Genomic DNA, 56,150 nt, shown 5'->3' with positions numbered 1-56,150 from the left:
CCAGCCCGAGAGAGATGACGAAGACGGCGGCCAGGAGCTCGGCCAGGGTAAAGCCCGCCTGGCTTCTGGAGATCCTGATGCCTCGTATCAGTCTGTTCATGGGTATCTATATGTCTCCTACTGGAGACATAGCAAGGCCGATGCCACGCGGGACCACCCCAGCCGACACTGGAATCGAGCTGTAAGTGGCCGTTCTAGAAGGCCCCCTAAAACTGGAGCGCGGCCTGGGGCTCGCCATCCCTGTGGGGGTGGACCGCCCGCGACACCCCGGCGACGGAGTGTGTCACCCGACTGGGCTTAGCGGCTGCCCCGAAGCCGAGGGTCGAGCAGATCCCTGAGAGCGTCTCCCAGCATGTTGGCGCCGAAGACGGCGAGCGAGAGCGCGACGCCGGGCCAGAGGGCAAGCCAGGGAGCGCGGAGCATGTGGACCAAGCCCGCCCCGGAGAGCATGCCGCCCCAGGACGGGCGCGGGGGCGGCACGCCGAAACCCAGGAAGGACAGCGCCGCTTCGGTGAGGATGATGGCGCCCAGATTCACCGTGCCCAGGATGATGATCGGCGCAAGGATGTTGGGCAGGACGTGGCGGCCGATCATGGCCGCGTGCGCCGCGCCGAGCGCGCGCGCCGCTTCCAGGTAGAGGTGCGCCTTGACCGAGAGCACGGCGCTCCGGATGACGCGCGAGTCGCGGACGCCCAGGACCAGGCCGAGCGTCAGGATCACGTTGCCGAGCCCGGGGCCCAGGAGCGCCATGATGGTGAGCGCCACCAGGAGCAGCGGAAAGCACATGAAGGCGTCCACGACACGCTGGAGGACGAGATCGAGTCGGCCTCCGAAGTAGCCCGACACGAGCCCGACGGCCGTGCCGAGCAGGAGACCCACCACCACGCCGCCGAAGCCCACCGCCATAGAGACCCGGGCGCCGTAGATCACGCGCGAGAGGAGGTCGCGGCCGAGATTGTCCGTGCCCAGCCAGTGCGCTTGGCTCGGCGCCTTGAGCCGGGAGAAGATGTCGGCTTCGTCGTAGCCGTACGGGGTGACGCGCTCGGCCAGGAGAGCCAGCGCGAGCATGCCGGCGAGCACGAGCCCGCCCGCGGCTCCCAGCGGCTTCCGCCTGACGAAGGTCCACACGGCGCGCTAGTCCTGCCTGACGCGCGGGTCCAGCGCGCCATACGAGAGATCCACGAGAAGGTTCGAGAGGACCACGAGGGCGGCGACGAAGAGGTTGACGGCCTGGATGACGGGGTAGTCGCGGCGGCTGATGGCCTCGAGCACGAAGCTGCCCATGCCCGGCAGGCCGAAGATGTGCTCCATGATGATGGAGCCGCCGAAGTAGAACGGCATCTGGCCGCCGATGACGGTGACGATGGGGATCGCCGCGTTGCGGAGCGCGTGTCCCAGCACCACCGCGGCCCCGCCCAGGCCCTTGGCGAGCGCCGTGCGGACGTAGTCCTGCCGCAGCACCTCGAGCATCATCCCCCGCGTCATGCGCATGATGATCCCCGCCTGCGCCACGCCGAGACAGAGGGCCGGCAGGAGGAACTGGCCGAGGTAGGCGTACCAGCCCTCCGCGAAGGACGTGAAGCTGCCGATGGACGGCGCCCAGTGGAAGTAGTAGGACGGCAGCACGACGATGAGCGTCCCAAGCCAGAAGTTGGGCACCGACAGGGCGCCCACGGCGAAGGAGCGGGCGGCGTAGTCGGCGCGGGAGTCCTGGCGCACGGCGGCGAGGATGCCGACGGGCAGCGCGATCGCCAGCGAGATGGCGATGGACAGGAGCGACAGCGTCATCGTCACGGGGAAGCGCGCGGCGATGTCCAGGGCGGCAGGGCGGTTGGTCCAGAGGCTCGTGCCGAGATCGCCGCGGAGGACCTGCCAGGCCCAGGTGACGTACTGCGCCGCCAGCGGCCGGTCGAGGCCCAGGCGCGCCCGCAGCTCGTCGGCGCTCTTGCCGTACTGGAACTGCTCCAGCATCATGTCCACGACGTCGCCGGGAATGGCCCGGACGATGGCGAAGACGAAGAGCGAAACCAGGAACAGCGTCGGCAGGACGAGCAGCAGGCGCTGGAGCGAGTAGCGAAACACCGGCTACTTATCGAGCCACACGACCTCGAGTTGCGCGCCCCGGTCGAAGGAGTTCTTGCATCCGTAGTTCTTCACCCACGGCGTCCACGACGACACGTTCTTCGGGTACGGCGTGTAGAGGTAGTAGGCGCGCTCGGCCGCGTAGCGCTGGATGTCGTCGATGACCTTCTTGCGCGACGACCGCGAGGTGTAGCGGCGCTGGGCGTCCAGCATCACGTCGAGCTGGGTGTCGGCGACGTGGCTGCGGTTGTTCGGCTGCCCGGAGCGGAAGAAGTTGTAGAGGTAGGCGTCCACCTCCGTGAAGAGCGACGACGGCCCCCAGCTCGCCTCGTCGAACTTGCCGAGGAAGGAGCCGCGGATGTAGTTGCCGTACTCCTCGTTGACGATCTGGAGCTCCACGCCGACCTGCTTGAGGCTGAAGGCCAGGAGCTCGAGCTCCTCGACGTACTCCGGGCCGTAGCCCGGCCAGTTCGTGCACTTGACCTTCATGCCGTTGGGGAAGCCCGCCTCGGCCAGCATCTTCCTCGCCAGCGCGGGGTTGTGCTGGAGCCACTTCGCCCCCTCGCCCAGCTCGCTCGTCGGGAGCTTCCACTCGCGCATGGGCGCCGGCACCGGGCCGGGGTCTTCCCACCCCTGCCCTTCGAGGTACTGGGCGAGCCACTTCTTCCGGTCCACGGCCAGCGAGAAGGCCTGCCGCACGCGCGGGTCGTTGAAGGGCGCCTTGTCGGTTCGGAAGGCGAGTGTGCGGACGGCAAGCCAGTCCCAGAACTGCACCGGGTAGGTCGGGTTGGACTTCTTGAACGAGGCGACGTCCGTCCGCGGGATGCGCCCATCGTAGAAGGAGATGTCCACCTGCCCGGCGCGGAAGAGCGAGAGCTGGGTCGAGCGGTCCTTGACGAACAGCCACTCGACCTTGTCGAGATACGGTAGTCCCTTGGCGTGGTACGTGGGATTGCGCGCGAAGACGGCCTTGACGCCGGGCTCGTAGCGCTCAAGGACGAACGGTCCGCAGCCGATCAGTGACTCAGCCGCCTTGAAGTCGCCCATCTTGTCCTCGACCTCGGGCGGCAGGATGCAGTTCCAGGGCTCGGCCAGGTTGTGCAGGAAGGGCGCGTAGGCGTCGGCCAGGGTAACGCGGACCGTGTGCTTGTCCGGGGTCTCGATGCCCTCGATCCGCCCCAGCAGGCTGGCCGCGGGCGACTTCTTGAGCGCCCGCTCGAAGGAGTACTTAACGTCGGCGGCCACCAGCTCGCGGCCGTTGACCGGCGCCCGGGACTCCCAGCGCACGCCGGGGCGAAGCGCGATGGTGTAGACACGCCCGTCCTTGGAGACGTCGGCCTTGAGGGCAAGATCGGGCACCGGCGTGAAGTCCGACGGGCCGTACTTGGCGCCGTTGACGAACTTGAACAGCGTCCGCCTGACGAAGGACGAGATGAGCTGGGTCTGGTAGGAGATCGTCGCGTGCGTGTCGAAGGTCGGCGGCTCGAGGCCGATATGCTTGAGCACGCCGCCGCGCTTGGGCTGGGCCTGCGCGAAGACCTCTCCCGGCGCCGCGGCGATCGCGGCGACGCTTCCCGCGAGCTTGAGGAAATCGCGTCGTCCAACGGAGCCGATGGAGAGAGCGTCCATGATGTCCTCCGGGTGCGTGCGGGGGAAGCTACGGGCCGGCGCCATTATAGCAGAGGCTCGCGGTGGTTCAGCAGGCGGAGGGCCCAGCCCGACGGGCCCCGCTCGAGCACGGACAGCGCCGCGTAGTCCTGGCCCAGCGCCAGGATGCGCTCGGGACGAATGCCGAGCGCCCGGCACATGACGATGCGGTTCGGACCGCCGTGTGCGACCACGAGGACGCGAGAGCCCGGGTGGCGGGCGGCGATGCCCTCGAACGCGGGCCAAGCCCTTGCCGAGACGTCCGGCAGGCTCTCTCCCCCGGGAAACTGGAATCGGCCGACGTCGGCCATCCACGCCTCGAAGGCCGCGGGGTCGAGCGCCCGGATCTCATCCGCCGTCAGGCCCTCCCAGCGCCCCATGGAGAACTCCCGGAGCTCCGGCAGCGGGACGGCCTCCAGCCCGTGGGGCGCCGCCAGGATCTCGGCGGTCCGTCGCGTGCGCGCGAGGTCGCTGGAATACGCCGCGGCGAGCTTGGCGCCCGCGAGCCGCCGCCCCAGCGCCGCCGCCTCGGCTTCGCCCACCGGCGAAAGTGGCACGTCGAGATGGCCGATGAACCGCCGAGTCTCGGCGCCCACCACGCTGCCGTGCCGGACGAGGTAGATGGTCGTCCGCACTTAGAGGACGCGCAGGTGAATCAGGGCCGCAGCGGCCACCAGCGTCGCGAGCTCGCCGATCTCGACTGACGAGCCGAGCGCATCCCCCGTGAGGCCGCCGAGGCGGGAGGCCACAAACACCGCCCAGAGGAGCACGGTCGCAAGGGCGAGGCTCAAGAGGAGCCCGCCCCACGGCCCGAGCAGCGCGGCTGCCAGGATCCAGAAGCCGGCGACGGACACGGGCCCCGCCCACGGCGACAGACCTTCGAGGAAGGCCGCGCCGACCCCCTGACCAGGGCTCGCCGCCGGGAACAACGGGCCGATCAGAAGCGGCACGAGGCGGCCTGCCGCCGGCGCCAGGAACAGCATCGCCGGGTGGCGGCCCGCGGGCAGCGCGTCGAGCGCGCCTGCCGAGATCAGGAAGCAGAGGACGATGCCGCCGGCGCCGAAGACCCCGATACGGCTGTCCCGCATGATGGCGAGCCGCCGCTCGGCGTCGCGGCCCGCGAGGCCGTCGAGAACGTCGGCGAGGCCGTCGAGGTGAATGCCGCCGGTAAGAACCTTCCACAGCCCAATGACCAGGATGGCTCCCAGCAGCGGCGGAAACACGAACGCGAGGAGATGGTCGGCAGCGACGAGGCAGGCGCCGAGCGCCAGGCCCACGGCGGGAAACCACCACGCGGCCCGTCCGAGCGCCCCCGCGCCCGTCGCCTCGCGCCCCGGCACCGGCACGATAGTCAGAAACCGGACGGCAAGAATCAGGTAGCCCACCGCGTGCCGTAGGCGAAGGGACTCAGACGGGGAGAACGGGATTCCTGCGCGGGGGGAACTCGAGCTGCTTGCTCTGGGCGTACTCGAGCCGCTTGATGAGCTCGCCGCGCAGCTCCGAGCCCGCGATGATGCCATCCACCAGCATCTCCGAGGCGAGCTTGTAGATGTCCACGTCCTGGACGTACGCCTCGCGCTTCTCCCGGACGTAAGCCGCGCGCTCGCTTTCCGGCAGCTCCATGATCTTGTTGTAGTAGACGGCGTTGATCGCCGGCTCGGGCCCCATGATGGCCACCTGCCCCTGCGGCAGGGATAGCGCCGCGTCGGGCTCAAAGGCCGGGCCGCACATCGCGTAGAGCCCCGCGCCGTAGCACTTGCGCACGACCACGGAGATCTTCGGCACCGTCGCCTGCGAGGTGGCGAAGACCATCTTGGCGCCGTGGCGGATGATGCCCGCGCGCTCCACCTTGGCGCCGACCATGAAGCCCGGGACGTCGGCCAGGTAGACGAGCGGGATGTTGAACGCGTTGCAGAGCCAGATGAAGCGCGCGCCCTTGTCGGAGGAGTCCACCATCAGCACGCCGCCCTTGACCTTGGGCTGGTTGGCGACGATGCCGGCTGCGCGGCCGCCGATGCGGGCGAATCCGGTAATGATCTCCTGGGCAAAGAGCCGCTTGATCTCGAAGAAGGAGCCCGCGTCCACGACCCGGTCGATGACCTCGTACATGTCGAACCACTTGCGCTGGTCGTACGGGACGATCTCCTCGATCGGCCGGCCCGGCACGGCCTCGCGGGCTTCGGTGCCCGCCGGCCGCTCGCGGTAAGACTGGGGCATGAAGGCCAGGTACCGCTTGCAGAGCTCGATCGCGTCCTCGTCGGAGCCCGCCAGGATGTCGCCGCAGCCCGACACCGAGCAATGCATGCGCGCGCCGCCGAGGTCCTCGAGCGAAACCTTCTCGCCGATGGCCATCTCGACCATGCGGGGCGAGCCGACGTACAGGCTCGCCTTGCCGTCCACCATGATCACGCAGTCGGTCAGCGCGGGCAGGTAGGCCGACCCGGCCGGCGAGGGCCCGAAGAGGATGCACACTTGGGGGACGACACCGGAGAGCTGGACTTCATTGTAGAAGATGCGCCCGGCGTGGAAGCGGCCGGGGAAGATCTTGATCTGCTCCGAGATGCGCCCGCCCGCCGCGTCCACGAGGTAGAGCAGCGGCACCTGCAGCCGCTGGGCCCGCTCCTGGATGCGCACGATCTTCGCCACCGTCTTCTCACCCCAGGAGCCGGCCTTGACCGTGTAGTCGTTGGCCATGATGCAGACGGTGCGCCCGCCCACGGTGCCGACACCGGTGACCACGCCGTCGGCCGGCGTATCGGCCTCCTGGTTGCGCGCGAAGAGGAAGTCCTCCTGGAACGGAGAGCCCGGGTCGAGGAGGAGCTTCAGGCGGTCGCGGACGAAGAGCTTGCCCTCGTCCTTCAGCTTGTCGCGGTATTTGACGTGGCCCTGCTCGATGCGGGCGCGCTCCCGGAAGTAGCGCTCCTCACTCACGGCCGGCCCTCGCCTCGCTCACTTCGCCGGCGGCGCGGTGATCGGATCGACCCAAATGATGATGATGAGCACACCGGTGCCGTGGCGCGGGCCGCCGATGATGGCAGGCGCGCCCGGGGCGGCGACGATGTTCGAGGTCATGACGGATTTTTCGCTCTTGAGCAGCCGCACCTGCATGCGGACCGACTTGCCCTGGAGGTCCATCGGCGTGACTTCGAGCGAGCGGTCGCCCGGGCCGGGCAGGCGCTTGGAGGCGCCGAACTCGACGTCCACATTGTGATGTTCGAGCGGCGTGTAGTCGCTGTAGCGGAAGAGCTTGCTCAGCCGCGGCACGATCTGCTTGAGGCGCTCGTCCATTTGGCTGACGGCGGGGCCGGCGGGAGCCGGCGCCTGCTTGCCGGCCGGCGCGGGCTGAGGAGCGGGAGGGTTCGAGGCCTGCAGGACCCTGACCTCGAAGTGAACCATGCCCTTTGGAGGCGCCGCGACCGGGGCCGGCGGAGGCGTCTGACCCGAGGCCGGCGACCATGCGGCAACGCCCGCGAGCGCGGCCGCGAGACACACGAGCACGAGCAGCATGGGCCCGAGCACGCTCCGCAGCCGCTTGCGCGCGTTGTGAAGCCTCGACATCACCGTTCCGATTGGGCAGTTGAGCACGGATGCGATCTCGCGGTACGAGAGCCCCTCGACGTCACTGAGCATGATAATGGTTCGCGCGTTGGGCGGCAAGGTATCGAGCGCCTGGCGGATGCGCAGGCGCCGCTCGGCGCCCAGCGCGGCCTGGTCTGGCCGCTCCCCGTGATCCGGCGCGGTGCGCTCCCACTCCTCCGCCGGCACAAGCTGGCTGCCGAACGCGCGTGCCTGGGCGCTCCGGGCGCGCAGCCGGTCGGTCGCCACGTTCATGGCGATGCGAAAGAGCCAGGTGTAGAAAGCCGACTGGCCGCGGAACGACGCCAGCGACTGGAATGCCCGCACGAAGGCGTCCTGAGCGCAATCCCATGCCTCCTCGCGATCGCGCAGCACCTGGAAGGCCAGGCGCCACACGCGCTGCCGGTACTTCTCCACCAGGGGCTCGAACGCCGCGATGTCACCCGCGCGACACCGCTCGATGAGGAGACGCTCGTCCAGGTCCGCGGAACCCGGAGAGCCTGCGCCGTCGGGAAGCATCGGCGGATCCGCGGGCGGCGTCACAGGAGCCTGTGGCGGCCCCCGCGCCTCCCGCCACGACGCGGATTAGACGCCGGAAGGGGGACCGACATTCACCGCGGGCGCCGGCTCGGCCGGCCCGCCGTGGCCGACTGGAGCGCCGCGTCCACGCCCAGGAGGTAGCTGGCGGGGCCGAAGCCCGAGATCTGTCCCCGCGCCACGGCCGCGATCACCGAATGGCGACGGAAATCCTCCCGCCCGTGGATGTTCGAGAGGTGGACCTCGACGACGGGCACGGAAACGGCGGAGACCGCGTCGCGCAGCGCGAGGGAGTAGTGGGTCAGCGCGCCGGGGTTGATGACGATGGCCCTGAAGCCCTCGCCGGCGGCGCCCTGTATCCAGTCGATGAGCTGGCCCTCGTGGTTCGACTGGCGGCAGACCGCCTTGGCGCCTCGGCGCGCGGCGTGGCGCTGGATCTCGCCGTCAAGCTGTGCGAGGGTCGTGCGGCCGTAGACGGCAGGCTCCCGCGTACCCAAGAGATTGAGGTTTGGCCCGTGGAGTACGAGGACAAGGGCAGCCGACGAACGTGCCATGGCGGGGAGAGTATACACTGGCCCCTACGCATCGGCCTCGGGCTGGTGCGCGGCCGGCAGACGCGAGGCGATGGCGTCGCGCACTTGACGCCCGAGCACCCGGGCCGCCACGCGCGTGTCGGGCTCCTTGGGCGGTAAAATGACCGGGTGGTAGACGATGCTGAGCCTCCCGGGTCGGGGCAGGACGCGTCCTGGGGGCCACGAGTCGTGACCACCCCGGATGGTCACCGGCAGCACCGGCACCTGGAGCGACGAAGCGAGGCGAAAGGCGCCGGGGCGGAAGCGCTGGAGCCGGCCGTCGGGGCTGCGCGCGGCTTCGGGAAAGATCATCACGCTTTGCCCCGTCTGGAGCAGGCGGACGGCCTCCCGAGTCGAGCGGGGATCGGCCGATTCCAGCTGTACCGGGAAGGCGCGAAGCCGGCGGATCACCCAGGAGAGTCCCGGGACCTCGAACAGCGCATCCCACGCCATGAAGTGCACGCGGAGATGGATGGGCAGCCACACCAGGACGGGGTCGGCGTACGTGACGTGGTTCGGCGCGATAATGAGCGGCCCGTCCGTCGGGATGTGCTGGATGCCCTCGAGCTGGATCCGCCAGTAGATCCGGGCCCCGAACCGGACGAAGGGACGGAGGGTGTCCATGACGGGAGTGCGCACGGCCAGAGTGTGCCACGGAGATCGCGATGGAGACAATGGAGCGCTCAGCCGGAAAGCCGATCGTGATCGCGCGCGGCGGCGCGTCGGCCGAAGCGCCCGAGCACACCATCGCAGCCTTTGAGGCGGCGCTGGCCGAGGGTGCCGACGCGCTCGCGCTGCGGGTACGAGTGTCGAAGGACGGCCATCCCGTGGTCTTCGGCCACGCCACGCTCGAACGGACGACCGATGGCCGCGGCCCCGTGGCTGCGCTGACCGTCCGCGAGCTCAAGCGGCTCGACGCCGGCGGGTGGAAGGGGCCGCGCTTCGGCGGCCAGCGCATCCAGACGCTTCAGGAGGTGCTCGAGCGGTTTCGCGACCGCACGCGCTTCTGGATCGAGCTGCCCGACGGCGCCGCCGCCGGGAGCGGCATCGAGGAGCGCATCGTCTCGACGCTGGAGATCTACGAGGCCGTGGAGCGCTCGCTTGTGCAGTCGGCCGACAGGGAGGCCCTCGGCCGCGTGCGGGCGCTCAACCCCGCCGTCCCGCTCGGCGCGCTCTGGAGCGCGGGCCCGCTCGACGCGGCGCTGCCGGCACCGGGAACGGCTGATGCGCTATGCCCGTCGGTCGAGGTGCTCCGAGCGGCGGACGTTGAGACAATCCGGGCGGCGTGGCTCGGCTGCTATGTCTGGACAGTCAACGAGCCGGCCCTCGCGGACCGGCTCGTCGTCTGGTGCGTTGACGGTATCCTCACCGACCGGCCCGGGCTCGTGCGTGCTCGGGTCGACCGGCTGTAGTCGTCGCTTAGTCGTCCTCGGGCTCGTCCTCGTCAACGCCCGCGCCGACGAGCGCCCTGTGACGCGTCATTCGCTCGAGGCGGTCCTGGCAGCGCACGCAGGTCATCACCTCGGGCATGGCCTTGAGGCGGGCGGGCGCGATGGCCTCGTCGCACTCCTGGCAGACGCCGTACTCGCCGTCCCGCAACCGCTCGAGCGCCTCGGCCAGGCGGTTGGCGCGCTCCACGAGCAGGCTCCGCGTGGCGAAGCTCATTTCGCGATCCTCGTTGATCTGGATCACGTCGACCTCGTCGGCCAGCTGGCTCGTGTCGCCCAGCGCGTTCATGGTCTGCACGGACATCGCCGTCCCGCCCATGTGGCGGATGCGCTCGACCGTCCGGTTCAGTTCCGCTTCCAGCTTCTTCTTGACGTCTTCCATTTTGGTCTCCCCCTGGGCGGTTCGCCCTACGGCTGTCCCAGCCCGGCTACCCCGGCTGGTGCAAGCCTCGTGCCGCAGGCTTCGTGGAGAGAGACGCTCGAAAATCGGGAATATTCGGGTCCGAGACGGGCTTGATCCAGGCCAGTCGGGCAAAGTGCCCCTATTGGGTGGGAAAAAGGCTCACCGGGACCGCCAAATAGTGAAGCCGGACTCCCGAAAACTGTCAGGCTCCCACGAGAGGCCGGCGCAGGCTGTCGACTCTTAGGTGGCCAAGGGCAGCGTCATCCGGAAGCAGCTGCCTTGGGCGGGGGCGCTTCGAGCAGTCAGCGATCGCCCGTGGACGAGGACGATCTCCCCGCTGATCGGCAGGCCTAGATGTGAAATCTCACGAGATTGTCCCCGGTGATGAGACGCCCGACTTTGCCCATCGAGGAACCTCCTTCCGGGGTTCTACTCTTCCTCGCCGTACTGGTCTTTGAGCTTGGCCACCACGGCGGGATCGGCCAGCGTGGTCGTGTCGCCGAGCGCCTTGCCCTCGGCAATGTCACGCAGGAGCCGGCGCATGATCTTCCCGCTGCGGGTCTTCGGCAGATCGGAGGCGAAGATGAGGTCGTCGGGGCGCGCCAGCGCGCCGATCTTCTTGGTCACGTGCCCCTTGAGCTCCTCCATCAGCTCCTTCGTGCCCGTCGCGCCGTCCTTGATGGTGACGAAGGCGGCGATGGCCTGCCCCTTGATCTCGTGCGGGCGGCCGATGACGGCGGCCTCGGCCACCAGCGGGTGGTCCACCAGCGCCGACTCGACCTCCATGGTCGAGACGCGGTGGCCCGAGACGTTCATCACATCGTCCACGCGGCCGAGGAGCCAGAAGTAGCCGTCCTCGTCGACCTTGGCGCCATCACCCGTGAAATAGATGCCAGGGTAGCGGCTCCAGTACTGCGCTTGGTAGCGCTCCGGGTCGCGGTAGATGCCGCGGAGCATGCCGGGCCATGGCTTCTTGAGCACGAGGTAGCCGGCCTTGGCGGGTAGGCCCTTGTCGTCGACCACCTCGGCCACGATGCCGGGAAAGGGCCTGGTCGCCGAGCCCGGCTTGAGCGTGGTCAGGCCCGGCAGCGGAGTGATGAGGATCTGCCCGGTCTCCGTCTGCCACCAGGTGTCCACGACGGGGCAGCGGCCACCGCCGATCACCTTCCAGTACCAGACCCAGGCCTCGGGGTTGATGGGCTCACCGACCGAGCCGAGCAGCCGCAGGCTCGACAGGTCGCAGCGACCCGGATACTGGTCGCCCCAGCGCATGAAGGTACGGATGGCCGTCGGCGCCGTGTAGCAGATGGTGATGCCGTGCTTCTCGATGATGCGCCAGAAGCGGTCCTTGTCGGGCGTGTCCGGCGTCCCTTCGTACATGACCGTGGTCGTGCCGTTGGCGAGCGGGCCGTAGACGACGTAGGAGTGGCCCGTGACCCAGCCGATGTCGGCCGTACACCAGAAGACGTCGGTGTCGTGCAGGTCGAAGACCCACTTGGTCGTGGCGTAGACCCCGGTGAGATAGCCTCCGGTGGTGTGCTGGATGCCCTTGGGCTTGCCCGTCGAACCCGAGGTGTAGAGCAAGTAGAGCATGTCCTCGGCATCCATCTTCTCGGGCGCGCAGTAGGCGTCCGCCCCCTTGACGAAGTCCTCCCACCAGACGTCGCGGCCGGCCTGCATGTCGACCGGCTGGCCGGTGCGCTTGAGCACGACCACGGTCCCGACGTCGGGGCACTCCTTGAGTGCCTCGTCGACGTTCTTCTTGAGCGGCACGATGCCGCCGCGCCGCCAGCCGCCGTCCGCCGTGAGCAGCACCGTCGACTGGGCGTCGTGGATCCGCTCGCGGATCGCGTCCGGCGCGAAGCCCCCGAAGATGACGCTGTGAGGGGCACCGATCCGCGTGCAGGCCAGCATGGCGATCGCCGTCTCCGGGACCATGGGCATATAGATGGTGACGCGGTCGCCCCGCTTGACGCCGGCCCGCCTGAGCGCGCTGGCGAAGTGGTTGACCTCGCGGTAGAGATCCCAGTAGGTCAACGTCCGGGTGTCGCCCGGCTCGCCTTCCCAGATAAGGGCGGCCTTGGTGCGCCGGGCAGTGTTAATGTGGCGGTCGAGGCAGTTGTAGGAGACGTTGAGCTTGCCGCCGACGAACCACTTGGCGTAGGGCGCCTTCCACTCGAGCCCCTTCTTCCACGGCTTGAACCAGTCGAGTTCCCGGGCGAACCCTTCCCAGAACTTGACCGGGTTCTTCGCGGCCTGGGCGTAGATCGAGGCGCTCCTGGCGTTGGCCCGCTTGGCGAACTCCTTCGGTGGCGCGAACTTGCGCTTCTCTTTCAGGAGGACCTCGATGGGAGTGCCGCCGCCCGCTGCCTTGGTCGCCATGTTAGACGTGCCTCGCGTGATGGGTGGTGTCGATGATCGGCGCGGCATCGCGCCCGCTATCTTCTAAACCAAGTCCCCGCCGACTTCAAGTGGCGCGCGTCCCGCCGTCGCCGGGCTCCGCGGCTTGGCGACGGAATCCGTAGCGCCCCATCTTGTCGGAGAAGTTCTTCGGGTCCATGTCGGCCTACTTGGCCGCGGCCGGTTCGACGCTCCCTAATCAGGCCGGGGCAAGAAGCGCTTCATGAGGAGGGCCTGGAAGCCGTCCTCGAGCTCCGCGGCGACGGCCTGCGCGACTTCGTCGGGCGAGCCCTGCCGCTCGACCCAGTCGCCCTGGCCCCAGCCCTCGAGGTAGGCGTCGCCCTCCGTCGCGTTTTCCCGCATGGCGAGAGCGTCGATCAGGTCCTGAAACTTCTGCGAGAGCTGGTGACGAGCCGTCCGGTCGGTGTCGGCGGCTTCGACCAGCGACGGGATCTCCTTCCAGTGGACGATGCGGTAGCGGGCCATGTCCGTTGCGGCACATTCTATCGAAACGGCGCGCGATTGCTTGACAAAGGTGTACCCCACCCCTACGCTCTCAGCCGGAGGGCTAGCCATGATCGACGTCAAGACGGCGGACAAGGAGCTGCAGACCTATATCCGCCCGCAGACCTTCCCCGTGGCAATCCGGATGCTCAAGCCCGGCGAGCCCATCCCCGAGCGGGCGAAGCGCCCCGCACGCGACTTCAAGAAGCTCAGCATGGCCTGCCAGGTTATCGACATGTCGCGGCGCTACGGCTGGATGATCGCGCTCACCCGAGAGGACCACATCTGCTCGCTCGGCATCACCGCCATCGGCTTCGACAAGCCGCTGCCCATCTACAACGTCGGCACGCTCTGCGAGGGCATGTACACCGAGACCAAGGAGGCCGGTCAGCGCTCGGAGGCCGCCATCGACAAGTTCGCCCCGGGAGAGTACGAGACGCTGCTCGTCGCGCCGCTCGACCGCGCGACGTTCGAGCCGCATCTGGTGTGCGTCTACGCCAGCCCCGCGCAGGTGATGCGGCTGACCCAGGCGGCATTGTGGAAGCGCGGCGGGCGCCTGCACTCCTCGTTCGAGGGGCGCGCGGTGTGCGCCGACATCATCGTGACGACGATGCAGACGGGCGAGCCTCAGGTCATCCTGCCCTGCTCCGGCGACCGGATCTTCGGCCAGACCCAGGACCACGAGATGGCGTTCGCCATCCCGTGGGCGAAGATGGAGGAGATCGTCGAGGGCCTGCGCGGCACGCATAACGGCGGCATCCGCTACCCGATCACGCAGTTCATGGAGTACGAGGCCAAGCTGCCGCCGCGCTACATGGAGGTCAACCGGCTCTGGGACGCCGAGAAGGGCAAGGTGGCGCTGACCCCGCGCGACCGCGTCGTGGCCGCCTACAAGCGCTCCTTCGCCGACCGCGTGCCGGTCTACCCGATCGTCGCCTCGTTCGCCGGCACCCTCGACGGGCAGTCCATCGAGGAGTACTGCACGAACCCAACCAAGGCCATCACGGCCATGATGAACTACTTCGAGCGCTACCAGCCGGACGTGGTGCTGGCGTACAACGACCTCGCCAAGGAAGCCGAGGCCTTCGGCTGCAAGGTCAAGTACTCCGACTACGTCGTGCCGTCGATCGAAGGGCACGTGCTCGAGAACAAGGCCAACCTGGCGAAGCTGAAAATGCCGGACCCGTACGGCGCGGCGAGGCTGCCGGGCTTCCTCGAGCAGTGCGAGGCGCTCGTCAAGGCCGCGCCCCCCGCCGCCATGGGCGCCGTCGCGGTCGGCCCATGGACCATCGCCATGCTGCTGCGCAACCCGGAGATGATGCTGCTCGACACCTTCGAGGACCCGCAGTTCATCCACGACCTGATGCGCGTCACGACCGATTTCTGCAAGACCTGGGGCGACGCCATCGTCAAGACCAAGATCGGCCTCAGCTTCTCGGAGCCCACAGCGTCCATCAGCCTGGTGTCGCCCGACAACTATCGCGAGTTCATCGCCCCGTACCACAAGGATCTCGTGGACCACTTCAAGGCCAAGAAGGTCGGGCTCACGACGCACATCTGCGGCACGACCTACCCGATCTACGAAGACATCATCGGCTGCGGCTTCACGACGGTCTCGTTCGACCTCGACCAGCAGGGCGACCCGAAGCTGTACGTGGACCAGCTGCAGCGCTTCATGGAGGTCGCCAAGGGACGCGCCGTCGGCATCGGCAACGTGGACGCGACCAAGTTCGAGAAGACGACCAAGGCGGAGATGGAGGCGGACGTGCGCCGCTGCATCGACACGGCGGCGAAGCACTCGGGCTTCATCCTGTCGACCTCGTGCGAGATCCCACCGCGCTCGAACCCGGAGATCGTGAAGTGGTTCATGGACGCGGCGCACGACTACGGCCGCTACGAGCGGGTCCTGGGGTAGCAGGCCGCCGATAAGGGCCCAGCGGCGTCGTTGGCGCGGTCGCTCTCCGGGTAACGTACGTGGAGGTTCGAGCTGAGGGCGCAGCCCCGAGGCGAGGGCTGAGACAGACATACGCCTCGCTCGTCGCCTCCCTCGCCGCCTCGCATCTGGACCCTTCTCGCCGGCCTGCGCGCCCCAACCATGAGGGCACCGGGGGGTGCAGACACACGAAGGGCGCGGGGGCAACTGCCCTCGCGCCCTTGGCGCCTAAGCTCGAGATCCAGCTACCACTTGAAGGGCTTCTTGGAGGGCGGGACGCCGTACGCGCCCCGGTCGCCGCCCCCGAACCCGCCGCCGCGACCACCGCCGCCCGGGCGTCCACCCGGCCGGCCGCCGCCCCGCGGGCCGCCGCCGCCTGAGCCGGGCGCCTTCGGGGTCGAGAGATTGACGGTCAGCTTGCGGCCGTCGAGGTCCTTGCCGTTGAGCTCCGAGATGGCGCGCTGGGCCTCCTCAGCCGTTGTCATCTCGACGAAGCCGAAACCGCGCGACTGGCCGGAGAACTTGTCGGTGATCACCGCCGCGGATTCCACGGTGCCGCACTGGGCGAAGTACTCACGCAGCGTCTCGCTCGTCGTGGAATACGAGAGCCCCCCTACGTACAGTTTCGAAGCCATCTGGATCTCCTTCAGTCGCTCTTCCGCCTTGATGCACGCCCCAATACTCGGAAGAGCCAATATCGGAGGCGAGGGCGCCGGCCGCGGCGCTATATACCCAGTCTACACCATGCGGGGCCGCGCCGCCGCTACAGCCGACCGGTTACGGCGTCATCCAGGCCGCGAGGGCCGGATCACGGTACGTGTCGTCGACAGGCGCGTGCTTGATCGGCAGCTCCGGCTCCGCAGCTTCCGGAAGCGGGGACGCGATCTCCGCGTGGCGGATGGACTCCCCCGTCGCGACCAGGAGACCGAGCAGGCACAGGCTGAGCCCCAGCGCGATGGTCCAGGCGAGGAACTTCCTGCCGAAGGATTCCATCGCGTCTACCCGCACACGGCCTCGAGGGCGGCGGCCGCCGCCGCGGGGCGCGGCGCCACCACACGGGCGGGCCGCTCGGCCTTCGCGACGAGGTCGAGCACATCGAAGGGCTCGCGCACCGCGCGAAAGCCGTGGAGCTCGAAGCGGACCTGCTCGTCCATCCCCTGGCCGGCCTCGACCCGCACCACCACCGGCACGCCGGGAGCTACGGTATCGAAGAGCCGCGCGAGCCCGGCCCCCGGCAGATGCACCAGGGCGGAGGACAGGATGATTAGCGACACGGGAGTCTCGAGCAGGTGACGCACTCCCTCGCAGAAGGTATCGGCCATCCGGACCGCGATGCCTTGTTCGAAACATCGCATGCCGACCGACTCGGTCAGCGTCCGGTTCTCATCGATCATCAGCACACGTGTCATGGCATTCCTTTCCCGTTAAAGTTAAGAGCACTGGAATGACAGCAAAGGTGATGCCACATGGGGCGGAAGCGCACAAATGCGAGTGAGCGCGAGGCTTTAGCGTGAGCCGGGCCTCACGGACCTGCCGAGGAGCGTGACGGGATCGGGCGCGGTACCCGACAAGAATCGTCCCCTGCCCGAACGGCTTCAGCCCTGCGACTTCAGCTGATCCGGGGAGATCCCGTAGGTGAGGAGCTTGCGGTAGAGGGTCTTGGGATCGATGCCGAGGAGCGCCGCGGCCTTGGCGCGGTGCCCGCCGACCCGGCGGAGCGTGGCGATGATGTGCTGGCGTTCCATTTCCTCGAGGCTGCCGCCTTCCGCCGCACGATCCGTCGGACCGCCGCGGCCCGCCAAGAGCTCTGCGGGCAGGTCCTCAGGCTCGATCTCGTCGCCCTTCCCGAGAATGACGGCGCGCTGGATCGCGTGCTGGAGCTCGCGCACGTTGCCCGGCCAGCCGTACACCTCCATGCAGCGCAAGGCCGCCGGGGAGAGGCGCTTGCGTCCGTAGGCCGCGTTCTGCTCGAGAAAGTGCGCGGCCAGGAGACCCACGTCCTCGGGCCGCTCGCGCAGCGGTGGCAGGGTCAGGGCGATCGTGTTGATCCGGTAGTAGAGGTCCTGGCGGAACTCGTTGGCGCGGATCGCCTCCGCGAGATCGCGGTTGGTCGCGGCGACGAGCCGCATGTCCACGCTGCGCCGCCGCGTGCCGCCCACGCGAAAGAAGGCGTGCGACTCGAGGACCCGCAGGAGCTTGACCTGGCTGTCGGGTTCCATCTCGCCGATCTCGTCGAGAAAGAGCGTCCCGCCGTCCGCCAGCTCGATGAGCCCCGGCTTGAAGCTGACCGCGCCCGTGAACGCGCCCTTCTCGTGGCCGAACAGCTCGCTCTCCAGCACCTCGCGCGGCAGCGCGCCGCAATGGATCGGCACGAAAGCCTGCGTCGCCCGCGGCGACCGTTCGTGGATGGCGCGCGCGATCAGCTCCTTGCCCGTGCCGCTCTCGCCCAGGACCAGAACGGAAGAGTCCGTCGGCGCGACCCGGTCCACGAGGCGCAGCACCTCCTGCATGGTGGGGCTCGCCGTCACGATGCCGACCGACGTGGCGACACCCTCGGGGTCGAGCTGGGCCCGGAGCACGGTGTTCTGTCGGATGAGGCGGCCCTTCTCGGCCGCCTTGCGGATCAGGACGTCGAGCTCCTCGATCCGCGCAGGCTTGGTCAGGTAGTCGTAGGCGCCGAGCTTCATCGCCTCGACGGCGTTGGCGACGTCCTGGAAGCCCGTCATGACGATGACCTGCGGCGCCTCGGACATCTCTCCGAGCGCACGCAGCACCTCGATCCCCTCCATCCGCGGCATCCGCATGTCCAGCAGCAGCACGTCGGGCATGTCCTCCCGCAGCCGCTCGAGGGCCGCCCTGCCGTCGGGCACGCCCGCGGCCTCGTGTCCCTTGCGCTCGAGCTCGCGCACGATCAGGTCGCGCAAGTTCTTCTCGTCGTCGGCTACCAGCACGCGAATGGGCGCGCTCACGACGCAGCCCCTGCGCCGATCAACGGCAGAATCACGCGAAAGGTCGCGCCCTGGCCGACGCGAGACTCCGACTCGATGCGCCCGCCGTGGTCGGCGACGATGCCCTGGGCGATCGCGAGCCCGAGCCCGGTCCCCTGCCCGGGCGGCTTCGTGGTGAAGAAGGGGTCGAACACGCGCGGCAGCGCGTCGGCGGAAATGCCCGGTCCCTGGTCGGCGAACACGATCTCGACGTCACCCGTGCCGCGCCGGCGCGTCGTCACCGTCAGCACGCCGCGCCCCTCCATGGCCTCGAGGGCATTGCCGGCGAGCCCGAGGAAGACCTGACGGAGCTGCCCCTCGTTGACGACCACCGCCGGCAGCGCCGGGTCGAGCTCTCGCCTAACCTCCGCCCCGACAAAGCGCGACTGGTGGCCGAGGAGCTCGAGGACCTTGTCCACGAGGACGTTGAGGTCGACCGCCTCGCGCCTCCCGCCCGGCTCGCGCACGAACTGGAGCAGGCTGCCCGTGATCTCCTTGCAGCGGAAGGCCTCCTCCTCGATGAGCAAGAGATAGGACGGGAAGTCCTTGAAACCGTCCTGCTCGGCGAGCCGTGGATCCCGTGCGCGCTCTTTCAGGGCCTCGGCGCAGCCCGCGATGGTCGCCAGCGGGTTGTTGAGCTCGTGGGCCACGCCGGCCGCGAGCCGCCCGGCGGTCGTCAGGCGCTCGGTCAGCAACATCTGCTGCTCGAGGCGCTTCTGGAGCGTCAGGTCCTCGACGAGCACGATCAGGCGCCCGGCGCCTCCGGCCGCCGCGGGCAGCGGCGCCGCCGTCAGCCTGAGCGTCCGGGGCTGCGCCCCGCCCGGCACCTCGCCCTCGAGGTGCCTGACCTCCCGGGCCGCCAGGGCGGCGCGGAGAAAGTCGCCGACGGTCGAGGCCTGAGCAGCCGGCACGAGGTCCACAAACGAGGAGCCCACGCCCGAGGGACCGGCGAAGGCGGCAGCGCCCTCCGGGTTGGCGCGCACGATCCTGAGCTCCGCATCGAGCACGTAGAGGCCGAGCGGAAGCGTCTCCAGCACCACTTCGACGAAGCGCTTCTGCTCGTCCAGCTCCCGGGTGCGGTTCGCGACCATCTCCTCGAGCTGCTCGGAATACGTGCGGACCGAGCTGAAGAGCCGCGCATGCTCGAGCGCCATGGCCGCCTGGTCCGCGAAGGCGGCCACGAGCGACTCTTCCTCCGGCGTGAAATGGTGCACGTCGGTGCGGAGCACGGTCAGCGCGCCGATCGCCTCGTTGCCCACCACCAGCGGAGCGGCCAGCATGGAGCGGAGCGGGCTCGCCTCCACCAGCTGCGGGTAGCGGACGCGCGGATCGTGCTGCAGATCGGCGCTCTGCTGCGGCCGGCGCTCCTTCACGGCCATGCCCGTGATGCCCTCGCCCACTCGGAGCCGGATCCGGCCCACGGTCTCGGGGTCGAGATCGAGGCTCGCCGCCGATGCGAGCTCGCCCGTGGCCGGGTCGAGCGTGAAGAGGCCGCAGGACTGGACGCCGAGCACCTCGCGCGCCTGCTGAAGGATGAGGCGGATGGTCTCGCCGACGTCCAGGCTCTGGTTGACGGCGTGCCCCGCTTCGAGGAGCGCCTGGCGCTCACGGCCGCGGCGCTGGCTCTCCTCGAAGAGGCGCGCGTTCTGGATGGCGATGCCCGCCTGGTCCGCGAAGCCCTCCAGGAGCGCCTGGTGCCTCCGGCGGAAGAAGCCGATGCCCGTCGAAAAGGCCGAGATGACGCCGATCAGCTCGCCGCCCACCCGCATCGGCACGGAGAGCATCGAGCGGATGCCTTCCTTCTCGTCGACGTCGCGCTGCGCCGAGCGCGGGTCGGTGCGGACGTCGTCCACGCGCAGCGCCGCTCCCGACATCGCGGCGCGCCCGATGATCCCCTCGCCCAGAGGCATGGAGAGCCGGCTCCACTCGGGCGTCCTGAAGCCGTGGGCGGCCACGTGCACCACGGCGGTGCGCTCCGCATTGAGGAGGCCGATGCCGCAGCCGGTGCTGCCGATGAGGTCCGCCACGGAGCGGCTGACGGTCTCGAGGAGCGCGCTCAAGTCGAGCCGCGAGGTGATGAGCTGGCTGGTCCGGTTGAGCGCGGCCAGCGCCTCGGCGCGCTCCGCCGTCTCCGCGTGCAGACGCGCGTACTCGACAGCGGAGGCCAGCGGCCGCGCTACCTCGCCCAGCGCCTCGAGGTCGGCGTCCGTGAAGGCGCGGGCCGCGCGGTGGCCGACGTTGAGCGTGCCGATGACCACGCCCTGGGAGACGAGCGGCGCCAGCATGGCCGAGCGGAGCCCGCGACGCGACAACAGCTCACGGCTGGCCGGCGGCACGGCTGGATCGTCGAGGTCGTCCACGCGGCGCGGCGCCCGCTGCTCGAGGACCCACTGGGCGAGCGTGCCCTCGAGCGGAATCCGCTCTGCCCTGGTCTCCGGAACCCCGGCAAGCGGGGACACGGTCACCAGCTGAAACTCTCCGCGCTCGGTGTCGATCAATGTGACCGAGAGCAGGTCGAAGCGGACCAGCCGGCCGAGCGCCCGCGCCACGGCTTCGTAGATCTGCTCGAGCGCGTGCGCGCCGGTGGTCAGCTGGGCCACCTCGTTGATCACGGTCAGTCTGAGCGTGCGCCAGTGCAGCCGCCAGACCTGCTCGAGCGCTACTCCGAACTCGAGCGGAAAAGAGGGCGGCAGCAGGCCGCCGCGAAACCGGCGCCCCAGGAGGAGGAGCGTGCCCAGGGGACGCGCCGGCGGGCCGAGCGGCGCCCGCAGCAGGAGCGGCCGGCCCGGCCCCTTCCACCCCGGCGGCTGCTCGCGCAGCGTTTCGACACGCATCCTCCGCGGCGGCGTGACGTCCAGCTCGCCGAGCCACGCCGCCAGCGCCGAGCCCGGCCGCGCGCCGGCGACGAGGTCTATCGCGGGGCCCTGGCCCCCGGAGAAGGTCAGGCGGCCGGCGGAGGCGCCGGTGAGCCTGACGAGGCGCTTGATCCCGCGGGCGACGCCGATCTCCGGCGAGGAGGCGCGGCCGAGAGTGGCCAGGAGATCGGGGAAGAGACGGCCGATCTTCATCGCGGCCCGATCCTACCCCATCGCGGGCCGGAGCACGCGCCCGGGAAGATTCCCGGTATGCTCGCCGCCTCGCACGACGGCGCGGCCGTTGACGATCACGTGCTCGATGCCGGCGGCGTAACGGTGCGGGTCCTCATACGTCGCGAGATCGGCGACGCGCCCTGGCGAGAAGGCGACGACGTCGGCCTTGGCGCAGGGCCGGATGACGCCGCGATCCTTCAAGCCGAGCCGCGCCGCAGGCATCCCCGTCATCTTGTGGATGGCGGCGGGCAGGGTCAGCACGCCCTCGTCGCGGGCGTAGCGGCCGAGCACGCGCGGAAACGTCCCGTAGCTGCGCGGATGGGGCTTGCCCTCGGAGAGCGGCCCAGTCGCCGCCAGCGACGAGCCGTCGGAGCCGATCATCACGTGGGGGTGGACGAGTGCCTTCCGGAGGTCCGCCTCGTCGAGCTGGAAGAGGATGACGTAGCCCTTCCCCTTCTCGGCCTCGATGATGTCGAAGGCGCACTCGACCGGGTCCTTGCCCCAGCGCCTGCCGATCTCGTCGAGACGCAGCCCCTGGACCTCGGGCTTCGACGGCGCATACGCGATCATGATGTCGCCCCAGCCGACGCCGCGCGCCAGGACCGCGCCGTGCGCCATCTCGTCGCGGATCCGCGCGCGCGCCGCCGGGTCGCGGAGACGGCCCAGCATCGCCCCGATACCGCCCTCGAGCGCCGAGTCCGGCAGGAGAGTCCGGATCGTCGTGCTCGAGGCCGTGTACGGGTAGACATCGGCCATAACGTCGAGCCCTCTCGCGCGCGCGGCGTCGATCAGGGCGAGGGCGTCCTTCACCCTGCCCCAGTGGGGCCGGCCCGCCGTCTTGATGTGGCTCACCTGCACCGGCAAGCCGCCCTCTTCACCGACGCGGATGGCCTCGGCGACCGAGTCGAGGAGCGTCGCGCCTTCGCCGCGGATGTGGCTCGCGTAGAAGCCCCCGCGCGCGGCGCCGCGCGCGATCTCGACGATCTCCGGCGTCTCCGAATAGGAGCCAGGAGCGTAGATCAGTCCCGTGGACAGGCCGCAGGCGCCCTCGGCCATGGCCGACTCCATGAGGCTCCGCATCCGGGCGAGCTCCTTCGCCGAGGGCGCTCGCCGGGCGAAGCCCATGACCGCGAGCCTCAGCGTGCCGTGGCCGATGAGCTGCGCCACGTTGAGGGCAAGCCCGTCGTCCTCGTAGCGGCGGAGGTAGTCCTTGACCGAGCGCCAGGAGAAGTCCATGCCGGGCCCAACGTAGAGCGCGAAACCCTGCATGTCCTCCCTGAACTCGTCGGACACGGGCGCGGGCGAGAAGCCGCAGTTGCCGACGACCTCCGTCGTCACGCCCTGGCGGATCTTGGACTCGGCGCGGCGGTTGGCGAAGAGTCGCCAATCCGAGTGGGAGTGCATGTCGATGAAGCCCGGCGCGACTATCAGCTCCGCCGCGTCCACGGTCTCTCCCGCGGGCTCGCGCGAGAGATCGCCGACCGCCGTGATGCTGTCTCCCGTGACACCGACATCGGCCCGCACCGCGGGCGCGCCCGTGCCGTCCAGCACCTGCCCGCCCGAGATCTTGAGGTCAAGCACGCGGGATCTCTTTGAAGCCGATGACCCGCTCGCACCAGACCGCCGCGGCCAGCAGCCGCGCCTCGCACCACGGCGCCCCGCTCAGTTGGACCGCGAACGGCAGCCCGTCGGGTGCGAGCCCGGTGGGCAGCGAGATCGACGGCATGCCGGCGAAGCTCCACGGCGCGCAGTAGTACGGATCGCCCGTGGACTCGAGCCCCTTCGGCGCCGGGCCGGCCGCCGTCGGCGAGACGAGCGCGTCGTAGCGCGCCGCGACCGCGCCCATGTCTTTGCTGAACGCGCGCCGGTGGGCCTGGGCGGCGATGTAGTCCACGGCGGCGATGCCGTGACCGGCCTTGACGGCCTCGCCGATGTGCTTCGGGTACTCGGCCGAATGCCGCACGTAGAGGTCGCGGTGGAAGGCGGCCGCCTCGGCGCGCGAGACGGTGTCTCCCGCCGCATGAAGACCCTCGAACGAAGCCGCGAGTGGAGCCTCCTCGACCTGCGCGCCCGCCGCGCGGAGCGTCTCGAGAATCGCCTCGATCTGCGCCGCGTTGGCGGGCTCGGCGCGCCCGATCAGCGGCCGCAGCACCCCGATCCGCGGAGCCGCCGGCGCCGCCAGCGCGGCGAGGTAATCCTCCACGGGCATCGCCGCCGAGAAAGGGTCCGCGGGATCGTGACCGGCCATGACCGTGAGCGCCAGCGCCGCGTCCTCGACGGAGCGGCAGAGCACGCCCACGTGGTCCAGGCTCCACGCCAGCGGCGTCACGCCGACCGCGCTGATGCGCCCGTGAGTCGGCTTGAAGCCGACCGCGCCGCAGTAGGCGGCCGGGCGCAGCACCGAGCCGACGGTCTGCGTGCCGAGCGCCAGCGGCACCATGCGCGAGCCGACCGCCGCGCCCGAGCCGCTCGACGAGCCGCCCGGCGTATGGCCGGGATTCCACGGGTTGCATGTCGCTGTCGGGTCGCGGAGCGCGAACGGCGTCGTCGTGACCTTGCCCAGGATGACGGCTCCCGCGGCCCGCAACCGCGCGACGGACACCGCGTCCACGGTCGGACGGCGGTGCCCCCAGGCCCCCACCCCGGACGTGGTCACGAGCCCGGCGGCGTCGTAGATGTCCTTGAGCGCGACGGGCACGCCGTGGAGCGGTCCCATGAATCGTCCCTCGCGCGCCTCGATGTCCCGCTGGACGGCGACGCGGGAGGCAGCATCGCGGTCGAGGTACACCCAGGCCTTGAGGACGGGCTCGACCGCGTCAATTCGCTTAAGACAGGAGGCCAATAAGTTGGAGGGCGACAGCGCGCCAGCACGGATGCGGCGGGCGGCCTCGGCTGCGGTGACGTCGTGGAGATCGGCCATCGGAGTCCCCCGGGAAGACTACTGGAGCGCGTCGAGCACTTCCGCGACAACCTCGAAGCGGCCGAACGAGGGCATGAGATACACGCCGGCATAGTGGCCGCGGATCTGCCGGACCAGCGCCTGGGCCGTCTCGATCCCCGCGCGCAGGCCGCGGTCACCCGCGTCCTTCATGCGCGTGCGCACGGCGTCGGGGACGGTGATGCCGGGCACCTCGTTGTGGAGGAACTCGGCGTGGCGGGACGAGTGCAGCGGCAGCACGCCGACGACGACCGGGATGGGTGAGCGGGTGCGCGCGAAGAAGCGCTCCAGCACCTCGAGGTCGTAGACCGGCTGGGTCTGGCACCAGCGCGCGCCCGCCTCCGCCTTGGCGAGGAGGCGCTCCATCTCGCGCCCGGGATCGGCCGCCGCGGGGTCGAGCGCCGCGCCCACGCAGAAGGCCGTCGGCTCGCCGACGGAGTTGCCGGTGGCGTCGCGCCCTTCGTTCATACCCTTCAAAATGCGGATGAGCCCGATGGCGTCCACGTCGAACACGGCGGTGGCATCGACGTAGTCGCCCGTGCGGGGCGGGTCGCCCGTCATCGCCAGGATGTTGCGGACCTCCAGCGCGTGGGCGCCGAGCACGTCGGCCTGGATACCCATGAGGTTCCGGTCGCGGCAGGTGAAGTGCATGTTGATGTCGAGCCCCGTCGCCTCGCGGACCAGGATGGCCGTGGGCAGCACCGACATGCGCACCCGTCCGAGCGAGCCGTCGTTGATGTCCACGATCTCGACGCCCCGCTCCTTGAGGAGCTTGGCGCCCTGGACGAGCTTCTCGATGTTGTGGCCGCGCGGCGGATCCAGCTCGACGGTGACCAGGAACTCGCGCGCCGCGAGCTTGCGCTGGAGCAAGGTCGGCGCCGCGGTTGTCGGCAGTGTCGGCGCCGGGCTCGCCTCGACGCGCGCGCGCCGAGGCTCGGCCGCCTTCCCGGCGCCGGAGCGCGGCACGTGACGGTCCACTACCTCGCGCATGGCGCGGATGTGGTCGGCCGTGGTGCCGCAGCAGCCGCCGACGAGGCGGGCGCCCGCCCCGATCATCCGCGCCGCGTACTCGGCCATGTATGCCGGCGACGAGATGTAGATCAGACGATCGCCCACGCGGCTCGGCAGACCGGCGTTCGGCTGGATGATCACCGGCAGGCCGGCGGCCTCGGGCAGCATCTGCTCCAGGACGTCGTAGAGCGTGCTCGAGCCGACGGAGCAGTTGGCGCCGAGCCCCTGGATGGGCAGCGCGCGGAGCGTCCTCGCCACCTCGACCGGCGTGTGGCCGAGAAAGGTCACGTGGTCCTGGGTGAAGGCGACCGAGGCGATGACCGGCAGATCGGTGACGGCGCGGATCGCCTCCACGGCCAGCCGCAGCTCGACGAGATCCGAGAAGGTCTCGACGACAAAGGCGTCCACCCCGCCTTCGAGCAGCCCCTCGGCCTGCTCGAGGAATGCCGCGCGCGCCTCCTCTTGCGTGACCGACCCGAGCGGGGCCAGGTACTTGCCGAGCGGGCCCATCGAACCCAGCACGAAGACGTCTCGCCCCATGGTCTCGCGCACGTCGCGCGCCAACTTGGCGCCGCGGAGGTTGACCTCGCGCACCGCCGCCGACAGGCCGTGTACCCCGAGCTTGAAGCGGTTGGCGCCGAACGTGTTCGTCTCGATCCAGTCGGAGCCGGCCTGGATGTACTCGGCGTGGATGCCCTGGACGATCTTGGGCTCGTTGACGTTGAGCACGTCGAAGCACGCGTCGAGCGGCACGCCGCGGGCGTAGAGCATCGTGCCCATGGCGCCGTCGCCCAGGAGCGGCCGCTCGCTGAGGCGCTCGAGGAAGGGCGCGGGCATCAGACCGCCTGCCTCTGACGCTCCGCCAGCGCCGCGGCCACTCGCGCCGCGACCTGGCCGGGGTTGAGCTCCGTCGTGTCCACCGCGAGGTCCGCCTTGGCATAGAAGGGCTTGCGCGCCGCGTAGAGGGCCTCGGCCTGTTCGCGCGTCTTGCCGCTGAGCATCGGGCGGTCGCCGCCACGCAGGGCGCGCTCGTACAGCGCCCCGAAGTCGCCCGAGAGCCACACCACGGTGCCGATGGCGCGAAGCGCTTCGGCGCGACCGGCTCCGCACGGCAGCCCGCCGCCCGTGGCGATGACGTCGCCCCGCTTGAGAGCGAGCAGTCGAACCGCCTCGTCCTCGAGCGCGCGGAAGCGCGCCTCTCCCTTCTCGGCGAAGATCTCCGGGATGGGCCGGCCCTCCGTGGCGGTAATCATCTCGTCCGTCTCGACGAAGCAGCGCCCGAGCCGCGCGGCCAGGATGCGTCCGACCGACGACTTGCCCGCCCCCATGAAGCCCACGAGGATCACGTTGTCCACCATCTCACCGGCCATCGTATCACCAGGACACGGCGGAACCCTACCGGCGCACCGTGGCGGCGGCGGGGGCGCGGCGATAGGCGCAGTCGGGCATCCAGCAGCGGCGGCACTGGGTGAAGTAGTGGTCCACCCGCGCCTCGGGGCCGACGCCGACCAGGAAGGAGATGCTCTTGCCAGGGCTCATCACGCAGGAGTCATTGAGCGTCACGCCGATGGGCCCGCCGTGGCAGATGCGGAAGAGGGCCGCCTGTTCGGCCGTATCCCACCCGGCATAGCCCGGGCTGACCCGGTTCGTCACCTTGAGCCCGGCGGGAATCGCCGCCTGGCACAGGAGATCGTTGGCGTACTCGGCGAGACTCTCGACCGCCGCCGAGCCGACGCTGTCGAGCATGCCCGCCAGCGGCAGCTCACGTCGATCCCACAGATCGCGCACTCGCGCCTCGATTGCAGACCCCACGGTGCAGACGCCCGCGCCGATCGCCTCGAGCGAGCCCCAGAGCCTGCCGATCTCGGGGATATGGAGCCGCTGGCCGGCGGTTTCTATGACATCCGGTCCCTGCCCCGTCACGCGGCTGCCGCGGTAGACGACGCGGGGCTCGATCAGTGATTCGCCGAGCGCGAGCGCCTCGTCGAAGAGCGAGAGCACGGCGGCATCCGGGATATCGACGCCTTTCTTGTAGCCCTGGAAGCGCAAGACCTCGTCGCGGTCCACGCGCAGCGGGACATCCTGGAAGACGGCGGGGAAGGGCGAGCGGACGTCGAGCGCCGCGCTCACTTGCTGCGGCGGGAGCGCGCGACCTCGGCGATGAGGCGGATGTGGGCCGGATCCGAGCCGCAGCAGGCGCCGACGATGTTGCAGCCGGCGTCCAGCAGCGCCGGGTAGTCCTTGGCCATGGCCTCGGGCCCGAGCTCGTAGGTCGTGGTGTCGCCCTTGGTGATGGGCAGCCCCGCGTTGGGATACGCGATGAGCGGAGCGTCGGTCACCGCCCGCATCTCGCGGATGATGACGATCGCCCGGTCGGGGCCGCGGCCGCAGTTCATGCCGACGATGTCGGCGCCCGCGCCCAGCAGGCTCTTCGCCACGTCGGCCGGGCTCTCGCCCCACATGGTCCGGTCCCGATCGTGCATTTCCTCGTACTGGAAGAACATGGTCGCCATCACCGGCAGGTCGGCGACCGCCTTGCACGCCTTGATCGCGGCGGTGGCCTCCTGGGGGAACATCATGGTCTCGACGGCGAAGATGTCCACCCCGCCCTCGGCCAGCGCGAGGGCCTGCTCTTTAAAGGTGGCGACGTACTCCTCGTCGCTGGTGTCACCGAGGGGCTCGTACTCGACCGGCAGCCGGCTCGTCGGGCCGATCGAGCCCGCGACGTAGCCGCCGGGCGGGCAGACCGAGCGCGCCAGCCGCGCGCCTTTGTCGTTCAGCTCCCTCGTCCGGTCGCCGATCTGGTACTCGTTGAGCTTGAGCCGGGTGCCGCCAAAGGTGTTGGTCTCGACGAAGTCCGAGCCCGCGTCGAAGTAGCCCTTGTGGATGCCGCGGACGACCTCCGGGTGCGTGTCGTTCCAGAGCTCGGGGCAGGCGCCGTTGAGGAGCCCCGCCGCGAAGAGCGCCGTGCCGTAGCCGCCGTCGAAGACCAGGCGCTCTCCCGCCTTCGCGCGCTCGACGATCTCCCAGCCGCGCGGGCGCGCCATCAGGTCGCCACCGCCACGCCGAGGAGCTCCTTGGCGCGCACCACCGCAATGGTCGAGTCCCGCGCGTAGCCGTCGGCGCCGATCTCGTCGGCATAGGCCTGGCTTACGGGGGCGCCGCCGATCATCACCTTGACGCGGCCGCGGACGCCCGCCTTCTCCAGCGCGTCGATCGTGCGCTTCATGGCGGGCATGGTCGTGGTCATGAGCGCCGAGATGCCCACGATCTGCGCGCCGTGCTCCTCGACCGCCGCGACGAACTTCTCAGGCGAGACGTCGCGGCCGAGGTTGTGCACCTTGAAGCCCGCGCCCTCGAGCATCATGGCGACGAGGTTCTTGCCGATGTCGTGGAGGTCGCCCTGCGCCGTGCCGATGACGACCACGCCGAGCGACTGCTCGGCGCCGCCCGCCTTGGTGATGAGGGGCTTGAGGAGGTCGAGCCCGGCGTACATGGCGCGCGCCGAGAGCAGCACCTGGGGCACGTAGTACTCGTTGCGCCTGAACTTCTCGCCCACGACGTCCATGCCCGGGATCAGACCGCGAAAGATCAGCTCCTTGGGATCCATCTCGAGGGCGAGACCTTCCTGCGTCTTCCGGGCGACGGTGTCCTTGTCGCCCAGGATCACCGCCCTCGACATGATGGGGTAGTCGAAGTCGTCGTTCATGCCTCGTTCTGGCTTCCTTCTGGGACGTGACCGCGGGCGGACGTGACCGCGGGATACCCCGCCTTGACCCACTCGCGCATGCCGCCGGCTACATTGTACCAGTCGGACATTCCAGCCCGCTGGAGCGCGCTGATCACCGAGCTCGAGCGGAGGCCTCCTGCGCAGAGCACCGCCTTGGGGCGGTCGGCGGGAAGCTCACCCATGCGCTCGACGGCCTGGCCCATGGGCACGTTGACCGCTCCCGCGATGTGGCCCTCGTCCCACTCGAAGGGCTCACGCACGTCCACCACCACGAGCTCGGGCCGCTCTTCGCGCATGGTCGCCAGATCGTGCACGGTGATCTGCGGCACCCGTCCTTCCGGCAGCCCCTCGCTCTTCCAGTCCGTCATCCCGCGCTGGAGATACCCGGCGATGTCGTCCATGCCGGCGCGCCCCAGCCCCTGCACCGCGCGGGTGAGATCCGAGGGCCCCGTCGCCAGGAGCACGAAACGGCTGTCGGGCGGCGTCATCATCGCCACGCGGGCCGCGAAGGGGTTGCTCTCGATCCACACGTTGACGGCGCCGGGGATGTGCCCCTCGCCGTACTCCGCGGGGCTGCGCACGTCGAGCACGACCGCGCCCTTGGCCATGGCCTCGCGCGCCTGGGCGACCGACAGCGGCTCGGGATCACCCGACGATGGCAGCGCCTGCGAGCGGTTCTTGGCGATGATGCGGTCGAAGCCGGGCGGCTTGGGCGGCAGCCCGGTCATGAGCGCGCTCACGAAGGCGTCGGCCGTGTGGGCCTGGAGCGCCGGGTTGAATCGCCGCTCGAAGCCGATGGTGGAGCCGGGCTTGGAGGACATGGCGCGGCCACATGAAGATCCGGCGCCGTGGGCCGGGTAGACCTCGACGCTGTCGGGCAGCGTCAGCACGCGGGTCGTGAGGCTCTCGTAGAGGTTGGCGGCCGCGCGCTCGCCCCCGAAGTCGGGCCGTCCCACGTCGCCCACGAAGAGCGTGTCGCCCGTCAGGACGAACCACGGCTCCTCACCGCGCGAGAGATCGGTCACGAGGAGGCAGATGCTGTCGGGCGTGTGGCCCGGCGTGTGGATGACCTGGATGCGCACCGTGCCGATCCTGATCTCGTCCCCGTGGGCGATCGGCGCATGAGAAAAAGCCGCCTCTGCTGCTGGATGGATGTGGATGCGCGCGCCGGTCTTGGCCGCCAGGGCCTGGTTGCCCGAGAGGTGGTCGGCGTGGATGTGGGTGTCGACGATGCGGGTGAGGCTGAGATCCTTGCGTCGCGCCCAGGCAAGGTAGTCGTCCACGCGGTCCCGCCCGGGGTCCACGACGAGGGCCTCCCCCGCCTGGCCGCACCCGATCAGGTAGGCGATGCAGCCAGCGTCCTCGTTGACGATCTGCTGGAAGATCATCACCCGCATCTTCCCACACTGGCTCCGTGCTTCGCAAGGCCGCCCAAGATAAGGGCTCGAGCCCCGCCGATCTCACGCTGCTTGACCGCCCCTTCGCTGGTAGACTAAAATCGCGAAGTTTAAACTGACCCGATCGGAGGCCCCCAGGGGTCGCATGAAGATCAAGGTCCTCGGCTCGTACGGGAGCGAGGGGCAGGGACAGCGGCCAACGGCCCTCCTCGTGGACGATCGGGTCCTGGTGGATGCAGGCACGGTCGGCGGAGCCCTCTCCGCCGCCGAGCAGGTCACGGTCGAGTACGCCTTGATCAGCCACGCCCATTTCGACCACATCGCCGGGCTGTGCTTCCTCACCGACACGCTGGCCATGCTCGCCCCGGAGCGACAGGTGACGGCCTGCGGCCTTGGACCTGTGCTCGACAGCCTCCGCACCCACGTCTTCAACGACATCGTCTGGCCCAACTTCGCCAATATCCCGAACCCGAAGAACCCGGTGCTGGCCTTCCGTTCGTTGGCCGAGGAGGGCGAGGCGCGAGTGGGTGAGCTGTGGGTGACGCCGATCGAGGTCGAGCACACCATCCCGACCTCGGGCTTCATCGTCCACGACGGCGAGACGGGCTTCGTCTTCAGCGGCGACACGGGGCCGACACGGAAGATCTGGAAGGCGGCGCGGGAGATGCGCGGGCTCAAGGCGGTCATCGTCGAGACGTCATTTCCGAACCGCATGGACGGCCTGGCGAAGGCCTCTGGGCACCTGACGCCGGAGATGCTCAAGCGCGAGCTCGACAAGGCGCCGCCCGACGTGCCGGTATGGATCTACCACGTCAAGCCGCAGCTGTACCAGGAGACCGCTGAAGAGCTCGCCAAGATCGACTCCACCCGCATCCACATCCTCGAGCAGGGCAAGACCTACACGCTGTAGTCCTTACTGTTCCGCCGCAGTCGTCGCGATATTCCGCTGGGCCTGGATTCCGACCTCGAGCGCACTCCCATGTCAGGGGCCGGGAGCCGGGGGTGCCATCGGGAGCGAATCCGACGAGCCGTAGCGCGCCCCGAAGCGCAGGGCGCCTCCGCCGCGCGAGCCGTCCCCGCGAAGCGGGGCGGCGAGCGCACCCCCGTCTCGGGGGATGGGGGGCAGGCGGAGGCGCCCGAGCGAGGAGGCGCGTCTAGGCGAGGAGGTTGAGCGGACGAGGGCACCCCCGGCTCCCGGCCCCGGCCCAGCGGAAAGAGTTCTACCGAGACGCCGGAGCGAACAAAAACTCGGTCAGGTAGGCGTTGACGGCGGCCGCGTGCTCGATCTGGGGAAAGTGGCCGCAGCGGTCGAGCCAGCGCGGCTGCGCGACGCCGAGGCCGTCGGCGACCTGCCGCGCGTGGGCCAGCGGGACGACCCGGTCCTCCCGCCCGTGGACCACCAGCACGCCCCGGCCCAGGCGCGAGAGAGCGGCGCGGTACGCGTCCGCGTCCACCGTGAAGTCGCCCTTTGCCGAGCGCAGGAGCGAAAGATAGGCCGCGCGGCCGGCGCGGGACGCGCGCGCCGCGTACTCGTGCTCGACGAAGAAGCGGATCTCCTCGGCGTCGGGGTGGGCGAAGCAGCGCTCGAGTCCGGTCGCGCAGATGCCGGGAGTGATCAGGCTCGAGAGCATCTCGCCCAGTCCCGGCAGCGACAGCGTCCGGTAGATCCACGACGGGCGCAGGTGGAAGCCCGGCACGGCGGCCCCCAGGAAGGCGAGCCGCTCCACGCGCCCAGGGTGCTCGATGGCGAAGCGGGCGGCGACTGCGCCTCCGAGCGAATGGCCGACCAGTCTCACCGTGTCGACGCCGAGCCCGCGGAGGAGCCCGTGGAGCGCCTGGGCCAGGAAGTCCAGCGTGTACGCGCGCCGCGGCTTGCCCGAGCGGCCGAACCCCGGCAGGTCGAGCGCGATCACCCGTCCGTGGCGCGCCAGCTCTGGGATGTTGTGGCGCCACGACTCCGCGAACCCGCCGAGACCGTGGACAAGCACGGTGGCCGGCCCCCGCCCCTCTTCGAGATAGTGGAGCAGGAGCCCGTCGAGGTCGCCGCCTCTGAGCCGGATCTCGGACATGTCAGGAATCGAGCAGGCGCGTCAGCGACTCTCGGAGCGGGAAGAGGCTGAAGATGCCGCCGGTGTGGATGAAGCAGACGCGCTGGCCGAGCGCCTTGGGGTCGCGCTGGAGCGTGTCGAGGAGGCCGCCGAAGGCCTTGGCGGTATAGACGGGATCGAGGATGATCCCTTCCTCGCGCGCCAGGCTGATCAAGAGTGAGAGCTCGGCGTCGTCGACCCCCGCCCGTCCCGCGCCCTGATAGCCGTCGAGGAGGTGGATCGTCTTGGGCACGTCGATGGCGAAGCCGAAGCGGCCGACGGCCTTACCGATGGTGTCGGCGACGTAGCTGCGAACGTGGTCCGCCGAAAACGCGATCGGCACGCCGACGATCTCGGACGGCAGCCCCGCCAGCTGCTTGCCCATGAGGAGCCCCGCCTGGCTGCCGCCGCTGAACGCCGTGACCGCGATCGTGTCGAATCGCGGGGCGCCGTGGCTGATCTGCTCGGCCAGCTCGACGGCGCACTCGAGATAGCCCAGCGCGCCGATCTCGTTGGAGCCGCTCTCGGGGATGATGTACGGCTTGCCGCCGCGGCGGCGGACGTCCTCGGCGATAGCCTCGAGGGCGACGGGATAGCGCTTGAACTCCTCGTCGGTGAGATAGCGGACCTCGGCGCCGAGCACCCTGTTCAGGAGGAGGTTGCCGTCGTAGGCGGCGGGACGCTCTCCCTTCACCGCGACGACGGCCCGCAGCCCGAGCCGCGCGGCCACGGCCGAGACCGCGCGGCAGCAGTTGGACTGGAGCGTGCCGACGGTGATAAGGGTGTCGGCGCCCTGCGCCAAGGCGTCGCCGACCAGGAACTCGAGCTTGCGGATCTTGTTGCCGGACTCCAGCAGGCCCGTCAGATCGTCGCGCTTCATGTACAGCTCGACGCCCAGACGGCGCGACAGGCGTTCGAGCTTCATGATGGGCGTGGGCGCCAGGGCAAGCTCGATGCGCGCCGGGGGTTTCATACGCTCATCGTATCATCGCCCAGCCCTCGCCTCGTCATGCTCCTCGCCTGCGGAATCTTCTCAGCTCTCGGCTCGCGACGTACCGCCCCTCGCCTCGAACGGCGGGCCATGCCTCAGCTCGAACTACTTCTCACCCATGCTGCTTCTTCAAATCGGCGGCGATGGGGGCGAAGTCGTAAGACGGAAAAACCTGGTAGCGGAATGCGCCCCAGGCCTTCTGCTCCATGTACCGGTTGACGCTTCGGGCTTTGTCGGCCTCGACCTTGAGGTTGATCACGAAGCCGAAAGACATCGCCACGACCCAGGACACGAGTTCCGAGCCCTCCGGAGGGAAGTCGCGGTAGAAGCCCGTCTTCTTCAGGTGCGCCATGATCTCGTCGAGGGTCTTGGACTGGTCGTGGTGGAGCAGCACTGTCAGCATCACGTGGCCGGAATCGGGCATGCCATCCTCCTGGAGCGAGGTTAGGGAGCGGGAGCGCATCCGCAACGTAACATATAATGCGTCGGTGACCCGCCCGCCGGAGAGCCTGGCGAATCCGCGTCTTTGGCTCGCCTTCACCACCATGCTCCTGGTTTCGGGCTTTCCCAACGTCTTCGTCCTGTTCCTGCCGGCGCTCCTGGCCGAGTTCCACGCCTCCCGCGCGACAACAGCCCTGCCGATGTCCTTCATGTGGCTCGGAGGCGCGGCGCTGGGCCCTGTGGCGGGTTGGCTCGTGGCGCGGCGCAATCCCCGCTTGGTGATCATCGTCGGCCTCCTCGCCGCGGCGGCCGGGTTGGGCGCCGGCATCGCGGCCCCGACCTTGCCTATCCTCGTGGCGTCGGTCGGCATAGCGGGCGGCGTGGGCCTCGGCCTCACGAGCCTCTCAGCCCAGGCCACCCTGCTGGCCGACACGTACAGCCGCCGTCGCGGCGTGGCGATGGGCATAGCGTTCTCGGGCTCGATGGCGGCCTATGTCGTGGGCCCGCTCACCCAGCGCGTCATCGCTGCCTTCGGCTGGCGGGCCGCTTTCGCCTGCTACGCGGCCGCGGTCCTGGCGCTGGTCCCCGTGGCGTGGCGCGTCCTGCCGACGCGGCTGGGCGGGGTCGCCAGGGCTTCGGAACCCTCGCGCGCCTTTTCCCCCCTGAGCCGCCCGTCGGCCGGATCGTACTCTCCGTGCCCTTCTGGAGCCTTCTCGTGGTCTTCACCGTGCCGCCGCTCTTCGGCTATCTCGCCACGACCCAGCACGCCCTCTACTTCCCGGCGCGCGGCATCTCGCCGGAGGAGGCCTCGGTGATGCTCGGAATCGGCGGAGTGCTGGCGGCAAGCGGACGCGTGCTTGCGGGCATCCTGGCGGACCGCTTCGGGGCGCCCGTGGCCGGGCTCGTCTCATTCAGCGTGTCGGTGACCGGCGTGCTCTGCCTGCTCGCGATGGAGACGTGGCCGGCCCGCCTCTTCGCCTACGGCTACGTGCTGTTCCTCTTCATGCCGCTCGGCTCCCGGGCGACCATCGTCTCGGTCCTCCTGAGTCGCATCGCCGGACCGCGGAACTACGGGCCGGTCTTCGGCTTAATCGGCATCGGCAACAGCCTGGGAGCGGCGGCGGGACCGTGGCTCTCGGGCGCGATCTTCGACCGCACCCACTCGTACCTGACGCTCTACCTCACCACGCTCGGCTTCGCCGCGGCCGGGCTCTGCGCGCTTGCGGTCTTCCTGCTGACATCGCGCCAGCGCGGCTGAAGCGCGGCGACGCTCAGCCGACTTTCTTCGCGACGGCGGCGTACCCGTCCAGGAGCGGCAGCACCGTGTCCGCGGTCGCCGATGGGACGAAGAAGACCACGCGCGCCACGCCCGCGTCGCGCAGGCCGGCCAGCTTGTCCGCGTCCGGCGGGACGCCGAAGATGGACACGGTCACGGCCGCCGGGTCGCGCCCGGCCTTCTCGGCCCGGGCGCGGAAGTCCGCCATGGACTCGGCGATCGGCTCGCTGTAAGCCCGGCCGCCGATGGGCATCCAGTGGCCGTCGAAGTCCGCGGCGCGCTGTCGCGCGTGCGGGCCGGCGCCACCCATGAGGATGGGCGGGTACGGCTTCTGGACGGGCTTGGGGTAGGACCACAGCTTGTCGAAGTTGACGTACTTGCCGTGGAACTCGACTTCATCCTGGGTCCAGATCGCCTTCATGGCCGCGATCCGCTCGCGCAGGATCTTCCAGCGCTCGGCAAACGGGGTGCCGTGGTGCTCCATCTCCTCCGCGTTCCAGCCTCCGCCGATCCCGAAGAGCACGCGGCCGCGCGAGATGTGGTCGAGGCTCGCCACTTCCTTGGCGAGCGTGATGGGATCGCGCTCGATGACGAGGCAGATACCGGTGCCGAGCATGAGGGTCTTGGTCACCGCGGCGGCGGCGCCGAGGGCCACGAAGGGATCGAGCGTGTGCCAGTACTCGCGCGGCAGGTCGGCGCCGGCGGGCCACGGGCTTTTGCGGCTCGCCGGGATGTGGGTGTGCTCGGGCAGCCACAGCGACTCGAAGCCGCGCGCCTCGAGCTCGCGCGCGAGCGCATCGGCCTGGATAGCATAGTCCGTCGGAAACATCGCGATGCCGTACTTCATCGGCTTATCCTCCGAGATCGAGGGGGGTGTAGTACGGGCGGCCGGCGAGGGCTGCGACCTCTTTCTGGAAATTCGTGCCGTAGAATTTCTCGGCGTCGGTCAGCGCCCAGGCCTGGCGCTTGAAGCACCACGACTCCGGCTGGAGCGCCTGCGCGCGCTTGAACAGAGGCACGGCCGCCTCGGGGTGGCCGGTCTCGTGGAGGTGCTCGGCGAGGCGGAAGGTGGCGGCAGCCAGCGCGTGCTCGGCGGTCGGCACCGACAGGCGTCGGCGCCGCTCCTTCGCGGCGGGCACGTACGGGCTCTGCGGGCCCCGCAGAGCCCAATCGCGCACGGCCTCCAGGTACCGCGTCATGTCGAACTTCGTGTACTCGATCCAGCGGTTGTCGGCGAAGGCCGTCTCATTGGGGCGGACGATGCGCCCCTCCTCGTCGATCCAGACGGCCGTCGGTACGTTGACCATGTTGTAGGCCCGCGCGACTTCATAGTGGGCGTCGATCAGCGACGGATGAGTGGGGTTGGCGGCGAGGATGAACTCCCCGGCCGCGGCGGCGCCCGCGCTGTCCAGCGCCACCGTGATGACGGTCAAGCCCTTGGGCTCGAGTAGGGCGTGCAGCGCCTGCCACCCGGGCAGGTCGAAGCGGCACCCTCACCACGAAGCCCAGGCAAGCAGGAAGACCTTGCGGCCACGGAAAGACGAGAGCGCGTGCATCCGCCCGTCGAGGTCGGGAAGCGTGAAGTCGGGCGCGTCGAGAGCCAGCAGCCGGTCCGCCACGTCCTCGGCCGCTAGGCCGATGGACCAGGCGGCGTGCTCGGGGCTCGCGGCCACGGGCTGGCCCATGTGGCGCGAGAGCCCGCTTACGTCCACGCGGACATCCGCGCCCCGGCCGCGCATCCACGACGCTCCCGGCGGCACCGGAACACAGAGCGGACCGCGGCAGAGCCCCTCCGGCTTCAATTCCCAGCCCCCGGCCTTGGCGAGCTCGGCGGGCGCCAGCCACAACGCTTCCGCGTCGGCCTCGCCCGTGACGGCGACTTTGCCTGCTGGGAAGAGGATCGTGGCGGTCGCCGCGGCCATGGACGCTAGCGCGGCTTCTGCCGGGAGAGGTACGCCGCGAGCGCCTCGGCCTCGCGCTGCTGAAAGGCCACCGCCACGCGGAGCTGCTCGAGATACTGCTGGAGCGTCCTGCCGCCGAGATCGATCTTGTTGTCGGCGAAGAACGCGCGCACGTCCTGCTCCCACTCGGGGCTCACGAGCGCGGGCACGCCCTCGTACATGCGGCGGTACGCGCTCTCCGGATACTGCCGCGCCATGACCTCCCAGTGTCCCTTGACGAAGTCCCACGCCAGCCCGCGCGCGTACACGCTCGTCAGCAGGGTCCGGATCAGGAAAGGCGCGTCCTGGCTCCGCACCTCGCCGTTCACGGTCATCTCGAGCGTCTGCCGCAAGAGATCCGGCTGGCGGAAGCCGGCCAGCGCGTAGAGGTACCGCTGCTCTTCCTGCGGCGTGCGGGCACGCTTGAAGCGGTCGCGGAACTCCGCATACTCGCCCTCCCCGCCCGATGCGGCCAGGATGGCGATGACGGCAGGCAGCACGTTGGCGTCCACGGATCCTTCGTCCTCGCGGTAGCGGGCGTAGGCGACGCGCGCGCGCGCCTGCACCGCCGGGTCGTTCCCGAGCGTGCCGAGCGCGCGCAGGAGATCCCCGCGCAGCTGCCTGTCCAGCTCGGTCTCCTCCTCCTGCGGCTCCCAGCCGATGAGAGCCGCGGCCTCCGCCACGCGATGCCGCACGAGCGCCTCGAGCGCTCTGCGCTGGTCGTCAGCGATCACGCGGTTGACGTAGGCGAGCGAGGAGGTCAGCGCGGTCCAGACGTTGCGGTCGGTTTCGGCGGTGAAGCGGGCCGTCAGGTCGAAAAAATCCGCGGAGGGCATGAGCCCGGCCTGGACCAGCGCGAAGCTGTCGCTCAGAAGGTTGAAGCGCTCGATCGGCGCGATCTTGGCGACGGCGCCGGCAAGCTTCTTGAGGAGCGCGGGAGCGTACCGCACGCGGTAGAAGCCGGTGCCGCCGGAGTTGCCCACGACCCAGTCCGCCTTGGCCGGCAGCGCGACGGCCGCCGCGTCGCCGTCGAGCAGCAGCCGCCGCTCAACGTAGCCGTGCTTGACGGAGGCGCGCAGCACGACCGGGATGCGCCAGCGCTGCCCGCCGTCGGCCTCACCGCCCAGGTAGCTGAAGCGGCGCTGCGAGACCTTGAACCCCGTGCCGTCGGGCTCGACGGTGATGAGCGGATAGCCCGGCTTGAAGATCCAGCCGTCCATGACCGCGGGTATGGGCTGGCGGGCCGCGTCCCCGAGCGCCTTCCAGAGATCGGTGGTCTCGGCGTTCGCGTACCGGTGCCGCTCGAGGTAGAGGCGGACACCATCGCGGAAGACGTCGGCGCCCAGGTGCTGTTCGAGCATCCGCAGCACGGACGCGCCCTTCTCGTACGTGAGGAGGTCGAACATGGCGACGCAGTCGTGCGGGTTGCGCACCTCGAACTCGATGGGCCGCGTCGCCTCGAGACCGTCCACGCCCATGGCCGCGGCGCGCGAGACGCCGAAGGTGACCCAGCGCTTCCACTCGGGCTTCCAGGCGTCCACCGCCACCAGCTCCATGAAGGTGGCGAAGGCCTCGTTGAGCCAGATGCCGTTCCACCACGTCATGGTCACCAGGTCGCCGAACCACATGTGGGCGACCTCGTGCGCGACCACGTCCGCGATGCGCTCGAGCTCGGAGTGCGAGGCCGCCGCCTCGTCCACGAGCAGCGCGTTCTCGCGAAAAGTGATGGCGCCCAGGTTCTCCATGGCGCCGGCGGCGAAGTCCGGGATGGCGAGGAGATCGACCTTGTCGCCCGGGTACGGCAGCCCGTAATAGCGCTCGAAGAAGTCGAGCGAGAAGGCGCCGATCTCGAGCGCGAAGCGCGCGAGGTGCTTCTTGCCCGGCACGCACCAGACCCGGAGCGGCGTCTGCCCGACCATGACCGTCTCCGTCGCCTCCAGCTCGCCGACCACGAAGGCCACGAGATAGGTGGACATTCTGATGCTGTCGGCGAACGCGACACGCTTGCGCCCGTCGCCGAGCGGCTCTTCCCTGACCACCGCGGTGTTCGAGACCGCGGCCAGGTTCCCGGCCACCACCAGCGTGACGCCGAAGACCGCCTTGAACGCGGGCTCGTCCCAGCACGGGAAGCCCCGTCTCGCGTCGGTGGCTTCGAACTGCGTGGCGGCGAGGGTGTGCGGCTGGCCCGCGGCGTCCTTGTACGTGCTCCGGTAGAAGCCGTGGAGCCGATCGTTCAACGTTCCAGTGAACCGGAGGGTCAGCCGCCACTCCCCCGGCGCGATCGCCGCGGGGAAGACGAGCCGGGCGCGCTCGGCCGCCTCGTCCAGGGTGATGGAGCCGTGGATGGGCACGCCGCCCTCCCGGGCGACCGACGCGCTCTGGATCAGGAGCTCGGCCGCGTTGAGCGTGATCTCGGTGAGCGTCGTCTCGACGTCCACCGTGATGACGGCCTCGCCCAAGAAGGTGGCGGCCGCCAGGTCGGGCTCGAGCCTGAGATCGTAGCGCTTGGGCACCACGGTCGTGGGCAGGCGGTAGTCCATGCCCGCAGATATTACCACCGTCGCGGCGCGGTGACACTTGACATCCCTTCGCCCCCGGCGCGACACTCACCGGGTCCAATCACGGGGAGACCACATGGAGAATCTCAAGGGCAAGGTCGCCGTCGTCACCGGCGGAGCCAGCGGCATCGGCCGCGCGCTCTGCCTCGCATTCGCGGGCGAGGGCGCCAACGTCGTCGTGGCGGATCTGGACGAGACCGGCATGGCCGAGACCGCCGCGGGCGTCCTGAAGGCGGGTGCCAAGGCGGTCACCGTCAAGACGGACGTGACCAGGCTCGCCTCCGTCCAGGCGCTCGCCGAGCGGGCATGGAAGGAGCTCGGCGGGGCCCACGTCCTCTGCAACAACGCCGGCGTCGCGGTCCACGGCTCGCTCGAGTCCGCGACTCACCATGACTGGGAGTGGGTGCTTGGCGTCAACCTCTGGGGCGTCATCCACGGCGTCGAAGCTTTCGTGCCGCGCATGATCGCCCAGAAGCAACCCGGCCACATCGTCAACACGGCCTCCATGGCGGGGCTGATCGCCTCGCAGGGCCTCGGCGTCTACAACACGAGCAAGTACGCCGTCGTCGGTCTCAGCGAGACGCTCCAGAAGGACCTGCGCCAGTACAACATCGGCGTCTCCGTGCTCTGCCCGATGGGCGTGACCACCAACATCCGGACCAGCGAGCGCAGCCGGCCATCCGATCTCAAGAATCCGGGCGGCCCGCCGAAGACCGACGGGATCGAGCTGATCGGCCGCTATCTCACGCCGGAGCACGTCGCGGGGCGCGTGCTCCGCGCCGTCAAGGCCAACCGGCTCTACGTCATCACCCACGAAGAGGCCCGCGAGCCCCTGCGCCGACGCTTCGACCGCATGGACAAGGCCTTCGAGGAGTCCGCATGAACTTCAAGGTTATCGAGGGCTGGGGCAAGCTGCCCGACGGCTGGCACTACGTCGAGGTGGCGGGGGTCGCCGTGGATGCCAAGGACAACGTCTTCTGCTTCACGCGGGGTGAGCACCCCGTCATCGTCTTCGACCGCGACGGCAAGTTCCTCCGCTCGTGGGGCGAGGGCCTAGTGCGCCGGGCGCACGGCATCACGATCGACGCCGACGGCATGGTGTGGCTGACCGACGATCTCCACCATACGGTCCGAAAGTTCACGCCCGACGGCAAGTGCCTGCTCGTCATCGGCAACCCCGACACGCCGTCCACGCTCCAGGGCGGCAAGCCCTTCAACCGCCCGACGCACGTCGCCATCTGCCCGAAGAGCGGCTACCTCTTCATCTCCGACGGCTACGGCAACTCGCGCGTGCACAAGTACTCGCCCGACGGCAAGCACGTCATGTCCTGGGGCGAGCCGGGCACCGACCCGGGCCACTTCAACCTGCCGCACAACCTCGTCACGGACCGCAACGGCCTCGTCTATGTCGCCGACCGCGAGAACCACCGCGTCCAGATCTTCGACGGCAAGGGCACGTACCAGGGCCAGTGGAACAACCTCCACCGCCCGTGCGGGCTCTTCGTGGACCGCACCCAGAACGGCGGGACCTTCTACGTCGGCGAGCTGGGGCACGCCCTGCCGGTCAACGCGTCGGTGGCCAATCTCGGGCCGCGCGTGACGGTGCTGGACGCCAAGGGGCAGAAGATCGCGCGCTTCGGCGGGCAGTTCGCCGGCGAGAAGCCGGGCGAGTTCATCGCCCCGCACAGCGTCGTCACCGACTCGCGCGGCGACGTCTACGTCTCGGAGGTCTCCTGGACCAACACGGGCCAGCACGAGAAGCCGCCGCGCGAGATCCGCAGCCTCCAGAAGTTCGCGCGCGTCGCCTAGCGCACGTCGGGCGTCGGCCCGTCGGGCATTGGAAAGAAACGGCCGGTCGCCTTCGCCACGACCTCGCCCGTCTCCAAGTCCTCGAGCGTGGCTTCGAGGTCCAGATACTTCTCGGCCTGCTTGACGGCGCGGCCGCGGCCGAGGAGCGGGCGCTCGACCGGCGTGGGCCTGACGTAGCGCACGCTGAACTCCCCGGTCACGTGGATGCGGCCGGTGTGATTGACCGCCGCCCCCGACATCACCTCGTCGAGATACGCCGCGACGATGCCGCCGTGCGCGCCCTTGGGCGGCCCCTCGAAGCGCGTGGGAATGACAATGGGCGACAGCACCTCGCCGGCGCCGCGGAAGGTGCGCACACGCAAGCCGATGTCGTGGTTGGGGCCGCAGCCGAAGCACTCGTGGAAACGGGTGCCGGGGCCGGTGTACGCGAGCTCCTGGAGACCGGCGAAGCGCGACTCGAAGGGCGCGGGCAGAGCGGGATCGGGCATGGACTCCCTAGCGCGCGGCGCGGGCCGCGCTGAAGTACTTCTCGAGGAGCGGCTGCCAGGCGTTGAGCGGGCGCGTCTTCTTGCCGATCACCTTGGCCTCGTCGGCGCCGCCGACCTCGGCCAGGTCGCCGCACTGGAGCGCGTGCGCCAGCTCGGTGACGGCGTCGCCGCCGTACTGGCGGGCGGCGGACTGCTTCATCGCCTCCAGCAGCCGGTCTGCCATGGTCGTCATGTCATGGAGTATACTTTGGCTCCGTCGGTCCATCATCCACCAGGCGAAAAGGAGACGCGCATGTCGGTGACGGTCAAAGTGCTCACGGATGGCCCCCTGATGGTCAAGGGCGAGTGCAAGGTAGAGGACGCGCAGGGCAACCCGATCCCCGGCAAGGGCGGCGACACCATTCACCTCTGCCGCTGCGGCGCCTCGGCCAACAAGCCCTTCTGCGACGGCGGGCACAAGAAAATAAGCTTCAAAGGCTAAGAGGCGAGCGGCCGGAAGCGCGCCTTGCCGCCGGGGGCGACGATGCGCCCGGGCACGGGGAAGTGGGCGGCCAGGATCGTGACGTCGGCATCGGCGTGCTTCTCGACGAAGGCGCGCCGCGTCTTTCGCGCCAGCGGGCCGTCGCTGCAGAAGCGGCTGTTCCAGTCGGTCTCGGCGACCTGGATGGGCCGGTGCATCATGTCGCCCGTGAACACGGCCTCGCCCGCCTTGGTACGGAGGCGCACGTTGACGTGCCCCGGCGTATGTCCCGGCGAGGGCTCGAGCTGGAGCCTGTCGTCGATGACGTAGTCGCTCGGCACCAGCTCGGCGAGACCGGCCTTGACGATGGGCATGACGCTGTCGTCGATCAGCCCGAACTCTTCCTTGCCCGTCTCGCTCTCCTTCTTCCAGAACTCGAACTCGTCGCGCGCGAAAATGTACTTCGCCTTGGGGAAGGTCGGCACCCAACGGCCGCCCTCGAGCCGCGTGTTCCAGCCGACGTGGTCCACGTGCAGGTGCGTGCAGACCACGAGGTCTACGTCCTCGGGCTTGAGGCCGGAAGCCGACAGGTCCGCCATGAAGGACCCGCTGCGCATGTGCCAGGGCTGGACGCCGTTGCGCGGCTTGTCGTTGCCGACGCAGGTGTCGATGACGATGGTGTGCCAGGGCGTGCGGACGATGTAGGAGTGGATGGTCGCCCTGTGGTTCCCCGTGGCGGGGTCGAGCAGCTCGGGCCCGAGCCACTCGCGCTGCGCGGTGATCCGCTCGGGGGTCGCGTCCGGCAGCATGAAGCCGACGGGAGTGGCCGAGCGGTCGAGCTCGACCACCTTGCTGACGGTGACGTCGCCGAACTTGAGCGGGGTCATGGGGTCGCCTCGGGGTCCGGCCCGGTCATGGTCTCCGGCCTGACGATGCGGTCGAAATCCTGCGCCGTGACGTGGCCCAGCTGGAGCGCCGCCTCGCGCAGGGTCATCCCCTTGTGGTGGGCGTGCTTGGCGATCTCCGCCGCCTTGTCGTAGCCGATATGCGGCGCGAGCGCGGTCACCAGCATGAGCGATTCGTGCACGTGGCGCGCGATCCGCTCGCGGTCGGGCTCGATGCCTTGGGCGCAATGCTCGCGAAATGACTCGCAGGCGTCGGCGAGCAGGAGGATCGAGCGCAAAACGTTGTGAATGATGAGCGGCTTGAAGACGTTGAGCTCGAAGTTGCCCGAGGCGCCGCCGATGGTCACGGCCACGTCGTTGCCGATCACCTGGGCGCACACCATGGTCATGGCCTCGCACTGGGTCGGGTTGACCTTGCCCGGCATGATGCTGCTGCCGGGCTCGTTCTCCGGGATGCGCAGCTCGCCCAAGCCCGCCCGCGGTCCCGAGGCGAGCCAGCGGACATCGTTGGCGATCTTGGTCAGCGAAGTGGCCAGGGTCTTGAGGGCCCCGCTCGCGGCGACCAAGCCCTCGTGGGAAGCGAGTGCCTGGAACTTGTTCGGCGCGCTCGTGAACGGCAGCCCGGTCAGCGCCGCCAGGCGCGCCGACACCCGCTCGCCGAACCCCTTTGGCGCGTTGAGCCCGGTGCCGACGGCTGTGCCGCCTATCGCGAGCGCGTAGAGGGCGGGCAACGTGGCGCGAATCGCGGCCAGGCTCGTGTCGAGCATCGCCACCCACCCCGAGATCTCCTGCCCGAGGGTCAGCGGCGTGGCATCTTGAAGGTGCGTGCGGCCGATCTTGACGATGTCGGCGAAGGCGCGCGCCTTCCCGTCGAGCGCGTCCCGCAGACGCTCGACCGCAGGAATCAGGCGTTGGACGATCTCGCTCACGGCGGCCAGGTGCATGACCGTCGGAAAGGTGTCGTTGGACGACTGGGAGCGGTTGACGTGGTCGTTCGGATGCACCGGCTTCTTCGAGCCCATCTGGCCGCCCAGGAGCTCGATCGCCCGGTTGCCGATTACCTCGTTGGCGTTCATGTTGCTCTGCGTCCCGCTGCCCGTCTGCCAGACGACCAACGGGAAATGCGCGTCCAGAGTGCCGGCGATCACTTCGTCGGCGGCCTGGACGATGGCGCGCGCGACGTCCTTCGGCAAGAGCCCCAGCTCGGCATTGACTTCGGCGCAGGCCTTCTTGAGCAGGCCGAAGGCCCGGATCATCTCGGGCGGGAAGCGCTCGCCGGCGATCTTGAAGTGCTCAAGCGAGCGCTGGGTCTGCGCGCCCCAGTAGCGGTCGGCGGGCACTAGGACGGCGCCCATGCTGTCGGTCTCGCGCCGGGTCGCCACGTTACGCGCCCTGCGGCCAGCCGAGCCACGACGAGAGTCCCCGCCCCATGACGCCCTCGAGGTCGGCGCCCTTGAGCCACGCCAGCTCCTCGGTGAACATGGTCACGGCCTGGCGGTATGAGCACTGGAGCCGTGTCCAGTCGGTGCCCCAGAACATGCGCTCGGGGCCGAAGGCGTCGAAGATCCGGTGGAGAGGCTCGTGGAACGCGCGGAACGGGTACGGCTCCGTCGAATAGCACGGCAGCGCGGACGACTTGACCGCGACGTTCGGCCGCTTGGCAAGCTTGACGAGATCGGGCAGGTGCTCGAAGGCTGCCCCGTCCCGCAGATCGCCCCGGATCGCGAGGTGGTCGATGACGAGCTTGAGCCCGGGATACTGGGCAGCGATGCCGTCCACGACGGGCAGCGAGCCCGGCACGAAGACCATCACCGGAACGCCCGCCTTCTCGGCGGCGGGCCAAAGCCAGTCCGCCGTACCGTCGGTGAGCCACGGCTTCTGGAGATCGGTGTGGAAGGTGAAGCGCAAGCCGAGCATGCCCGGCTGCTTTCGCCATCCCGCGACGAGCGCCCGGCTCTCGGGCTTCTCGACGGCGAGCCGCCCCATCACGGCGAAGCGGTCGGGGTGCAGGCGCGCGGCCTCGAGGGCAAGGTCGTTCCTATCCCCTTCCCACGAGGGCGGTACGATGACGACGCGCGCGACTCCCGCCTCGTCCATGGCGTTCCGCAGCATGTCTTTGGTGACGGGATACGGCTTCTGCGCCTGGTGCGCTCGGCCCGGCGGCCACGGTCGATCGGGTGTGTCGGCGCCCCAGACGTGGACCTGCGAATCCGTGATGACCATGAACCCTCCTCTCAGGTGAGCGGTAGCATAACATCGGTCCCGCAGATCAAGGGCTCGGGCGCCAGATGAATCGCGCGCCGAGCAGCAAGGCCCCGCCGCCGATGGCCGCGAGGAAGACCCGCTGCCCGGCGCCTTCGAGGACACCGGCCACGAGCGGTCCCAAGAAGATCGCCGAGTCCACGCCGACGCGATAGAGCCCAGTCCGCCACGCGATCCGCGAGACCGGGGTGTGCTCCCGGATCACGCCGAGCGGCAGCATCCACCCCCCGAGCCCCAGGCCGAAGCAGGCGCAGCCGAGCGCAAACCACGGGAAGGAGCCGAGCCCCACGCCGAGCGTGCCGAGGCCGAGCGCGACGCAGACGGCGCCCAACACGAGGCCGCGTCCCACGCGGTCGGCGAGCCGCCCCACCGGGATCAGGACCGCGAGGTCGATGACCTGCGCCATCGCGAGGAGCCAGGAGATGCCGGTGCGCGACAGCCCGAACTCGCGCGTGCCGCGGATCGGGATCACGAACGCGCTCACCGCCGACCAGGAGAGCGCGAAGACCACGCCGGCGCTGAACATGAGGGCGACCACGCCCGTGTCTCCCCGCCGCTCGGTCAGGCGCTCCTCCGCCGGCGCGGAGCCGCGCTCGGCGCGGGGCACCTCGGGAAACGCGCGCCCCATGGCGGGAGTCAGGAAGAGCGGGATCAGCGCCGGCGTCGAGGCAAGGACGAGCGAGACCTTCCATCCCCAGGCCGCCGGCATGATGCCGACCACGCCCAGCCCGCCCAGGATGCCCAGCATGCCCGAGAACTCGAAGGTGTTGAGCCTGAGCGAGGCGCCCGGACCCTGGTCTTCGAGGAGAATCGCGGTGAGCCCGCCCACCATGGTCAGCGTGTGCGCGACGCCGAGCAGGAAGCGCCCCGCCAGCAATATGGGGAACGGCCCGGCGCTCACGAGGAGCAGGAGCCCCGCAATGAGGACTACGGGCGCGGCCATGAGCGTCGCCGCAAGGCGCCGGGCGACCAGCAGCCCTGTGGGCATGGCCGCGGCCATGCGCGCAAAGCCAAAAGCGGCGGCCGCCATCCCAAGCTGCCAGTCGGCGAGCGACTGCGTGCGGCCGATTTCCGGCAGGAGGGGGCCGAAGGCGCCCAGGCTGAAGGTGTTGCAGAAGAGGAGGACGCACAGGAGGCGCGTCCGGTCGAGCCGGAAGAGGCGCCCCGGGCCCCTCACGTCCCTGGGCCCCTCACTTAAAGGAGCGCTCGCTCCACCACGGGTAGAAGGGCGGCATGTCCCGGCTGGGCTTGAGAGTGAAGCGAGGTGGGCGCTTCTCGAGAAAGGAGGCGATGCCTTCGCGGGCGTCCGCGGAGCTTCCGGTCCAGGCCATGCCGCGCGAGTCGAGGCGGTGCCCTTCCATCGGGTGATCCGTGCCCAGGAGCTTCCACATCATCTGCCTGGCCAGCGCTACTGAGACGGCGGAGGTGTTGTCCGCAATCTCTCGCGCCAGGGCGAGCGCCGTGGGCAGGAGCGCTTCGGGCGGCACGACGCGGCTCACGAGCCCGCCGGCGAGCGCCTCCTCCGCCCCGAAGACCCGCCCCGTGTACACCCACTCGGCGGCGCGCTGCATCCCGACGAGCCTAGGCAGGAACCACGTGCTGCAGGCTTCCGGCACGACGCCGCGCCGCGCGAAGACGAAGCCCATGCGCGCCGCCGACGAGGCGATGCGGATATCCATGGGAAGCGTCATCGTGACGCCGAAGCCGACGGCCGGGCCGTTGATGGCGGCGATCACCGGCTTCTTCATGTCGTAGATCCGGAGCGCTACGAGCCCGCCGCCGTCACGGTGCTCGCCCTCGGTCTCCGGGCGCTCCCCCTTGGAGCGGTCAAAAGTCTGGGTTCCGGCGGACAGGTCCGCGCCGGCGCAGAAGGCCCGCCCGGCGCCCGTCACGATCACCGCGCGGACGGTGTCGTCCGCGTCGGCCTCATCGAAAGCCGCGATCAGCTCGCGCAGCAGCGCGCTCGTAACGGCATTGAGCTTCTCGGGCCGGTTGAGCGTGACGGTCGCGACGCCGTCGACCGAGTCGTAGCGGATCTGCTCGAAGGCCACTGGTCAGGCCTCCGGCGGCTTGTCGGAGGGTTCGTCGGCGCCGCCCTCGACCTGCTTGAGCTTGCGGAAGACCGTCTTGGGATCGACGCCGAGCAGCTTGGCGGTGACGGTGCGGTTGCCCTTCGCGAACCGCAGCGTCTCCTCGAGAACTCGCTGCTCGATTTCGGCCAGCGGCGTGCCGATGCGGATCGTGAAGACGCCGTCCGGCGCCGCGCCCGGCGCGACCGGCTCCCCTGGCGCGGGCGCTTCGCGCGTGAACATGACCGAGCGCTCCGTGACATTCCCGGGCAGGTTGCCGACCTCGATGACCGTGCCCCGCGCCAGCACCACGGCGCGCTCGACCACGTTCTCCAGCTCGCGGACGTTGCCCGGCCAGCGGTAGGCCTCGAGGCAGCCCAGGGCCTCGTCGGTGAAGCCCTCCAGCGTCCGGTTGTTCTTGGCGGCGTAGACGCGCAGGAAGTGCTGCGCCAGCACGCGGATGTCCTCGCGGCGCTCGCGGAGCGGCGGTGTCGTGACGGTGATGACGTTGAGGCGGTAGTAGAGATCTTCGCGAAAGCGCTTGTCGCGCACCAGCTGCGCCAGGTCCTGGTTGGTCGCGGTGACAATGCGCACGTCCACCCGGAGCGTACGGGTGCCGCCCACGCGCTCGAACTCTCCCTCCTGGAGCACGCGCAGGATCTTGGGCTGCGTCAAAGGCGAGAGGTCGGCGACCTCGTCCAGGAACAGCGTGCCGCCGTCGGCCAGCTCGAAGCGCCCTTCCTTGCGGCCGGCGGCGCCCGTGAACGCGCCCTTCTCGTAGCCGAACAGCTCCGATTCCAGCAGGGTCTCCGGCAGCGCCGCGCAGTTCACGGCAACGAACGGACCGGCGTGCCTCGGCGAGCCGTCGTGGATGGCGCGGGCCACCAACTCCTTGCCCGTGCCGCTCTCGCCCTGGATCAGCACGGTCGCGGAGCTGTCGGCGACCTGCCGGATGAGCGTCATCATCTGCTTGAAGGCGGGGCTGACGCCGATCATGTTGCCCTGGCGCAGCAGGTCGTCCAGCCGCTGCTGGAGCGCGCGGTTCTGCTGGATCAGCGACCGGCGCTCGAGCGCCTGGCGGACCACGCGCAAAAGCTGGGCGCGCTGGAGCGGTTTGGTCAGGAAGTCGATGGCGCCGTCCTTCATCGCGCGAACCGCCTCCTCGACCGTCCCGAAGGCCGTCAGGAGGATCACGTCCACGTCGGGCGCGACTTCCTTGGCCAGCTTGAGCAGCTCGAGGCCGGTCAGCCCCGGCATCCTGAGGTCGGAAAGCAGGAGATCGATACCGCCCTGGCGCAGCCGGTCGAGCGCGGCCTGGCCGTCGGGCGCCAGGACCACGCCATAACCTTCCCGCGTGAGCGTGCGCTCGAGGCTCAGGCGCACCGCCTCATCGTCGTCCGCCACGAGGAGCCTCGCCTGGTCAGACATGCTCGGCCCTCTTGATGGGCAGGCTCGCGGTGAAAGTCGTGCCCGCACCCGGCGCGCTCTCCCAGCGAAGCGTGCCGCCGTGCTCCTCGATGATCTGCCGCGAGATGTAGAGGCCCAGCCCCGTGCCCTGGGGCTTCGTGGTGAAGAACTGCTCGAAGAGGCGCTTGTCCACGTCGGGCGGGATGCCGGGGCCGGTATCGCGGATGGCGATCTCCACCTGGTCGTCCACGCGCCGGGTGCCCACCGTGAGCTTCCCGCCGCGGTCCAGCGCCTCGAGCCCGTTCTTGACTAGGTTCAGGATGGCCTGCCGCAGCAGCGTCCGGTCGATGGCCATGGGCGGCACGGCCTGATCCGTCGTCGCCTCGACCGCGCTGCCCTGTCGCGCGGCCACCGGCCGCACGAACTCGACGAGCGCCGCCACCATCTCGTTGACCGAGTCCTCGTCGTACTGCGGGCGCGGGAACCGAGCGAAAGCGAGATACTCCTCTGTCAGCGCGTCGAGCGCGCTGACCTGCTCGCGAATGGCCATCACGAGCGTGGCTGCCTCCTCCATGTCCGCGCCGCCGCGCTCCTTGACGAGATCGCCCACGAGCTCGGCGTTCAGCTCGATGGCCGCGATGGGGTTGCGCACCTCGTGAGCGACCTTGAGCGACAGCCGGCCGACCGTCGCCATCCGCTCCGCGACGAGCAGCTCGGCCTGAGCGGCCTGGAGCCGCGTGAGCGTACCGGTCAGGTCCGCGTAGAGCCGCTCCACCTCGCTCCGGGCCCGCCGCTCGCGGTCAGCAACGTGCCCGAGCGCGAAGGCGGGCAGCCCGACCAGCCCGATGAGGTTCACGACCGCGGTCCACGCGGCCTCGGGCGGCGCCAACCGGGCCGCCGCCCAATAGATGAGGCCCGCGAGGAGAGCCAGGCCCAGCCCGACCCAGCGGCCGAAGTAGTACGCGTTGACGGCCACGAGCGGGTAGAAGAGGTTGACGAACGGACTGTCGCCTCCCCCGGTGAGATAGAGGAGGGCGAAGATCAGCGAGAGATCCACCGCGAGGGCGCCGAAGAAGACCACGCTCGTCGAACGCGGGTTGACGCTGACGAGGGCGAGGATGCCGACCTTGTACATGGCGAACCAGAAGACGAGCGAGGGCAGGTCGATGCGGTAGCGAGGGCGGAGCGGCACCAGGCCCAGCGTGGCGAGGCCGCCGACCATGACCACGGCCAGCAGGAACGCGAAGACGCGCTCGTCCCGCTCGAGGAGGCGGACGATCGCGGCCCTGGTCCGGCGCGCCGGGGTTGACATTGTCGCTAGTGTATCCCAACCTCCCCCCGGCGGCCGCCGCCCTCTTGACGCACGGCCGCCGCGCGGGTAGGGTCGGCCGCATGAGCTTCCTTGGCAAAGCGATTCTTGCGTTCTGGGCCGACGTGGAGGCCTCCGGAGAGGCCGACTACAACGACTGGCACACCCGCGAGCACATGCCGGAGCGGTGCGGCGTGCCCGGGTTCCTGCGGGGCCGGCGCTACGTCGCTGTCGCGGGGGCGCCCAAGTATTTCATGATATACGAGACCGAGACGCTCGAGACGCTGGCGAGCCCCGCCTACGTCGAGCGCCTCAACAACCCGACGCCGTGGACCCGGAAGTGCCTCGCGCTCTTCAGGAACTCGAACCGCACGGCCTGCCGCAACACGCTGTCGATCGGGCGCGGCATCGGCGGCGCGATGGCGACCATCCGCCTGGGCCCGTCGGCGGGGCGCGAGCAGGCGCTGCGCCAGTGGCTGACGGGCGAGGCCCTGCCCAAGTTCCTCGAGTGGCCCGGCATCTCGGCGGCGCACCTCTGCGAGGCGGACGTCGAGACGACCACGGTCAAGACGGCGGAGAAATCGATCCGCGACAAGCCCGACGAGGTGGCGCGCTGGGTGCTGCTCGTGGAAGGGATCGACGCCGAGACCGTCCAGCGCGCGTGCGCGGACGCTCTCGGCGCGGCCGCGCTCGAGCGCCGGGGAGCCGAGCCGGGCGCCATCACCGGCGTCTACCTACTGCACTACGTGCTGTAGGCCCCCTCACCCTCTAGCAGGTTGCTGAAAAAGGCCCATCTGCTTCGTTGGCGCCCTCGGCCGCACGCTCAACGTACAGGGAGTACGCCTCGCGTGCGGCCGTCGGGCGCCGCCTTGCATCTGGACCTTTTTGAGCAGCCTGTGGGTATTTCAGCAGCCTGGTAGGCCCCCCGTCCCCTCTCCCCTCAGGGGAGAGGGCTAGGGTGAGGGGTGGTTCAATCCAACGACGGTCGCTTGTGATGCCAGCCGGCGGCTTCCTGGTACGTATGGCCCAGCCTCAGCAAGAGCGCCTCGTCGAAGGGCCGCCCCACCGCTTGGAAGCCGAGCGGCAGGCCCGCGGCCGTGAAGCCGCACGGCACGGAGATCGCGGGCAGCCCCAAGCCGTTGAACGGCCGCGTCAAGCGTGAGAAGCGCCCCGCCCGCGCGTTGAACTCGTCCACCGTGGCGGTCTTCAGCGCGGCCAGCGCGGGCGGCGACTCGGGGATCACGGGTGTAAGCAGCACGTCCACCTCCGCGAAGACCTCGCGCACGAAGGCCCGCGTCAGCTTCGCGCGCAGGCGAAGCGCCTGGAGATAATCGTACGCGGAGATGCCGAAGCCCACCTGGAGGCGCGCTCGCACCATGGGCTGGAGATCCTGCGGCCGCTCCCGGAACACCCGGGCGTGGATCGTCGAGGCCTCCGCGCGCGTGATCAGCATGGCCACGTCCGTCATGGCCCTGGGATCGGGGAGGCGGATCTCGCTGACCCGCGCGCCCAGCCCCTCGAGCTGGCGCGCGGCTTGCCGCACGCCCGCGGCGATCTCCTCGTCCACCCCCTCGAAGAAGTAATTCTCCGGCAGGCCGATCCGCACCCCGGCGATGCCGCCCTCGAGCCCGGCCGCGTAATCGGGCACCGCGCGGCGGCTCGCGGTCGCGTCGGCCGGGTCGCGCCCGGCCATCACCTTCAACATCAGCGCGGCATCCCGCGCGGTCCAGGCGAGCGGGCCCAGGTGGTCCATGGACCATGACAGCACCATGGCGCCCGCGCGACTGACGCGGCCGTACGTCGGCTTCAGGCCGACGACGCCGCAGCAGCCGGCGGGGAGCCGGATGGAGCCGCCAGTGTCCGATCCGACGGCGCCCGCGAAGAACCCCGCCGCTACCCCCGCGGCCGAGCCGCTCGATGAGCCGCCGGCCGCATTCCCCGCGAGCCACGGATTGTCGACATCACCGTGGTGGGCGTTGTCGCCGTAGGCGCCCATCGCGAGCTCCGTCATGTTGAGCTTGCCCAGGCTGATGGCGCCGGCCTCAAGGAGCCGCCGCGCCGCCGAGCACTCTCCCGCGGCGACGAAGTACTCGGGCATGCGCGTGCCGCACGAGGTCGGCAGGCCTCGGAGGTGGCAGAGGTCCTTGAAGCCCAGCGGCACGCCGTGGAGCGGCCCGCGCCAGCGCCCGACCGCGGCGTCGGCCTCGAGAGAGCGCGCCGCCTCGAGCGCGCCCTCCTCGTCGAGGCGGATGAAGGCGTGGAGGCGACTGTCCCACTTCCGGATCCTGGCCAGGCAGCGCTCGACAGCCTCGACCGGGGAGATCCGCCGCGCCCTGATGCCCGCAGCGAGGCCCGCGAGGCTCTCCTCACTCATCCCGCGACGCCTCGACCTCATCTTCGCCCAGGCCCTCGAGGGCGGCGATGAATCGCGCGGGCTCCTCGCCCAGCGCGAGCTCGCCCGCCAGGCGCTCGATGATGCCCGCCATGTTTGCCAGCTCCACCTGGTGCTGCCGTGACTCCGTGATGATTCCCTCCTTTTCGCGCCTACCTTAGCAGATGTATGATGGGCGCGGTTTCGCGGCCAGGTCACCTGGCGGTCAACCACCCCCGGCGGTCAACCATCAAGAGATGGAGGCAGTGCCCATGCTCATGCGGCGCGCGCTGACGACGCTCACGGCTCTCCTCATCGCCCTTACGCTGGCGGCGGAGCCGGCCCAGGCCCAGAAGAAGACCCTGGTGGTAGCGCTCAACCAGGACCCCGACATCCTCGATCCCACCCCGTCCCGCACCTATGTCGGGCGCATCATCTTTGCCCAGATGTGCGAGAAGCTGTATGAGATCGACGAGAACCTGAAGATCTTCCCCCAGCTTGCCGCTGACATGCCCGCCTTCACTGACGGCGGGAAGACCGTCACGATCAAGCTGCGTCCGGGCGTCACGTTCAACGACGGCACCCCCATGAACGCGGAGTCCGTCCGCTACTCGCTGGACCGCCATCTCAATATGAAGGGCTCCAACCGGCGCAGCGAGCTCGAGTCGGTCAATAGCATCGAAGCCGTGGATCCGCTGACGGTGCGGCTCAAGCTCAAGACGCCCTTCTCCCCGCTCGTGGCGATCCTGGCCGACCGCTCGGGGATGCCCGTCTCGCCGGCCGCGGCGAACAAGCTTGGCGACAAGTTCGGCACCGCGCCGGTCTGCGTGGGGCCGTGGCAGTTCGTGGAGCGCATCTCCCAGGACCGCATCGTGCTCGAGAAATCGCCCCACTACTTCGACAAGGGCGCCGCGAAATTCGACCGCCTGATCTTCCGCATCATCCCCGACGACAATGTGCGGCTGGCGAATCTGCGCTCGGGTGACATCGACATGATGCACCTCGTCGGACCGACGGACGCCGCCAACCTCCGCAAGGAGGCGAAGTTCGAAGTCTCGAGCGTGACCGGCATCGCGTATTCGGGCATCACCATCAACCTCCGCAACAAGACCGGCAAGCCCCCCAAGCCACCGGGCGATCTCGGCACGCCGTTGGCCAACGACCCGCGGGTACGCGAGGCGTTCGATCTCAGCATCGATCGCGAGGCCCTCAACAAGGTGGTGTGGGACGGCCAAAACACCGTCGGCTGCACGCCGATCTCCCCCGTGAGCCCGTTCTACGACAAGAGCCGCAAGTGCCCGACACGCGACGTCGCCAAGGCAAAGAAACTCCTGGCCGACGCGGGCTTGGCGGGCGGCTACAGCTTCGAGATGGTCATCGTCAACGATCCCCAGCAGCGGCGGGTCGGCGAGGTCATCCAGGGTATGGCCAAGGAAGCGGGCTTCAACATCAGCCTCAAGCCCTCCGAGTTCGCCTCGGCGCTCAACGACAATGACGCGGGCAAGGACCAGGCCTTCCTCATCGGCTGGAGCGGGCGGGTAGACCCGGACGCAAACATCTTCCAGTTCCACACCTGCGGCGCCACCCTCAACAGCACGCAATCGTGCGACGAGGGCGTGGACGTGATCCTGAACCGGGCGCGCGAGGTCAGCGACCTGACCCAGCGCACGTCTCTGTACCGCCAGGCCGTGGACAAGTTCGCCTTCGCCCGCCGCAACATCATCTACATCTATCACGCGAACTATATCGTCGCGTACCCGAAGAGCCTCAAGGGCTACAAGGCCGTGCCGGACGGCCTCATCCGCATCAAGGGCGCGACCTGGCAGTAGCCGGAATGAGGCGGCCGGCCGCGCTCACCAGACGGTGGCGGCGCCGGCCGCCTGATACGCCGTGCTCGAGTACCTGATCCAGCGCCTCGCCATCTCGGCGGTCACGCTCGCCGTGATCAGCCTCATCGTCTTCACTGGCGTGCGCATGATCCCGGGCGACCCCGCGCGCGTGATGGCCGGCACCGAAGCCGACGAGGCGGGCCTGGCGGAGATCCGCGAGAAGTACGGCCTCAACGACCCGATCCCGGTCCAGTACTTCCGGTGGGTCGGCCTGGCGATCCGGGGCGACCTCGGCGAGTCCATCCGCACCCGCGAGACCGTGACAAAGACGGTGGCGAAGAAGCTGCCGATCACCCTCGAGCTGGCCTGCCTCTCCATCCTGGTCGCCCTCACGATCGCCATCCCGGTCGGCGTCCTCTCCGCCGTCCGCCGCAACACGCTCTGGGACTACGTGGCCAACGGGCTCTCGCTCTGCGGTCTCTCGGTGCCGAGCTTCTGGCTCGGGATCATGCTGATCCTGTTCTTCTCGGTGCGGCTCGGCTGGCTCCCGGCCTCCGGCTTCGTCTCGTTCTTCCAGGACCCCGTCGCGAACCTCACGCGCATGATCATGCCGGCCTTCGTCCTGGGAACCGCGCTGGCGGCGGTGCTCATGCGCCAGACCCGCAACAGCATGATCGAGGTGCTGAGCGCGGACTACATCCGGACCGCGTACAGCAAGGGGCTGGCGGGACGCGTGGTCGTCTTCCGCCACGCGATCCGGAACGGCCTCATCCCCGTCGTCACCATCCTGGGACTGCAGATGGGCGCGCTCATGGGCGGGGCCGTCGTGACCGAGCAGATCTTCGTGGTGCCGGGCTTCGGCCGGCTCATCGTGGAGTCGGTCTTCACCCGGGACTACCCGCTGGTCCAGGGCGTCGTCCTGATCACGGCAGGCGCATATGTCCTGATCAACCTGCTCGTGGACCTGTCGTACTCGCTGCTCAACCCGCGCATCCGGATCAAGGGAGCGGCCAATGCCCGGTAACGGCGGTGCGGTCGCGGCCCCGAGCGCCGTCGTGGCTCCGGACGCGCCAGCGACGCGCCTCCAGCTGGCGTGGCGGCGCGCGGCGCGGCGACCGCCGGCGCTGGCCGGCGCCGCGGTGGTGTTTCTCTACCTCCTGCTGGCCCTTGGCGCGCCGTGGATCGCCCCGGACGACCCGCTGCGCACCGACTGGGGCCAGATCCGGAAAGCCCCGAGCGCCGCGCACCCGTTCGGTACCGACGACCTCGGGCGCGACATTCTTTCGCGGGTGGTGTACGGGACGCGCATCTCCATGCAGGCCGGCGTCTTCTCCATCTTCCTGGCCATGGCGATCGGTGTGCCCGCGGGTCTCGTGGCCGGCTTCTACCGAGGCGTCTTCGACCAGCTGATCATGCGGCTGACGGACGCGTGGCTCTCGTTCCCCTTCCTCATCCTGGCCATCGGGCTCGTCACGATCCTGGGCCCGTCGCTCACCAACGCCACGGTGGCAATCGGCGTCGCCGCGACGCCGACCTATATCCGTCTCACGCGCGGCCTAGCCCGGATTATGCGTGAACACATGCGCCACCCTCACCCCGACCCTCTCCCTCTCCGAGGGAGAGGGAGCCGTTTCGATCCCCTCGCCCCCGGAGAGGGACAGGGTGAGGGGGCGCATAGGACGCGGAACACGCGT

The 56,150-nt window shown here is 69.7% G+C and carries 54 protein-coding genes (1 of these 54 running past the window's edge); 12 read left to right on the top strand and 42 right to left on the bottom strand.

The genetic code is table 11. The annotated features are described in order from the left end of the window. The 10 genes from Q7W02_12020 to Q7W02_11975 form a co-directional block, all read right to left on the bottom strand. On the bottom strand, positions 1–100 hold the 5' portion of the coding sequence (locus Q7W02_12020; GenBank protein MDO8476892.1) for a prepilin-type N-terminal cleavage/methylation domain-containing protein. 368 nt of this gene lie to the left of the window's left edge; only the first 100 of its 468 coding nucleotides appear in the window; its start codon is at positions 98–100; the stop codon falls past the left edge of the window. Positions 101–297: 197 nt separating this feature from the next. After that, entirely contained in the window at positions 298–1,128 is an 831-nt protein-coding gene (locus tag Q7W02_12015) for an ABC transporter permease (protein MDO8476891.1), read from the bottom strand. Positions 1,129–1,134: 6 nt separating this feature from the next. Next, positions 1,135–2,082 (bottom strand): ABC transporter permease, encoded by a 948-nt coding sequence (locus tag Q7W02_12010; protein MDO8476890.1) that lies wholly within the window; start codon positions 2,080–2,082, stop codon positions 1,135–1,137. Between the two features lie 3 nt (positions 2,083–2,085). Next, positions 2,086–3,711, bottom strand: a complete 1,626-nt coding sequence (locus tag Q7W02_12005) for an ABC transporter substrate-binding protein (GenBank protein MDO8476889.1) — start codon at positions 3,709–3,711, stop codon at positions 2,086–2,088. 44 nt (positions 3,712–3,755) lie between these two features. Beyond that, complete coding sequence (locus Q7W02_12000) at positions 3,756–4,364, bottom strand: histidine phosphatase family protein (protein ID MDO8476888.1); 609 nt, start codon at positions 4,362–4,364, stop codon at positions 3,756–3,758. Then, the gene (gene cobS / locus Q7W02_11995) at positions 4,365–5,114 is read right to left on the bottom strand and encodes an adenosylcobinamide-GDP ribazoletransferase (GenBank protein MDO8476887.1); all 750 of its coding nucleotides are present in this window, start codon (positions 5,112–5,114) and stop codon (positions 4,365–4,367) included. It abuts the gene before it with no gap. 22 nt (positions 5,115–5,136) lie between these two features. Next, positions 5,137–6,660, bottom strand: coding sequence for an acyl-CoA carboxylase subunit beta (locus tag Q7W02_11990; GenBank protein MDO8476886.1), 1,524 nt, complete (start codon positions 6,658–6,660; stop codon positions 5,137–5,139). An 18-nt stretch (positions 6,661–6,678) separates the two neighbouring features. Beyond that, a complete protein-coding gene (locus tag Q7W02_11985; GenBank protein MDO8476885.1) occupies positions 6,679–7,824 on the bottom strand; it encodes a sigma-70 family RNA polymerase sigma factor in 1,146 nt (381 codons plus the stop codon). Between the two features lie 92 nt (positions 7,825–7,916). Then, the gene (aroQ, locus tag Q7W02_11980; GenBank protein MDO8476884.1) at positions 7,917–8,396 is read right to left on the bottom strand and encodes a type II 3-dehydroquinate dehydratase; all 480 of its coding nucleotides are present in this window, start codon (positions 8,394–8,396) and stop codon (positions 7,917–7,919) included. 24 nt (positions 8,397–8,420) lie between these two features. After that, positions 8,421–9,038, bottom strand: a complete 618-nt coding sequence (locus Q7W02_11975) for a lysophospholipid acyltransferase family protein (GenBank protein MDO8476883.1) — start codon at positions 9,036–9,038, stop codon at positions 8,421–8,423. A gap of 41 nt (positions 9,039–9,079) precedes the next feature. Here Q7W02_11975 and Q7W02_11970 point away from each other — a divergent pair, with 41 nt between their 5' ends. Then, a complete protein-coding gene (locus tag Q7W02_11970) occupies positions 9,080–9,826 on the top strand; it encodes a glycerophosphodiester phosphodiesterase family protein (protein ID MDO8476882.1) in 747 nt (248 codons plus the stop codon). A 7-nt stretch (positions 9,827–9,833) separates the two neighbouring features. On the opposite strand, the gene Q7W02_11965 is transcribed toward Q7W02_11970, so the two are convergent. The 3 genes from Q7W02_11965 to Q7W02_11955 form a co-directional block, all read right to left on the bottom strand. Further along, entirely contained in the window at positions 9,834–10,244 is a 411-nt protein-coding gene (locus Q7W02_11965) for a TraR/DksA C4-type zinc finger protein (GenBank protein MDO8476881.1), read from the bottom strand. Between the two features lie 450 nt (positions 10,245–10,694). Continuing rightward, positions 10,695–12,647 (bottom strand): acetate--CoA ligase, encoded by a 1,953-nt coding sequence (gene acs / locus Q7W02_11960; protein MDO8476880.1) that lies wholly within the window; start codon positions 12,645–12,647, stop codon positions 10,695–10,697. 213 nt (positions 12,648–12,860) lie between these two features. Beyond that, complete coding sequence (locus tag Q7W02_11955) at positions 12,861–13,151, bottom strand: virulence factor (protein ID MDO8476879.1); 291 nt, start codon at positions 13,149–13,151, stop codon at positions 12,861–12,863. An 88-nt stretch (positions 13,152–13,239) separates the two neighbouring features. Here Q7W02_11955 and Q7W02_11950 point away from each other — a divergent pair, with 88 nt between their 5' ends. Then, entirely contained in the window at positions 13,240–15,084 is a 1,845-nt protein-coding gene (locus Q7W02_11950) for a uroporphyrinogen decarboxylase family protein (GenBank protein MDO8476878.1), read from the top strand. A 263-nt stretch (positions 15,085–15,347) separates the two neighbouring features. Here the strand turns inward: Q7W02_11950 and Q7W02_11945 are convergent, their stop codons facing one another. From Q7W02_11945 to Q7W02_11885, 13 genes are all read right to left on the bottom strand, one after another. Further along, positions 15,348–15,737 carry an RNA-binding protein gene (locus Q7W02_11945; GenBank protein ID MDO8476877.1) on the bottom strand — a complete coding sequence of 130 codons (390 nt, stop codon included), beginning with the start codon at positions 15,735–15,737 and terminating at the stop codon, positions 15,348–15,350. 142 nt (positions 15,738–15,879) lie between these two features. Then, a complete protein-coding gene (locus tag Q7W02_11940; protein ID MDO8476876.1) occupies positions 15,880–16,095 on the bottom strand; it encodes a hypothetical protein in 216 nt (71 codons plus the stop codon). A gap of 5 nt (positions 16,096–16,100) precedes the next feature. Next, on the bottom strand, positions 16,101–16,511 hold the full coding sequence (locus tag Q7W02_11935; protein MDO8476875.1) for a hypothetical protein: 411 nt from the start codon (positions 16,509–16,511) through the stop codon (positions 16,101–16,103). 186 nt (positions 16,512–16,697) lie between these two features. Next, complete coding sequence (locus tag Q7W02_11930; protein MDO8476874.1) at positions 16,698–18,071, bottom strand: sigma-54 dependent transcriptional regulator; 1,374 nt, start codon at positions 18,069–18,071, stop codon at positions 16,698–16,700. Continuing rightward, positions 18,068–21,157: a GAF domain-containing protein gene (locus tag Q7W02_11925; protein ID MDO8476873.1), complete on the bottom strand. Its 3,090-nt coding sequence runs from the start codon at positions 21,155–21,157 to the stop codon at positions 18,068–18,070. Before Q7W02_11925 ends, Q7W02_11930 begins: the two co-directional genes overlap by 4 nt. Positions 21,158–21,169: 12 nt before the next feature. Next, positions 21,170–22,759, bottom strand: a complete 1,590-nt coding sequence (locus Q7W02_11920; protein MDO8476872.1) for a D-aminoacylase — start codon at positions 22,757–22,759, stop codon at positions 21,170–21,172. Then, positions 22,752–24,098 (bottom strand): amidase, encoded by a 1,347-nt coding sequence (locus Q7W02_11915; protein ID MDO8476871.1) that lies wholly within the window; start codon positions 24,096–24,098, stop codon positions 22,752–22,754. The genes Q7W02_11920 and Q7W02_11915 overlap by 8 nt, the downstream gene beginning before the upstream one ends. Positions 24,099–24,116: 18 nt before the next feature. Next, complete coding sequence (locus Q7W02_11910; GenBank protein MDO8476870.1) at positions 24,117–25,964, bottom strand: bifunctional homocysteine S-methyltransferase/methylenetetrahydrofolate reductase; 1,848 nt, start codon at positions 25,962–25,964, stop codon at positions 24,117–24,119. Continuing rightward, positions 25,964–26,497: a shikimate kinase gene (locus Q7W02_11905; GenBank protein ID MDO8476869.1), complete on the bottom strand. Its 534-nt coding sequence runs from the start codon at positions 26,495–26,497 to the stop codon at positions 25,964–25,966. The genes Q7W02_11910 and Q7W02_11905 overlap by 1 nt, the downstream gene beginning before the upstream one ends. Positions 26,498–26,522: 25 nt before the next feature. Further along, positions 26,523–27,257, bottom strand: a complete 735-nt coding sequence (locus tag Q7W02_11900) for a vitamin B12 dependent-methionine synthase activation domain-containing protein (protein MDO8476868.1) — start codon at positions 27,255–27,257, stop codon at positions 26,523–26,525. Beyond that, positions 27,254–28,174: a homocysteine S-methyltransferase family protein gene (locus Q7W02_11895; protein ID MDO8476867.1), complete on the bottom strand. Its 921-nt coding sequence runs from the start codon at positions 28,172–28,174 to the stop codon at positions 27,254–27,256. Before Q7W02_11895 ends, Q7W02_11900 begins: the two co-directional genes overlap by 4 nt. After that, a complete protein-coding gene (locus Q7W02_11890) occupies positions 28,174–28,836 on the bottom strand; it encodes a corrinoid protein (protein MDO8476866.1) in 663 nt (220 codons plus the stop codon). The genes Q7W02_11895 and Q7W02_11890 overlap by 1 nt, the downstream gene beginning before the upstream one ends. Then, positions 28,833–30,245 (bottom strand): rhodanese-like domain-containing protein, encoded by a 1,413-nt coding sequence (locus tag Q7W02_11885; GenBank protein MDO8476865.1) that lies wholly within the window; start codon positions 30,243–30,245, stop codon positions 28,833–28,835. Before Q7W02_11885 ends, Q7W02_11890 begins: the two co-directional genes overlap by 4 nt. Before the next feature lie 154 nt (positions 30,246–30,399). Here Q7W02_11885 and Q7W02_11880 point away from each other — a divergent pair, with 154 nt between their 5' ends. After that, entirely contained in the window at positions 30,400–31,164 is a 765-nt protein-coding gene (locus Q7W02_11880; GenBank protein MDO8476864.1) for a 3',5'-cyclic-nucleotide phosphodiesterase, read from the top strand. A 310-nt stretch (positions 31,165–31,474) separates the two neighbouring features. Here the strand turns inward: Q7W02_11880 and Q7W02_11875 are convergent, their stop codons facing one another. The 3 genes from Q7W02_11875 to Q7W02_11865 form a co-directional block, all read right to left on the bottom strand. Then, positions 31,475–32,323 (bottom strand): alpha/beta fold hydrolase, encoded by an 849-nt coding sequence (locus Q7W02_11875; protein ID MDO8476863.1) that lies wholly within the window; start codon positions 32,321–32,323, stop codon positions 31,475–31,477. 1 nt (position 32,324) lies between these two features. Next, the gene (locus Q7W02_11870; GenBank protein MDO8476862.1) at positions 32,325–33,314 is read right to left on the bottom strand and encodes a D-cysteine desulfhydrase family protein; all 990 of its coding nucleotides are present in this window, start codon (positions 33,312–33,314) and stop codon (positions 32,325–32,327) included. Between the two features lie 130 nt (positions 33,315–33,444). Next, positions 33,445–33,756: a hypothetical protein gene (locus tag Q7W02_11865; protein MDO8476861.1), complete on the bottom strand. Its 312-nt coding sequence runs from the start codon at positions 33,754–33,756 to the stop codon at positions 33,445–33,447. Positions 33,757–33,820: 64 nt separating this feature from the next. Here Q7W02_11865 and Q7W02_11860 point away from each other — a divergent pair, with 64 nt between their 5' ends. Next, complete coding sequence (locus Q7W02_11860) at positions 33,821–34,588, top strand: MFS transporter (protein MDO8476860.1); 768 nt, start codon at positions 33,821–33,823, stop codon at positions 34,586–34,588. Further along, positions 34,501–35,031 (top strand): MFS transporter, encoded by a 531-nt coding sequence (locus Q7W02_11855; protein MDO8476859.1) that lies wholly within the window; start codon positions 34,501–34,503, stop codon positions 35,029–35,031. The genes Q7W02_11860 and Q7W02_11855 overlap by 88 nt, the downstream gene beginning before the upstream one ends. A 13-nt stretch (positions 35,032–35,044) precedes the next feature. On the opposite strand, the gene Q7W02_11850 is transcribed toward Q7W02_11855, so the two are convergent. Genes Q7W02_11850 through Q7W02_11840 form a run of 3 tightly spaced genes read right to left on the bottom strand, consistent with a single transcriptional unit; the run spans position 35,045 to position 39,529 of the window. Continuing rightward, positions 35,045–35,896 carry an LLM class F420-dependent oxidoreductase gene (locus Q7W02_11850; protein MDO8476858.1) on the bottom strand — a complete coding sequence of 284 codons (852 nt, stop codon included), beginning with the start codon at positions 35,894–35,896 and terminating at the stop codon, positions 35,045–35,047. Positions 35,897–35,900: 4 nt separating this feature from the next. After that, a complete protein-coding gene (locus Q7W02_11845; GenBank protein MDO8476857.1) occupies positions 35,901–36,971 on the bottom strand; it encodes a redoxin family protein in 1,071 nt (356 codons plus the stop codon). 5 nt (positions 36,972–36,976) lie between these two features. Next, positions 36,977–39,529, bottom strand: coding sequence for a M1 family metallopeptidase (locus tag Q7W02_11840; protein ID MDO8476856.1), 2,553 nt, complete (start codon positions 39,527–39,529; stop codon positions 36,977–36,979). Between the two features lie 94 nt (positions 39,530–39,623). On the opposite strand from Q7W02_11840, the gene Q7W02_11835 reads away from it, so the two are divergent. Together Q7W02_11835 and Q7W02_11830 are read left to right on the top strand one after the other, a co-directional pair. Continuing rightward, positions 39,624–40,430, top strand: coding sequence for an SDR family NAD(P)-dependent oxidoreductase (locus Q7W02_11835; GenBank protein MDO8476855.1), 807 nt, complete (start codon positions 39,624–39,626; stop codon positions 40,428–40,430). Continuing rightward, complete coding sequence (locus tag Q7W02_11830) at positions 40,427–41,356, top strand: peptidyl-alpha-hydroxyglycine alpha-amidating lyase family protein (GenBank protein ID MDO8476854.1); 930 nt, start codon at positions 40,427–40,429, stop codon at positions 41,354–41,356. Before Q7W02_11835 ends, Q7W02_11830 begins: the two co-directional genes overlap by 4 nt. On the opposite strand, the gene Q7W02_11825 is transcribed toward Q7W02_11830, so the two are convergent. Continuing rightward, positions 41,353–41,844 carry a PaaI family thioesterase gene (locus tag Q7W02_11825; GenBank protein ID MDO8476853.1) on the bottom strand — a complete coding sequence of 164 codons (492 nt, stop codon included), beginning with the start codon at positions 41,842–41,844 and terminating at the stop codon, positions 41,353–41,355. The genes Q7W02_11830 and Q7W02_11825 overlap by 4 nt on opposite strands. Before the next feature lie 7 nt (positions 41,845–41,851). Next, complete coding sequence (locus tag Q7W02_11820; GenBank protein ID MDO8476852.1) at positions 41,852–42,076, bottom strand: hypothetical protein; 225 nt, start codon at positions 42,074–42,076, stop codon at positions 41,852–41,854. 60 nt (positions 42,077–42,136) lie between these two features. Between Q7W02_11820 and Q7W02_11815 the strand changes: the two genes are divergently transcribed. Then, positions 42,137–42,325 (top strand): CDGSH iron-sulfur domain-containing protein, encoded by a 189-nt coding sequence (locus Q7W02_11815; protein MDO8476851.1) that lies wholly within the window; start codon positions 42,137–42,139, stop codon positions 42,323–42,325. Here the strand turns inward: Q7W02_11815 and Q7W02_11810 are convergent. Genes Q7W02_11810 through Q7W02_11780 form a run of 7 tightly spaced genes read right to left on the bottom strand, consistent with a single transcriptional unit; the run spans position 42,322 to position 50,259 of the window. Then, a complete protein-coding gene (locus Q7W02_11810; protein ID MDO8476850.1) occupies positions 42,322–43,191 on the bottom strand; it encodes an MBL fold metallo-hydrolase in 870 nt (289 codons plus the stop codon). The two genes, Q7W02_11815 and Q7W02_11810, sit on opposite strands and share 4 nt — an antisense overlap. Then, positions 43,188–44,591 carry a class II fumarate hydratase gene (fumC, locus tag Q7W02_11805; GenBank protein MDO8476849.1) on the bottom strand — a complete coding sequence of 468 codons (1,404 nt, stop codon included), beginning with the start codon at positions 44,589–44,591 and terminating at the stop codon, positions 43,188–43,190. Before fumC ends, Q7W02_11810 begins: the two co-directional genes overlap by 4 nt. Position 44,592: 1 nt before the next feature. Next, entirely contained in the window at positions 44,593–45,432 is an 840-nt protein-coding gene (locus tag Q7W02_11800; GenBank protein ID MDO8476848.1) for an amidohydrolase family protein, read from the bottom strand. A gap of 46 nt (positions 45,433–45,478) precedes the next feature. Continuing rightward, positions 45,479–46,648, bottom strand: a complete 1,170-nt coding sequence (locus tag Q7W02_11795) for an MFS transporter (GenBank protein ID MDO8476847.1) — start codon at positions 46,646–46,648, stop codon at positions 45,479–45,481. 13 nt (positions 46,649–46,661) lie between these two features. Next, positions 46,662–47,522 carry a crotonase/enoyl-CoA hydratase family protein gene (locus tag Q7W02_11790; protein MDO8476846.1) on the bottom strand — a complete coding sequence of 287 codons (861 nt, stop codon included), beginning with the start codon at positions 47,520–47,522 and terminating at the stop codon, positions 46,662–46,664. A gap of 3 nt (positions 47,523–47,525) precedes the next feature. Further along, on the bottom strand, positions 47,526–48,968 hold the full coding sequence (locus Q7W02_11785) for a sigma-54 dependent transcriptional regulator (protein MDO8476845.1): 1,443 nt from the start codon (positions 48,966–48,968) through the stop codon (positions 47,526–47,528). Then, on the bottom strand, positions 48,961–50,259 hold the full coding sequence (locus Q7W02_11780) for an ATP-binding protein (protein ID MDO8476844.1): 1,299 nt from the start codon (positions 50,257–50,259) through the stop codon (positions 48,961–48,963). The genes Q7W02_11785 and Q7W02_11780 overlap by 8 nt, the downstream gene beginning before the upstream one ends. Positions 50,260–50,339: 80 nt before the next feature. Here Q7W02_11780 and Q7W02_11775 point away from each other — a divergent pair, with 80 nt between their 5' ends. Continuing rightward, a complete protein-coding gene (locus tag Q7W02_11775; GenBank protein ID MDO8476843.1) occupies positions 50,340–51,011 on the top strand; it encodes a hypothetical protein in 672 nt (223 codons plus the stop codon). A 215-nt stretch (positions 51,012–51,226) separates the two neighbouring features. On the opposite strand, the gene Q7W02_11770 is transcribed toward Q7W02_11775, so the two are convergent. Then, positions 51,227–52,630, bottom strand: a complete 1,404-nt coding sequence (locus Q7W02_11770) for an amidase (GenBank protein ID MDO8476842.1) — start codon at positions 52,628–52,630, stop codon at positions 51,227–51,229. Positions 52,631–52,899: 269 nt separating this feature from the next. On the opposite strand from Q7W02_11770, the gene Q7W02_11765 reads away from it, so the two are divergent. The 3 genes from Q7W02_11765 to Q7W02_11755 all read left to right on the top strand — a co-directional run. Beyond that, the gene (locus Q7W02_11765) at positions 52,900–54,456 is read left to right on the top strand and encodes an ABC transporter substrate-binding protein (GenBank protein ID MDO8476841.1); all 1,557 of its coding nucleotides are present in this window, start codon (positions 52,900–52,902) and stop codon (positions 54,454–54,456) included. A 61-nt stretch (positions 54,457–54,517) separates the two neighbouring features. After that, the gene (locus tag Q7W02_11760; GenBank protein ID MDO8476840.1) at positions 54,518–55,480 is read left to right on the top strand and encodes an ABC transporter permease; all 963 of its coding nucleotides are present in this window, start codon (positions 54,518–54,520) and stop codon (positions 55,478–55,480) included. Then, positions 55,470–56,150: ABC transporter permease (locus Q7W02_11755; protein ID MDO8476839.1), on the top strand; the 681-nt coding region annotated here is incomplete at its 3' end. The genes Q7W02_11760 and Q7W02_11755, both read left to right, overlap by 11 nt.

Source organism: Candidatus Rokuibacteriota bacterium (assembly GCA_030647435.1).
Taxonomy (GTDB): Bacteria; Methylomirabilota; Methylomirabilia; order Rokubacteriales; family CSP1-6; genus AR37.
The sequence above is the reverse complement of the archived record's forward strand: the minus strand, read 5'-3'. Positions and strand labels throughout refer to the sequence as shown.

What these genes read in the sequence shown, in the direction of transcription:
- Q7W02_12005 (MDO8476889.1), bottom strand. Translation starts at nt 3,711, where the DNA reads ATGGACGCTCTCTCCATCGGCTCCGTTGGACGACGCGATTTCCTCAAG.
- Q7W02_11985 (MDO8476885.1), bottom strand. Translation starts at nt 7,824, where the DNA reads ATGCTTCCCGACGGCGCAGGCTCTCCGGGTTCCGCGGACCTGGACGAG.
- aroQ (MDO8476884.1), bottom strand. Translation starts at nt 8,396, where the DNA reads ATGGCACGTTCGTCGGCTGCCCTTGTCCTCGTACTCCACGGGCCAAAC.
- Q7W02_11975 (MDO8476883.1), bottom strand. Translation starts at nt 9,038, where the DNA reads ATGGACACCCTCCGTCCCTTCGTCCGGTTCGGGGCCCGGATCTACTGG.
- Q7W02_11970 (MDO8476882.1), top strand. Translation starts at nt 9,080, where the DNA reads ATGGAGACAATGGAGCGCTCAGCCGGAAAGCCGATCGTGATCGCGCGC.
- Q7W02_11965 (MDO8476881.1), bottom strand. Translation starts at nt 10,244, where the DNA reads ATGGAAGACGTCAAGAAGAAGCTGGAAGCGGAACTGAACCGGACGGTC.
- acs (MDO8476880.1), bottom strand. Translation starts at nt 12,647, where the DNA reads ATGGCGACCAAGGCAGCGGGCGGCGGCACTCCCATCGAGGTCCTCCTG.
- Q7W02_11955 (MDO8476879.1), bottom strand. Translation starts at nt 13,151, where the DNA reads ATGGCCCGCTACCGCATCGTCCACTGGAAGGAGATCCCGTCGCTGGTC.
- Q7W02_11950 (MDO8476878.1), top strand. Translation starts at nt 13,240, where the DNA reads ATGATCGACGTCAAGACGGCGGACAAGGAGCTGCAGACCTATATCCGC.
- Q7W02_11945 (MDO8476877.1), bottom strand. Translation starts at nt 15,737, where the DNA reads ATGGCTTCGAAACTGTACGTAGGGGGGCTCTCGTATTCCACGACGAGC.
- Q7W02_11940 (MDO8476876.1), bottom strand. Translation starts at nt 16,095, where the DNA reads ATGGAATCCTTCGGCAGGAAGTTCCTCGCCTGGACCATCGCGCTGGGG.
- Q7W02_11935 (MDO8476875.1), bottom strand. Translation starts at nt 16,511, where the DNA reads ATGACACGTGTGCTGATGATCGATGAGAACCGGACGCTGACCGAGTCG.
- Q7W02_11925 (MDO8476873.1), bottom strand. Translation starts at nt 21,157, where the DNA reads ATGAAGATCGGCCGTCTCTTCCCCGATCTCCTGGCCACTCTCGGCCGC.
- Q7W02_11915 (MDO8476871.1), bottom strand. Translation starts at nt 24,098, where the DNA reads ATGGCCGATCTCCACGACGTCACCGCAGCCGAGGCCGCCCGCCGCATC.
- Q7W02_11910 (MDO8476870.1), bottom strand. Translation starts at nt 25,964, where the DNA reads ATGCCCGCGCCCTTCCTCGAGCGCCTCAGCGAGCGGCCGCTCCTGGGC.
- Q7W02_11905 (MDO8476869.1), bottom strand. Translation starts at nt 26,497, where the DNA reads ATGGCCGGTGAGATGGTGGACAACGTGATCCTCGTGGGCTTCATGGGG.
- Q7W02_11895 (MDO8476867.1), bottom strand. Translation starts at nt 28,174, where the DNA reads ATGGCGCGCCCGCGCGGCTGGGAGATCGTCGAGCGCGCGAAGGCGGGA.
- Q7W02_11890 (MDO8476866.1), bottom strand. Translation starts at nt 28,836, where the DNA reads ATGAACGACGACTTCGACTACCCCATCATGTCGAGGGCGGTGATCCTG.
- Q7W02_11885 (MDO8476865.1), bottom strand. Translation starts at nt 30,245, where the DNA reads ATGATCTTCCAGCAGATCGTCAACGAGGACGCTGGCTGCATCGCCTAC.
- Q7W02_11880 (MDO8476864.1), top strand. Translation starts at nt 30,400, where the DNA reads ATGAAGATCAAGGTCCTCGGCTCGTACGGGAGCGAGGGGCAGGGACAG.
- Q7W02_11875 (MDO8476863.1), bottom strand. Translation starts at nt 32,323, where the DNA reads ATGTCCGAGATCCGGCTCAGAGGCGGCGACCTCGACGGGCTCCTGCTC.
- Q7W02_11870 (MDO8476862.1), bottom strand. Translation starts at nt 33,314, where the DNA reads ATGAAACCCCCGGCGCGCATCGAGCTTGCCCTGGCGCCCACGCCCATC.
- Q7W02_11865 (MDO8476861.1), bottom strand. Translation starts at nt 33,756, where the DNA reads ATGCCCGATTCCGGCCACGTGATGCTGACAGTGCTGCTCCACCACGAC.
- Q7W02_11850 (MDO8476858.1), bottom strand. Translation starts at nt 35,896, where the DNA reads ATGAAGTACGGCATCGCGATGTTTCCGACGGACTATGCTATCCAGGCC.
- Q7W02_11840 (MDO8476856.1), bottom strand. Translation starts at nt 39,529, where the DNA reads ATGGACTACCGCCTGCCCACGACCGTGGTGCCCAAGCGCTACGATCTC.
- Q7W02_11835 (MDO8476855.1), top strand. Translation starts at nt 39,624, where the DNA reads ATGGAGAATCTCAAGGGCAAGGTCGCCGTCGTCACCGGCGGAGCCAGC.
- Q7W02_11830 (MDO8476854.1), top strand. Translation starts at nt 40,427, where the DNA reads ATGAACTTCAAGGTTATCGAGGGCTGGGGCAAGCTGCCCGACGGCTGG.
- Q7W02_11825 (MDO8476853.1), bottom strand. Translation starts at nt 41,844, where the DNA reads ATGCCCGATCCCGCTCTGCCCGCGCCCTTCGAGTCGCGCTTCGCCGGT.
- Q7W02_11820 (MDO8476852.1), bottom strand. Translation starts at nt 42,076, where the DNA reads ATGACGACCATGGCAGACCGGCTGCTGGAGGCGATGAAGCAGTCCGCC.
- Q7W02_11815 (MDO8476851.1), top strand. Translation starts at nt 42,137, where the DNA reads ATGTCGGTGACGGTCAAAGTGCTCACGGATGGCCCCCTGATGGTCAAG.
- Q7W02_11810 (MDO8476850.1), bottom strand. Translation starts at nt 43,191, where the DNA reads ATGACCCCGCTCAAGTTCGGCGACGTCACCGTCAGCAAGGTGGTCGAG.
- Q7W02_11800 (MDO8476848.1), bottom strand. Translation starts at nt 45,432, where the DNA reads ATGGTCATCACGGATTCGCAGGTCCACGTCTGGGGCGCCGACACACCC.
- Q7W02_11785 (MDO8476845.1), bottom strand. Translation starts at nt 48,968, where the DNA reads ATGTCTGACCAGGCGAGGCTCCTCGTGGCGGACGACGATGAGGCGGTG.
- Q7W02_11780 (MDO8476844.1), bottom strand. Translation starts at nt 50,259, where the DNA reads ATGTCAACCCCGGCGCGCCGGACCAGGGCCGCGATCGTCCGCCTCCTC.
- Q7W02_11775 (MDO8476843.1), top strand. Translation starts at nt 50,340, where the DNA reads ATGAGCTTCCTTGGCAAAGCGATTCTTGCGTTCTGGGCCGACGTGGAG.
- Q7W02_11770 (MDO8476842.1), bottom strand. Translation starts at nt 52,630, where the DNA reads ATGAGTGAGGAGAGCCTCGCGGGCCTCGCTGCGGGCATCAGGGCGCGG.
- Q7W02_11765 (MDO8476841.1), top strand. Translation starts at nt 52,900, where the DNA reads ATGCTCATGCGGCGCGCGCTGACGACGCTCACGGCTCTCCTCATCGCC.